Below are 55,801 nucleotides of genomic sequence, written 5' to 3' on the forward strand. Positions count from 1 at the left end.
AACAACAGACACACCCGGCACCACCCAAACCCTCGTTCAGGATCGCTCCGGAGCAACTTTTCAAACTTACCCGATCCCGCCCGGCTTTGCAAACCACGTTTCCGCGATCAAAAACCTCCAGGATCAGCCCCCACCCACCAACAGCACGCATAAAAGCGAACCATTTTCCAGGCCGTTCAAAAAGGGGGGGGGTTGGCCGCTATTTTTCCGCTTCAGCGGCGGCGACTCAGAAAACAATACCCGCACACAACCCCCACCGCAAATCGGGCGGAAGGAGGTGGAGAATCCTCGGAATTCCGCGGCAGGAGCGGCCTTCGGGGCACCCAAGCCGGCTTCCGGCGTCGCAATTCCGTCATGTGTGCTCCCGCACACCTCCCCACCCCGCCATGACCGTCGCTGTGCCGCCGGTACCCCACCAACGGAACGAGCCGTGGGCGCCTCCTGAGAATGGAGGCACCCACGGCTCGGACTGGTGACTACGGGCTACTTGGCAATACCGCCGTGTTTGCTGCAGGCGCCCTGCCTCGTCGTGGACGGCCACACGTAGCCGTCACTGCAGATGATCGCACCCCCGACATTGGGCACAGTGACGGCTGGAGCCTTTGCCGCTTGCTGCGCTGCCTTGGCGGCTGCGTCCCGGGCCGCCTGATCGGCTGCAGCTTCTGCAGCAGCAGCCTGGTCTGCAGCGGCCTTGTCAGCCGCGGCCTTTTCAGCAGCAGCCTTAGCGGCAGCAGCCTGTTCGGCTGCCACCTTCGCAGCCGCTGCCTTATCAGCAGCAGCCTTCTCCGCTGCCACATCGTCAAGGTTCTTGACGCCGAGGTGCACCGTGGAGCCCTTTGCTGCCTGTGCCCCGTTGGCAGGATCCTGGGAGATCACCTGCCAGTTGCTCTTGACGATGATCGACTTGCCCTTGGCACTATCCACTGCCTCAACCGTGAAGCCGAGCTTTTCCAACTGGTCTTTGGCCTTGTCCAAAGTCAGATTCACCACGGCCGGCACTACGACGGTCTCGGTTGTCTGCGAGACAGCCGTAGCGGTGGCTGTCCCGGTCGGCTGCGTCGCTGCCTGCTTGCCGCCGCACCCTGTCAGCATGAGGCCGGTCAGTAGAACCAAAGCAAGTGACGCCTTCATCCTGCCCATCGCTGGAACGGTTTTTTCTTTCATGCTTCCCCCTGGGAGTTCTTGTGATGGTGGTAGAAATCAGGGCCCGGAATGACCGGACGTGAACGTGCCTACTCGCAGGCGACACCGTCGGAGTCGCGGTCCAGCGCGGGACGATAGCCGGCCTGCCCCGCGTAAAGCGGCGCGGCGCCTGCAGCCCTCGCCGCCGCGCAGTTGGCGTAGTAGGCAGCAGCAGGTGCCGGCGCCGCAGGAGCCGGGGCCACCGGCGCTGGTGCAACAGGCGCAGGCGCCACGGCAGCAGGTGCGGGTGCCGGCGCGGGTGCTGCTGGAGCCGGCGCAGGCGCAACCGCAGCAGGTGCCGGGGCGGCCGCAACAGGAGCCGGAGCCTGCTGGTTTGTCGGCGCCAACTGCCCGGCGCAGTCGCCAAGGATCCGGGCAATCGCGTCGTGCTCCGCCTGGGTGACCCACAGCCCGTACGTCGCCTTCACCGAAACCTGCCGGGCAACGTACTCGCAGCGGAAGCCCTTGTTGGGCGGCAACCAGGTGGCCGCATCGCCGTCGCCCTTTTGCTGGTTCGTGGGCCCGTCCGTGGCCTGCAGGTTCAACGGATCGTTGGCAAATGCCGTCCGCTGCTCCGCGGTCAGCTGCTGCGCGCCCTTCTGCCAGGCGTCGCTCAAGGCCACCACGTGGTCGATCTGGACGGCACTGCTGGTGGCGGAACCCCGCACAAAGCTGATGGTCTTGCCCGTGTAAGGATCGGCCAGGGTTCCCGACTGCACCTTGCACGGCACACTGTTCGTGTACGAAATGCCGGTGAGGTCGCGTTTGAGGATGTCATTGCGGGTATCGCAGCCATTCCGGTCCACGTCCGCCCACGCCTGACCGAACTGCGCCCGGTCGTAGCCGGTCTTCGGCGCGCGGCCCTTGATGGGGAGGGTGGCCAGCAGGTCCAGGGCCTTCGTGGCGTAGGCAGGCTGCGCGTTGGGCGCGGTCGCGGTGACGCCGGCGGCAAGAACGTTTGGGTTCTCCGGATCCAGCGGTTCGCCCGTGGCGTCGGCAGTGGGACTTGGCGTGGACGACGGCGACGCCTTGGCTGTCGCCGTCGGGCTCGCCGTCGCTGGCGTCGCCTTGGCGGTGCGCTCCGAGGAGGCGGCCTGCAGGTCCGCGCTTGCAACGCGCGGCAGCGCGACAGCGCCACCGATGAACAGCGCCAAAGCCGCCGCGATCGCGACGGCGCCGGCCTTGCGTTTCGCGGGCAGCCACGCCCAGGAGCGCCGTCCAGTGAGCAGCACGTAGAGACCGGTAAGGGCTGTTGAGATGCCCAGGACAATCAGGGCTCCACCAATGCCGCCGCTCAGCGCTCCGAAAAGCATGAAGAGCCCGGTAATACCGGCAACAATGAAAGTGGAATAGCGCGGTTTCCGGGGCGGCCTCGGTGCCGGCGCGGAAGGAACAAACCCCAAAAGGGTGTCATAGTCGGACATTCATTTCCCCATTTACAGGGGGCCAGAGAATGATGCCCCCGCAATCCCAGGCCTGCTGCATAGCCCGAATAAACTCGTCACCGCCGAGCTTATGCACCCTACGGACCCGTCGGTGCAACCTTTAGTGATCCTCAGCCAACATTCGGGCACTCTTGAGGAAACCTTGAGGAAGAACAGTCGCAATTCGGCGCCTCTGCTTAACAATTTGCGGGTGGACAAATCCGTCCGCGGGATTTTCAACCGGCATTCCCTTGGGACAAGGCCAAAGATAGAGTGGCCTCCATGCAAATGCGCCTTGAGGTTGTGCAGGTCCCAGTTTCCGACGTCGACAGATCAAAAGCGTTTTACACCGACAAGCTGGGCTTCGTCCTGGACCACGATGTGGAACATATCCCGGGCATGCGGGTGGTGCAGCTGACTCCCCCGGGTTCTGGCACATCCGTGGTGATCGGCACCGGCATGACCACCATGGCGCCGGGCAGCCTGGAGGGCCTGCAGCTGGTTGTTCCCGACATCGCCGAAGTCCGCAGCGAGCTAGTCGGGCGGGGCGCGGACATCAGTGAGATTCAGGACCTAGGCGGCGTCCTGTTCGCCTACTTCAGCGATCCTGACGGCAACCGCTGGGTCATGCAGGGCCAAACCTCGCAGGATCTCCGGGACGAACACAGACCGTAGGAAGATCGGGCCGGACGTGAGCGGGCGTCCGCCCCAGAACCGAGAGACGTGAGCGGGCGTCCGGAGCGGCAGGACGTTACGACGACGGCGGCGCTGCCCCGCCGGGCTGGGGTTCCAGCACGTCCTGGACCACCTCGTTGTGGCGCAGGAACCAGGGTTTGAACGGCGGGTCGAAGCGGGCGAACCTTGTCGCGCTTACCGGAGTCAGGCCAGCCAGGGTGAGCGCCGACTGCAATCCGTTGTTGCGCCGCTCAAAAGCAGACGCCGAACCGCTCCCCGAAAAGCCCAGCACCGCGGCCAGAGAGCCGCGCACCGCCCGCACGCTGACCTTGGGGTCGTCGGGCACCGGAGCAGTCTCAGCAGTCACTCCGGCGGGCAGGACAAAGGCGACCGAGAATTCGGCTGGCTGTCCCGTCCCGGGCAGCGGGCCGCTTTGGAGCACCGGTGCAGTCATGGCGAGCTTTTGCGGTCCCGCCTCCTGGATCACCGGCGCGGTCATCGCCAGTTTCTGCCGGGCAGTGTTGCTGCCGCTGATGTAGTTGAAGAGGTACCGGAAGGCGGCGTTGCCCGCACGGTCAAAAGTCGCGTTCACGGTTACCTCGGCCACCACGTAATCCGGATACCGGCGCAGCTCGAAGTGCGGATAGCGCCGGACCAACTCATAGGGCTGCTGTTCAGTCATGGTGCGCACAGCCTACGCCCGTCAGGCTAGAGCGAACAGGCCAGGGACAGCCACGGACAGCCACAAGCCTGTTGCTACACCACCTGCTGCGTGCGGCGCCGCCGCAGCTTGGCCCGCAAAACAGCGCTGCCGATCAGGGCAAGCAACAGGAGACCCAGAATACCGAAAATGACCGTCAGCACCACGCCCACGCCACGGACCCATACGCCCTCGCTCTCATAGCCGGGCACAATGGCCCGCCCGGGATCATTTTCGGCATAGATGACGGTAACGCTGCTGCCCACCACGGGATGCTGGTCGTGGTCCACGGCGGCGAAGGTCCGGTGGACCACCCTGTCCGCGGCAGGGAATTCAACCTGCATCCTGCGCTCGGACGCCTTGGTGACATCGTTGAAGTGGACAATCGTTCCGGTCGCCTGGACACCCGAACGTGCAAGCTCCTCATCGGCATTGATCATGAAGCTGCCCACGCCGATCATGATGGGGCCCAGGCAGAGGACCAGGACAGTCACCGCCAGGTTCAGTTTCTTCTTCCACGACAGCCAGGGTTTACGGTTTCCGTCAATTCTGCGCCCAGTCACGGCCCCATTCTGCCGGACCTGTCACCAAAACCACATCCGCATCCATTGCCTCCGGCAACCAGCCGGAGCATAATAGTTAGCAGAACTAATTAGCATTGCTAATAAATGCCCGCAGGAGGCGCATCCATCTACATGTCCCCTACCCAAACAACGAACCAGGCAACCGCAGACCCCACCGCCCCGGACACGCTGGCCATCGACCTCCGCACCGCCGTGATGCGCACCTCGCGCCGGCTCCGCGTCGAGGCCACCGGCGAGATCATTACCCCCGGCCAGTACACCGTACTGGCCCTGCTTAGCGGCAGCGGCCCCAGCACCCTTCGGGCACTGGCCGAAAGTGAACACGTCCAGGCACCGTCCATGACCAGGATCGTCAACGCCCTCGCCGACCAGGGCTTCGTCACCCGGTCCGCCAATCCCGACGACGGCCGCCAGGTCCGCGTGGCCATCACCGAGGCCGGCAGGACAGTCTTGGCAGAGGCCCGGAGCCAGCGCACCGCCTGGCTGGCCCAGCGCGTTGCCGGGCTCAGCGAGGATGACCGGCTCACCCTCAGCCGCGCGGCCCGCATCATGCAGGAAATGAGCGGCAAATGAGCGCAATGTTCCGGGCCCTCGAAAACCCCAACTACCGCATCTGGGCCAGCGGCGCGATCGTCTCCAACATCGGCACCTGGATGCAGCGCGTGGCCCAGGACTGGCTGGTCCTGACCGTCCTCACCGACCACTCAGGTGCCGCCGTCGGCCTCACCACCGGCCTGCAGTTCCTGCCCATGCTGCTGTTCGGCCCCTACGGCGGGGTATTGGCCGACCGGTACCGCAAGCGCATCATCCTCATGTGGACCCAGCTGGCCATGGGTTTCACGGCCCTCGCCCTCGGCCTCCTGGTGGTCACCGGCACCGCCCAGTTGTGGCATGCCTACGTCGCCGCCTTTTGCCTGGGCGTGGCCAGCGCGGGGGATGCGCCGGCGCGGCAGGCCTTTGTTTCCGAGCTGGTGGGCCAGGACAACATCTCGAATGCGGTAGCGCTGAACTCCGCGTCCTTCAATACCGCCCGGCTCACCGGTCCTGCGATCGCCGGCGTACTCATCGCCTGGGTGGGGACCGGCCCGGTATTCCTCCTCAACGCCGCGAGCTTCATTGCCGTCCTGGTCTCGCTGTTCCGGATCCGCACCACGCAGCCTGCCCCCGTTACAAAGGGAGAGCGGAACAAGCACCAAGTGGCCGAGGGCATCCGTTATGTGCGGCGCCGGCCGGACCTGATGCTGATCATGGTCCTGGTAGGCATCCTGGGCGCGTTCGGCATGAACTTCCCGGTGATCAACTCGCTCATGGCCACCACCGAATTCAGCATGGGACCCAGCGAGTTCGGGCTCCTCGGCTCCATCATGGCGGTGGGCACGCTGGCCGGTGCCCTCCTGGCGGCGCGCCGCTCCGGCCCCCGGCTGCGGTTCCTGCTGGGCGGTGCTCTGGGGCTGGGGATCTCCACCATCCTGGGCAGCATCGCGCCGACATTCTGGGTGTACGCGGTCATCCTGATTCCTGTGGGCCTGGCGTCCATCACCTTCCTGAACAGCTGCAACACCAGCATCCAGCTCTCGGTGGAACCGCAGTTCCGGGGCCGCGTACTGGCCCTCTACCTGGCCATCCTCCAGGGCGGCACAGCCATAGGTTCCCCTCTGGTGGGGTGGATCGGAAGCGAGTTCGGCGCCCGCTGGTCCGTCGCGGCAGGTGGTATCGTGGTGCTGCTCGCAGGTATCGCCGCCGTTGTCGCGGTTACCAGGCGCAACCGGCTCACCCTGCGCGGCGTACTCAGGACGGTTCTCGGCCGGCGCGAGCCAGCTGTCTGAGTCGCTGGACAACAGGGGCGGCACGCCGCGCATTTATGGGGCTGGGTTGCTGACGATGTCCACCGAGATTTCGACAACCGGCACCGTTCCCTTGTTCTCAAGCCAGTGGGTGGTGTGGCGGTCCTCCTGCCAGCCCACCCCCGGCCCGTATTCGGTGACCAGGCCGTCCCGGTGCTCCGTGATGGTCCCCTGCAGGACGTAAACCGTCCCGGGCCGGCCCACGTGGTCATGGAGGGGCCCGAAAACTCCGCCAGGTTCGATGGTCACCATCCGCATGCGGAGTTGGCGCCCTTCCATGCCCTCAATCTCCCCGGCAAGATCCACCGTTGCCAGAAGCTCCATGGAGACGCCCTTCGTCTCCGGCACCGCATCTTCCGCACCCATTGCCATCCCTTCCTTCCGTACCGCTGACGACGGCGGCGCCGGCCTGCCGCTGCCACGCACCCGGGTGCGGGTGCTTTAGGCGGCAAGTGCCGGCGTCGTACTGTGAATGATGCTCCTTGAAGGTGCGGAGCGTGGCTGTCAGGCGGGCATTGAGGAGATATTGAGGATGTTGCCCTCGCTGTCGAGGAACCAGGCGCCCTGGCCCACGCCTTCCATCGTCGCGATGCCGTTCTCGGTCTTCAGGCCCGGCATGTCGTACTCTTCGAAAACGACGCCGCGGGCGCGGAGTTCGTCCACATCGCGCTGCACGTCATCGCTACCCCACCCTATCTGCGTGTTTTTGGCCGAACCCGCATTGTCCGTCTGGTAGATCATGAACGAGGTTCCCTTTCCGCAGCGGTAGACGACGCCGCCGTCGCCCATTGTTCGCTCCGGCTCCAGTCCCAGCTTGTCCCGATAAAACTCCTTGGCCCTGTCTATGTCCTTTGCCGGCAAAACAGCCATGACTTCCATATCTTTGAGCATGACGAATCTCCTTGTGTTTTGATGGCGATGCTCTCCCCCTGAAATGGTCCGGCCGTCCCCCGCCGGGCGTCGTGGCCGTCCTTCCCGCCGATTGCCGGGGCGGCCGCCTGGAACCCCTGGGTCCGCCGTGGCACCGAACAGCGGCGGGAGGTTCCCGAAGTCTACGAGGCCATTATGGGACCGAAAATCCCACTACGGAATAGGGGATTTAAACGCCCCTGAAGCGGCTTCTCCCTACTACTTGCGTGCCACCCAGATTGCTTTACGCAGGGCAGCGCCCGCTACGGATACGAGGGGAACAAGGCATACCAGCACGACGATGGTGTTGGGGCGGAAGGCCGGGCGGCCATTGACCGTCCGGTAGATGCCCAGTGGCACAACGAACCCGCCGCCGCCACCGCCGGAGGCCCCTTCCTCCGATTCGCTGCCGCCGCCGAAGCCGAAGGACACCAGCGCCACGGGCACGATCTCCTCCCCGCCCAGGTTCACGGGGGTGCCGTAGGCGCGGGTGACGCCCATGTTCTTAAAGGAGTCTGCAAGGGATTCAAGAGTGTCAGCCATGGCCTCACGTTAGGTGGCCAGGCGTGGCTGCAGGAAGGACCATAAGTCCTGAGGAGGGTCCCGGTCCGCCGGCAGGCGCCTGCCCTCCTGCTGTGGTGGCCGGCGTCGTCTGCTTCTTACTTCCGGATCTCCGCCATCCGCAGCCGCACAATGTCTTCCACCACGTCGTCGGGCACGGGGTGGTCCGCGGTGAAGCGGATGGTCCCCTTGGACAGCGAGTACCCTTCCAGCTGCCCGGCCACGGCTTCCACCACCGCGCTGGAAAAGGGAAAGATGGAAAGGTGCCTGGCTGCCGCGACGGCCGCCAACAGCGGTTTGCCCTCGAGTTTCAGGGCCGGCATGCCGTAGCTCATTCCCTCCGTGGCACCGGAAGCCAGAGAGCGTGCAATCTGCACCACATGCTGCAGGCAGCTTCGGTCCGGTTCATCCAGCGCGGCCAGCGCGTCCTCCACGGTGCCCAACGGGAACCTCAGCTCTTCCTGGCCGCAACGGTGGATGCGAGCGCCGCGAGCCCGCGCTTGTAGTCGGCGCCCACCATCTTGTCCATGTCCATGAACAGCGCGAACACCTTGCCCAGGCCCTTGTTCTCCCCGGTCATGGACCAGGTCACCTCGGTGCCGCCCGGCGCCGGGGTGAACGTGAATGACGTGGGGTTCAGGGCTTTGAAGGGCTTGGTGAACTGGAGCCGGATCCGGATGAGGCGTGACGGTACGGACTCCATGATTTCCATGCTGCCGCTGCCGGCCTTGCGGTTGCCGCTCCATTCGTATCCGGCACCGGCGCCGGATCCGCTGCCGAAGTAGCGGCGGCTCATGCCCGGGTCGATCGTCTCCCAGGGGGACCACCGGGTCCACTCATGGAAGTTGTTGACCAGCGGGAAGATCTCCTCTGCGGGAGCGGGAATGACGGCGCTGCGGCGGACTTCAAAAGTGGACATTGCCCCAGCATAGGGGCGGGGGCCGACGCGGTTAAGGGTTGAGGCTACGGGAGGACCACGTTCACCGGGTCCTTGCCCTCCAGCAGCAGCCCGATCTGCTTCCTGAGCAGCCGGACCATCCGGGGGAACATGGCCGAGCTGGCGCCGCCGACGTGCGGGGTGATGAGCACGCCCGGAGTGGTCCACAGCGGGTGGTCCGCCGGCAACGGTTCCGGGTCCGTCACGTCCAGGGCGGCACGGAGCCGGCCGCTTGAGGTTTCGGCGAGCAGGGCGTCAGTGTCCGCTACCGGCCCGCGTGCCACGTTGACCAGGAGGGCGCCGTCCGGCATGGCCGCGAGGAACTTGGCGTCCACCAGCTGCTGGGTCTGCTCACCCAGCGGAACACTGACCACTACGATCTCGTGCAGCGGCAGCTGCTCGTAGAGCGAGTCGATTCCGTAAACGGTTCCGTTTGCGTCCTCCCGCGCGCGGCTGGCCATCCGGGTGACCTCGGTTTCGAACGGCAGGAGCCGGGCCTCGATGGCCTTGCCCACTCCCCCGTAGCCCACCAGCAGCACCCGCCGGTCGGCCAGGCTGGGCCGCTGGCTGTTGTCCCACGTTCCGGTTTCCTGGTTCCGCACGAAATCCGGGATGCCGCGCTGGGAGGCCACCATCATGCCCACGGCGAGCTCCGCCGTCGACGTCTCATGGACTCCGGCCGCGTTCGCGAAGGTGACGCCCTCGGGCAGGACTGCGGCGACGCCGTCGTACCCGATGGACTGGCTCTGCACCAGGCCCACGTCAACGCCTTCCAATGCGGCGAGCGCTGACGGTTTGCCCATGTAGCCAGGCACCAGCAGGTCCAGCCGGCCCTCCGGCGCTGGTCCGGTCAGGTCCCACAGGACAAACTCGACGCCGTCAATGGGCGTGAGTGCGTCCAGCAGGTTGTGGGCGGGCAGGCAGACGCGGAGCGGGGCCGTCACGCGGCGACCATCAGCTTCACGTTGGCGGCGCTCAGGGCATGCTCGATTTCCCGAGGTGGCGGGACGTCCGTCACCAGCATGTCCACCGCATCCAAGGCCGCGAGCCGCGCCAGCGCGTACCGCAGCATCTTTTGGTGGGTTGCCACCACCACCACCTGTTCCGCTGAATTCATAAGGGCGATTTTAGTGGCGCGTTCCACATCGCGCTCAATATAGAAGGCCTCGTCGTGGATCCCGCTTACCCCGATGAAGGCTGTCTTGGCGCGCAGGCCTGCCGCCGCGCCGACCGTCATGGGGCCGTTGAAGGCCTGGCTGTCCAGCAGCAGCTCCCCGCCCAGGCAAATGGTCCGTGCCGCTGTCAGCTGGAGGCAGCGCTGAAGGGCGGGCACGGAGTGCGTGATGATGGTGCCGGTAAAGGACGTGGGAAGTTCCTGCGCGATCTGGTACGTGGTGGTGCCGGCGTCCAGGATGATGGCATCCCGCTCGCCGATCAGCGATACGCAGGCACGGGCCACCCGCAGCTTGGCATCCGCATCCTCCCGTACCCGTGCGGCGAAGTCTGCGTTCTGGCCATGCCCGTCCACTGCACTCACCCCGCCGTGCACCACCCGGGCCAGTCCACGCTTGGACAGGACCCGGGTGTCACGCCGCACGGTCATGTCAGAGACCGCGAACGTCTCCGCGAGGTCGTTCGTGGAAATGAAGCCCCTCCGGCCCAGCTCGTCCAGGATGGTGCGCTGGCGGGGCGTCAGCGGCGCCTCGTCACGTGCGGTGCTCATAGCTGCTCTTCCCTCCCCAATGTGCCGGCCAGGAGCCTGGCGGGATGTTGGACTTCCAACAAAAGTTCTTCTATGAACGTACCCCGGAAACGGCATTTGCAAGCTCCACGGGGCGTCCTTCCGTAATAGAACGTTCCGCTGCGAGGCCCATCCTGACCGACTGCAGGCCGTCGGCCACAGTCACTTCGACAGGGCCTTCGCCCAGGATGGCCTTCCGGTAGCCCAGGTGCTCGTAGTACGTGGAGCCGTGATGGGCACCGGCGGCCAGGACGGCCTCATCCACCGGGACCTCGTGCTTTTCCGGGCCCAGCGGGGAGCGCGGACTGAACTCCACGGTTGCTTCGGCTTCATCCCCGGGGATCCAGTGGTTGGCGGCCACCGGGATGAGGGTTTCAATCTTTGCGGCATCACCCACGATGGAGATTCGTTCCTGGAACTTGGATCCCTCGGCGAACATGGACAGTTCCAGCATGGCGCGGCGGCCGCCCTTGAAGTCGACAATCACGTAGGCGTTGTCCACCATGTCGGACACCCGGCCGTCATACACCTCGTCCATGTGGTTGACGTCGTGCCCGCCGCTGGCGTAGACGCGGACGGGCTCGTCCTGCAGGATCAGCCGCATCAGGTCAAAGAAGTGGCAGCACTTTTCCACCAGCGTGCCGCCGGTGCGCTTGGCGAAGCGGTTCCACGCGTCCACTTTGTGCAGGAACGGGAAGCGGTGCTCCACGATGGAGAGCATGTGGATGTTGCCCAGTTTGCCGCTGTGGGCCGCCTGGATGATTTCCTGCACGGGCGGCATGTAGCGGTATTCCATGGCCACCCACACCGGCGCGGGGTAGCTGGCGGCCAGGACTTCCAGTTCGTCCGCCTGCTCGGCGCTGGTGCAGACCGGCTTTTCCACGAGCACGGGAAGGCCGGTGCCGCTGGCGAAGATGTCCTTCAGGATGCCCAGGTGCGTGTCGTTGGGGCTGGCGATAACCAGCGCGTCCACCAGGCCCGCAGCCAGGAGCTCCTGGTGCGTGGCGAAGGTCTGCACCTCATGGCCGATTTCCGCGACCGTCTCTTGCAGGGACGAGGGAGTGGGGTCAGAGACTGCGGTGATGAGGCTGCCTGGAATCAGTGCAAGGTTCCGGACGTGTTCGCGGGCCATGTGGCCTGCTCCGATAAGGCCATACCTGATGGTCCGGGGTGATTCCGCAGAAGGCAATGACATGAGCTGCTCCGTTTCTCTACGTTGAGGGGGCCGGGACGGGGCGTTGCATCCCAAACACAACTATACAGAAAGTGTTGTTTTTCCAACATAGCGTGTGTATATTTCTTCAATACCAGCCGGAACTACAACGAGGTGGAACGTGCCCCAACCGTCAACTGGAACCCTGCTCTTCGTAGGCTGCGCCACCCTGGACTCCATCGCCCTGGTGCAGGATTACCCGGCAGCGGACAGCCGCACCGTGGCCACGGATTTTGCGACGGCGGGCGGCGGCCCCGCAGCCACAGCGGCTGTCGCAGCAGCCCGGGCAGGCGCAAACACTGCCTTTGCCGGGGTCCTGGGAACCGACGAAGAGGGAGACCGCATCATCAGCGGCCTCCAGGCGGAAGGCGTGGACACCTCCGCCGTCATCCGCGATCCGGGCGTCAAAACCGGCGCCAGTGTGATCGTGGTGAGCAAAGCCACCGAAAGCCGGGCCATCGTCACCCGCCCGGTCCCGCCCGTCAGCTTTCCCGCCGGCAGCCGCTTTGCCGGGCTTCTGCAGTCGGCGGCCTGGGTCCATGTGGACCACCTGGGCTGGAACGCCGTCGCCTCGGTGCCCGGCTTCAACCCCGGGAACCTGAACCTCAGCGTCGACGCCGGGAATCCCATCCCTGCCTTCAGCCCCCGCGGCGTCGCACTCTACGTGCCCACCATCGAAAGGCTCCAGGCGGAATACGGCGCCGGGCTCTCCCCCGAGGCCCTCCTGGGCAAGGCGCTCGACGACGGCGCCACCGCCGTCGTCGCCACCGCCGGCTCCCAAGGTGCCTGGGTTGTGGAACGCGGCGGCGAACCGGTCCACGTCCCGGCCACCCCCGCCACGATTGTCTCCACCCTCGGCGCCGGCGACGTGTACCACGGTGCCCTGCTCGCTGCCGTCGCCGCCGGCCTCCCGCTGGTGGATGCGGCGGTGTTCGCCGGCCGCACCGCCTCCGCCTCGTGCGGCGGACTGGACGGCCGCTCGGCCATTCCGCACCAGTCCATCACCCCTGTCCCCGTCTCCAACCTGACCAGCTGAAAGAAGCAGCCCATGAGCCACACCGACCTTTCCCCCCTGCAGCGCCCGTCCGGCGCCTTCGCGATGCTTGCCGTTGACCAGCGCGAAGCCATGCGCAACATGTTCGCCGAACACACCGACAAGCCCGTCACAGACGATGACCTCCGCGACTTCAAGCTCGAGGCTGCCCGCATCCTCACCCCCTACGCCTCCGGAATCCTCATCGACCGCCAGTTCGCGCTGGACCAGGCCATCGAAGCCGGTGTGGTGGACCCGGGTTGCGGGCTCATCGCCTCCGCGGACCACTTCGAATCCGCACACGGCGAACTGGTGGGCGAGGTGACCATCGACCGTCTGGTGGACCCGCACAAATACAAGGCCCTGGGTGTCAAGGCCCTCAAGCTGCTGGTGCTCTACCGCCCGGACGAGCCCGCAGAGGGCCGCGTGGCAATGGTCCGCGAATTCGTGGACAGCTGCAGGTCCGCCGGGTTGATCAGCATCATCGAACCCGTCTCCCGCAAACCCCTCGCCGGTGGTGACTTTGACTGGAACGCCGGCATCCTGGCCGCAGCCAAGGAACTGGGCAGCCTGGGCGCCGACCTTTACAAGGCCGAGGTCCCCTTCAAGGGCCAGGCATCCGAGGAAGAGGTCCGCGCCGCTTGCGCAGAGCTGACCAAAGCCATCGACGGCCCCTGGGTTGTCCTGTCCAGCGGCGTTCCCGAGGATGTCTTCCCCGACGCCGTCCGGTGGGCCTGCCTGGAAGGCGCCAGCGGCTTCCTCTCCGGACGCGCCGTCTGGGCCTCCTGCATCGGGGCCCCCGACGTCGTCGAATCCCTGTCCACCGACGCCGTCCGCCGGCTGCAGCGCCTCTGCGCAGTAGTTGACGACGTCGTCTCAACCCAAAGGGCCCACGCATAGGCGCAGATCGACCGCCGCAGCGTCCTCCCCGGGGCAACCCGTTTCCGCAGTAAGCAGCAAACAAGGCACAGCAACACTCAACGAGGAGATTATTGTGAGTCAGATTTCACGCAGGCAAGCTATGGCCATTCTCGGAGCCCTGGGCTTCGGCGCCACGGCGGCGGCGTGCGCAGGGCCCGGCGGCTCCACCTCGCCGGCCGGCGCCTCCGGACCGGCCGCACCGTCCACCGGCGCAGTGACCGGCAAGGTGTCGTTCGCCCACTGGCGCGGCGAGGACAAGGCGGTGTTCGACGAACTCATCAAGCGCTTCGCTGCAAAGCACGACGGCGTGGAGGTGGCCCAGGACATCTCCACCTCCAACGACTACAACGCCCAGGCCCTGCAGAAACTGCGCGGCGGCTCCATCGGGGACGCGTTTGCCACCTTCCGCGGCGCGCAGTTCAAGAACTTCACGGAAGCCGGGATCTACACCGAGCTCAAGGACAGCCAGGCGGTGAAGAACTACCAGAAGGGATTGCTGTCCGCCGGCCAGAACGGCGACAGCCAGCTGGGCCTTCCTTACCAGGTGGTGTTCCCCATGCCCATGGCCAACGTGGACCTCTTCGACAAGGCCGGCGCCGAGATCGCGCCCAAGAACTGGGATGCGTTCCTGGCCATGTGTGAAAAGCTCGCTTCCGCCGGGGTCATCCCCATCTCCTGGCCGGGCGGCGATGTGGGAAACGGCGGCCAGCTGTTCAACTGCATGATCGCCAACAACGCCCCGGTGGAGGACATGTGCGCCCAGATCGAACAGGGCAAGCTCAAGTGCACCGACGACTGGTTCATCAAGATGCTCAACCAGTACAAGGACCTGAAGCCCTTCGTGCAGCCGAACGCCACGGGCACCGCCGTGGAGCCGGCCCAGAACCTGTTCTCACAGGGCAAGGCCGCCATGCTGGCCACCGGTTCGTACCACATCGCCGCGGTCCGGGGCCTGGGCGCCAAGTTCCCCATCGACCTGGTGTTCCCCAACACCACCTCCGACGGCAAGGGCAAATATGAGGGTGCCTACAACGCCACCTTCATCCTGGGCGTCAACTCCGCCAGCAAGAACCAGGCCGCCGCGGCAGCCTGGATCGATTTCCTCTCCGAACCCGAGAACGCAGGCTACTACGCCAACCAGACGGCCCAGCATGTTTCCGTGGACAAGGTGGAATACACCAACCCGGACCTGAAGCGGCTGAGCCCCTGGCTGCAGAAGAAGACCGCGCTGGCCGCCCGCTTCCAGTTCAACAACCTTGACGTCCGCAACGCGGTGGAGGCCAGCGCCACGGCCGTCATCTCCGGCACCAGCCCGGAGCAGGCAGCCGCTGCCGCCCAGAAGATTGTTGACGAACGGCTATGAGCATCCATCCCGGAACCGCTGCCAAGCGCAAGGCGCCGGAGAACCAGGCCGCCAGCGCCGCCAAGGTGCGCCGCCGCTCCCCCACCCGGGTGAATCCGGCACTGTACCTCTTCCCGCTGCCCGCAGTCGCCGTCGTCGCCTTCTTCCTGGTGATGCCCACGCTGCAGGCGTTCCAGTACGCCATCACGGACTGGAACGGCTTCTCGGCGGCGTTCAACTACGTGGGCCTGGACAACTTCATCCGCGCGTTCACCAAGGACTCGCTGTTCACCAACGCGCTGACCAACAACCTGAAGTTCGTGCTGCTGGTGGTGATCGCGCAGACGATCTTCTCACTGGTACTGGCGCTGCTCCTCACCAAGAACTCCCGGGGAAGCATCCTGCTCCGTGCGCTGTTCTTCTTCCCCACCATCCTGTCCTCGGTGTCAGTGGCCTTCATCTGGAAGTTCATCTACGACCCCAACTTCGGCCTTGCCAACTCGGTCCTTCGAACTGTGGGGGTGGACGGCGGCGCCTACCTCGGTAACGACGCCCAGGCCCTGTACTGGGTGGCCGTCACCCAGGTGTGGTTCCACTCAGGCCAGATGATGGTGGTCTACATTGCCGGGCTGCAGGCCATCCCCCGGGAGCTCTACGAAGCGGCGGAGATGGACGGCGCCAACAAATGGCAGCAGTTCAAATCCATCACCTGGCCGTTCGTGGCCCCTGCCACGTCCATCGTGGTGGCCTACACCACCGTGCAGTCCTTCAAGGCCTTCGACCTGATCCTGGGCATCGCCGGGAACCCGCCCAAGAGCTCCCTGGACATCCTGTCCACCCGCATTTACAGCACCTTTGCCAACTCGGAGTTCGGCTACGCCGCCGCCCAGTCGATCATCTTCATGGCGATGATCGCCCTGGTCACCTGGCTGCAACGTCGCCTGCTCCGGCTGACCCCGAAGGGGGACTAGCAGCATGCTCGCCTCGCTAAGCCGCCGCGCCATCCTGGCCATCTATGCGGTCATCATCATCATTCCCCTGACAGTAGTGGCCTTCGGCAGTTTCAAGTCCACGCAGGAACTCTTCGCCGGGCCGTTCAGCCTCCCGCACTCCCTCTCCCCGGACAACTTCGCCGAGGTTGTGGGCGGCCAAAACCTGGGCTCGTCCTTTATCAACAGCGCGATCGTCACCGGCATCTCCGTGCCGCTCACCCTGTTCCTGGCCAGCCTGGCCGGTTACGCCGTCTCACGGCTGAAGGGCTTCATGTCCTGGGCCATCTTCGGCTTCCTGGTGCTGGGCATGGCCATTCCGGCGCAGGCCAACATGGTGCCGCTCTACGTTCTCTTTGGCAGGCTTGGCCTGCTGGACAGCCTGGCCGGCCTCATCCTGGCCAACGTGGTGTCCACGCTGCCCATCGCAGTGTTCATCCTGGGCGGTTTCATGCGGACCCTGCCCAAGGAACTCTACGAAGCCTCCTCCATCGACGGCAGCGGGCCCTGGAAGACATACTCCTCCATCGCCCTGCCGCTGTCAGCACCCTCCATCGCTGCAGCCGCCATCTTCCTGTTCGTCATCCACTGGAACGAACTCCTCTACCCGCTGCTGTTCATCCAGACCCCCGGGAACCGGACGCTGCCGCTGGCACTGCTCAGCTTCCAGGGCGAGTTCCAGACCAACTACCCCTTGCTGTTCGCCGGCGTCATCCTGGCGTCCCTGCCTGTGGTGGTGGCCTACGTCTTCCTGCAGCGCTACTTTGTTGCCGGCATCACGGCCGGCGCCAGCAAGGGATGAGTACGACGACGGCGGGCAGCACCTGCGGCGGCAGCCCCCTCCCAGCCAACGAAAGGCACCATTCATGAACCTCAAGTCAGCCCGGCACCTGATCAACGGCAGCTGGCACACTGCCGGAACCGCCAAGGACGTGACAGACCCCGGCAACGGCAGCACGGTAGGTGAGGTGGCCTGGGGCGGCACCCAGGAAGCCACGAAGGCCGGCGACGCCGCGGCGGAGGCTTTCAGTTCCTGGTCGCACACCACCGCACGCCACCGCGCCGACCTGCTGCGCAACGCCGCAGACCTGCTCGCAGAACGCCGCGACGAACTCGCGCACACCCTGGCGCTCGAAGCCGGCAAGCGGCTCCCCGAAGCGCAGGGGGAAGTGGACTTCTCCGTGGAGTACTTCCGCTGGTTTGCCGAGGAGGCACGCCGGGCCACCGGCACCGTCAGCCCGCCCGAGCTGCACGGCCGCCGCCACCTCAGCAACCGCAAACCCATCGGCGTGGCACTCAGCCTGACGCCCTGGAACTTCCCGGTCTCCATCCAGGCCCGGAAGCTTGCCGCGATGCTTGCCGCCGGCTGCACCGTGGTGGGCAGGGTGTCGGAGAAAGCCCCGCTGGCCGCCACCGGACTGTTCGAGGTCCTGCATGATGCAGGTTTCCCCGCCGGTGTGGTGAATCTGGTCCACGGGCCCTCCCGCGAAGTCACCGCCGCCCTGATGTCCCACCCGGCTGTCAGGGCCGTCAGCTTCACCGGCTCCACCGGGGTGGGCCGGCAGATCATGGCTTCGGCCTCCGAACGTGTGGTCCGGCCGCTGCTGGAACTCGGTGGCAACGCACCTTTCATCGTGTTCGAGGACGCCGACCTGGACGCCGCGGTCGAAGGTGCCGTGCTGGGCCGGCTCCGCAACACCGGCCAGTCCTGCGTGGCCGCCAACCGGTTCCTGGTCCAGGACAGCATCGCGGAGGAATTCGCACGGAAGCTGGGGGCCCGCTTTGATGCCATGAGCATAGGCCACGGAGTTCCCGACGACGGCGGCCCGGTCCCGGACCTCGGTCCCGTCATCGACGCCGAAAGGGTGTCCGCGGTGCAGGCACTGGTGGACGACGCTGTGAATCGCGGCGCCCGCCGAGTGACGCAACGGACTTCCGTCCCCGAGCAGGGGTCCTTCCTGGCACCCACGCTGCTCACGGACGTCCCCGACGACGCACTCCTGGTGACTGAGGAGGTCTTTGGCCCGGCGGCCGGCGTCGTCACCTTTTCCTCCGAGGAGGAGGCCATCCGGAAAGCCAACGCCACGGAGATGGGCCTGGCCGCGTATGTCTGGAGCGGCAGCCCCAGGCGCGGCTGGGACATTCCCGAGCGGCTCGAAGCCGGCATCGTGGGCGTCAACGACCCCCTGCCTTCCGTAGCCTTCGCCCCCATGGGCGGCGCCAAGCAGTCCGGCCTGGGCCGGGAAGGATCAAGCCTGGGCCTCGAAGAGTTCGAGGAGGTCCAGTACGTGGCCTGGAGGCCGTAAGTGCTGACCACCGGGCTGGTGCTGGGCGCCGTCGTCATGGGTGCAGGGATGCAGCGTGTCACCGGGATGGGCTTCGCGCTCGTGGCCGCTCCCTTCCTGGTCCTGCTCCTGGGGCCGGTGGAGGGAGTGGTGCTGGTGAACGTGTGCGGGGCCGTGACGGCGGGAGCCATCATCTTCCGGGTGGTCCGGGACATCGACTGGAAGCGGTACTTGCTGCTCGCGGTCTCGGCCCTGGCGGGCATCATCCCGGCCGCCATCCTTATCCGCCTCATCCCGCCGGCCGTCCTGGAGATCTCCATCGGTGTGCTCCTGGCCGTCGGCCTGACCGTCCTGCTGGTCCTGAAATCCGCCACGCTGCCGGAGCGCCGGCGCTACCTCTTCACCGCCGGTGGCCTCAGCGGCTTCATGAACACAGCCGCGGGCGTGGGCGGCCCGGCCGTCAGCATGTACTCCATCGCCACCCGGTGGCAGCACAAGTCCTTCGCTGCCACCATGCAGCCGTACTTCTTCACCATCGGCACCTTCTCGCTGATCTCAAAGGCGATCAGTGCCCCAGATTCGTTCCCAGTGCTGCCGTTGGCCATGTGGCTCGCCGTCGCCGTCGCCTGCCTGGCAGGGCTGGTGCTCGGCGACTTCGCCGCCAAACACGTCCCGGCCCGCGCGGCACAGATCCTCCTGATCATCCTGGCCTACCTGGGAGCGGCGGCCACCATCATCCGCGGCATCTCCGACGCCGTAGGCTGACCCGACATTTTCACTTGCACGCCTACCAGAAAGAGGACATGACATGACGTGGCTCGACAGCCCCGCCCACGCACGATGGCTCGAGGCGGAAACCGACCGGCTGATCCGTTTCGCCGAGGCTTCCAAGGTTCCCACGGGATTCGGCTGGTTGGACAACTACGGCAAGGTGTTCGCCGACAAGCCGACCCACCTCTGGATCACCGCACGGATGACCCACAGTTTCGCTGTTGCCGCGCTCATGGGGCGGCCGGGTGCTGCGACACTCGTGGACCATGGCATCGCGGCGCTCAACGGCGTCCTCCACGACGACGAGTTCGGCGGCTGGTATGCCGAGGTGGACCAGAACGGTCCGGTCAACGACACCAAGTCCGGCTATCAGCACTCCTTCGTGCTCCTGGCTGCTGCGAGCGCCGTTGCGGCGGGGCGCCCCGGAGCCCGGGAGCTCCTTGACGAGGCGTTGCGGGTCGCCGACACGAAGTTCTGGGACCATCAGGGCAACATGTGCTTCGACTCGTGGAACAGGGAATTCACCGAAACCGAGGCCTACCGCGGTGGAAACGCGAGCATGCACTCCGTGGAGGCCTACCTCATCGTGGCCGATGTCACCGGCGAGAACCGCTGGCTTGAACGGGCGCTGCACATAGCCGAGGTGCTGATTCACAAGTTTGCGCGGAACAACAACTACCGGGTGTTCGAGCACTTCGACCCGGAGTGGAACCCGATGCCGGAGTACAACACCGACGACCGTGCCAGCCAGTTCCGCGCCTACGGGGGAACGCCCGGCCACTGGGTGGAATGGGCGCGCCTGCTCCTCCACGTCCGCGCCGGGCTCGAGTCCCGCGGCCTGGACGTTCCGGACTGGCTCCTCGAAGACGCACGCGGCCTGTTCGACGCCGCTATCCGGGACGCGTGGGAACCGGACGGCCATGCTGGATTTGTGTACACCGTGGACTGGGAGGGCAAGCCGGTGGTCACCACCCGCATCCGCTGGGTGCCCGCTGAGGCAATCGGCGGCGCAGCGGCCCTGTACATCGCCACCGGCGAGACGAAGTACGCGGACTGGTATGAGCGGATCTGGGACCATGCCCGCGACTGGTTCATCGACTACGAACACGGATCCTGGAAGCAGGAGCTCGACGAAAACGGCAACGTCAGCTCCACCGTATGGTCCGGCAAGGCTGACATCTACCACCTATGGCACTGCCTGGTGGTCCCCCGCCTTCCCCTGGCACCCGGGCTGGCTCCGGCAGTGGCGGCAGGCCTGCTCGACGCCCGCATCAATGGAACCCTGGCTTAGGAAGATGACAACATTGCCCGCCGGCAGCGGAAGCCGGCGGGCAACCAAACTGGACGGGGCAGGACGGGAGCGGGGCGCCGTGTCACACGTATGACAGCCCGTTTGATCCTGTAAATTTAAGGGAGGAATTGCAGGCGCGCAGAGCCGCATTCCATCCCCCTTCCCTTGAATGGATCACTCCCCCATGTCTTCCGCGATCCCTGCGCCGGGACCTGCCCGCTTTCCCTACGCCGCGATGGTGGTCCTGGCCACCATCGCATTTACCGCCATTACCACAGAGCTGCTCCCGTCCGGGCTGCTGCCGCAGATCAGCACCGGCCTTGGAGTCTCCGAGCCGGTGGCCGGTTATCTTGCTGCCGCCTATGCCGCCGTCATAGTGGTCACGGTGGTCCCGGCCGCACGGCTGCTGGGGAAGATCCCGCGGCACGCCCTGCTGGTGGGGCTGGTGCTGACGTTCGCGCTCAGCAACGCACTGGTGGGACTGGCACCGGATTTCACGTCAGCGATGATCGCCCGGCTGGTGGGCGGGCTGGCACACGGATTGCTCTGGACCACCATGGCACCGTTCGTTTCCCGCGTGGTCCCTGCTGACAAAGTGGGCAAAGCCCTGGCGATCGTGTTCAGCGGCAACAGCCTGGGGCTGGCCATCGGTGCACCGGTGGGCACGGCGCTGGGCGGATTCCTGGGCTGGCGTGCCGCGTTCATGGTGCTCGCCGGGTTCGGCGTGGTCCTGACGGTCCTGGCGTTCTGGCTGCTCCCCCGCGTCCAGCGCATTTCCGACGCTGCCCGGCCGTCGCTCCGCAAGGCGATCGGCCAGCCGGGAGTGAAGTCCGTGGCCATCGCCTGGCCGCTGCTGGTCCTGGCGCACTTCGCCCTGTTCACCTACATTGCACCCTTCATCCGCGAGGCGAACCTTCCGGACTACGCCACCAGCCTTTCCCTCACGGTGCTCGGCGGGTCCGGCCTGCTGGGCATTTGGATTGCGGGACTCACCGTTGATTCGCGCCCCCGCCGTTCGCTGCTGATCACGACGGCGGCCATCGCCGCCTCCATGTTCCTCCTGCCTCTCGCAGTCGGAAACCTGCCCGTGGCCCTGGTGCTGATGACCATTTGGGGAGCGGGCCTGGGCGCCATCGGCATCTACAACCAGTCGGCCATCCTCCGTGCCGGCGGGGAGTACAGCGAGGCGGCGAACGGGCTCACTGTCCTGACCATCCAGCTGGGCATCACCATCGGTGCGCTTTACGGGTCCGCCGCTTTGGTGGTGGGCGGCCCGCTGCTGGTTCCGGCCGCGGCTGCGATCCCCGTGGTTGCCGCGTTCGTGATCACCCTCGCCGGCAAGAGGTACGCCTACCCGCCCGGTCCCCGGGAACGCATCTGGCTGGAACCCCGGCCGGTCACCGACAAGGTCAAGGACCCAGCCTGATCCTTGCATCGATTGCTCCGTAAGTGTCGTTTTGAGCCGTCAAAACGACCGGTACGGAGCAATCGATGCCACCGTACCGGCCGTTCAGTCGCGGTACTTGGCCACCGTGAAGAGGAACGTTGAGTCTTCCTCGGCATGAAGGCTGTGCAGGCCTGGCGGGACGATCAGCAGGTCGCCGGCCTTGCCCTGCCATGACTCGCCGCCGGCCTTGAGGCTGACGCAGCCCTGAATTACGAAGACTGTGGCGTCGCCCGGGTTCTGGTGCTCACTCAATTGGGTTCCGGCCTTCATGGCCATGACGGTCTGGCGGAGGATCTTCTCGTGGCCGCCGTACACCGTGTCCGCAGCCCGGCCATTGGTGGAGGTGACCGCCGCCTCGAGCTGCTGCCGGGCCAGCGCGTCGATCGATATCTTCTGCATGCGCCCAAGGCTACCCGCGTTCGCGTACAAGGGGTGCGGATTCTTTCCCAGGCTGCAGCCGGAGAATCCCCTGCCGAGGGGATGGAGCAACAGTCCGGCCGGGCCTATCTTCGCATCATGAACGCCATGTCCCAGATCTTCGCGGTCCTGGCCGCGGTCATTTATATCTTTGTTTTTCCCGTGGAGAGCTTCCTCCTCCGGCGTAGCAGGTGGGCGCAGAACTTCCTGAGTACGCCTCCGGAGAATGTCCCCGCGGTGATGATGTGGGCCATCCCCACCGGGTACAGGAACCTCGCGGTTGCGCTGGGGGTGGTGGCGGGCGTGGTCGCGGCCAACTCCGGCCAGCTGGTGGTGGGATACACGCTGGTGGTTTACTGCTGCGCCAACATGGTCCTCACGGCACCCACCATGCTGCTCGCAGACCTCCAGGGCCATTACCCCAGGAAATGGGACAGCGTGCCAGGAACCCTCGCGGCCACGGTCCCGGCCTTGGTGGCCCTGCTCCTGCTGCCTTTCGGGCCTTAGCTTTGCCGGAGCGGCCCCACAGTCCCAGCCAAACCGGACAGGCCACTGGGTACCGGATTTCGGCGTCCGGCAAAGGCTTGATAGAGGTTAATGAATGCTCGACGTCCTGAATCCCGCCCTGCCCTTCATCGCCATGGCCCTGGCGGTGGTAGCGGGACTTGCCCTGTCCTGGCTGCTCCGCAAGATCGTCCTGAAGCTCAACCGCAAGCGGCCCGAGCTGCAGGCCACCTCCAGGGTGGCCCGCCAGCCGCTGCGGCTGGCACTCTGCCTGGTGGGCGTCCGCGCCGCGCTGGGGCTGACGGCTGCGGGCGAAAGCTGGCACGCCGGCGTCGACCATCTCCTGCTGATCGCCATGATCGGGGCGTTCGCGTGGCTTGCCGTCGCGGTCCTGCTGATCGTGGAGGCCGTGGTGCTGACCCGGCACAGCGTGGACGTGGCGGACAACCGGAGGGCGCGGCGGCTGCGCACCCAGATGATCCTGGCCCGACGCATCGCCGTGGCACTGGTGGTGGTGCTCGCCGTCGGCACGGCAATGCTGACCTTTCCCGCGATCCAGGCCCTGGGGGCCGGACTGCTGGCGTCCGCGGGCGTGATTTCCATCGTGGCAGGCCTCGCCGCGCAGACCTCGCTGGTGAACGTCTTCGCCGGCATGCAGCTCGCATTCACCGACGCCATCCGCGTGGATGACGTGGTGGTGGTCCAGAAGGAGTGGGGCCGGATCGAGGAAATCACCCTCACCTACGTGGTGGTCCATCTCTGGGACGACCGCCGGCTGATCCTGCCCTCCACCTACTTCACCACCACACCGTTCGAGAACTGGACCCGCCGCCAGTCCGAGGTGATGGGCACCGTGGAGTTCGACCTGGACTGGCGCGCCCCCGTGGAGGACATGCGCACTGAACTGCGCCGGGTCCTGGCCGGCACAGAACTGTGGGATGAGCGCGTGGGCGTCCTGCAGATCACCGATGCCACCGGAGGCTTTGTCCGGGTCCGGATCCTGGTCAGCGCCGCGGATAGTGCCGCGCTCTTCGACCTGCGCTGCCTGGTCCGCGAAACCATGGTCACGTTCCTCCAGCAGGACCATCCCCAGGCGCTGCCGCACCAGCGCTGGGAGCAGGCAGCGGACGACGGCGGCACGGCCGCCAGGCGCAAGGGACCACTGCGCGGGCTGGGTGCGCCCGCTGCCGCCGGCTCGCATCCGCCGGCCGATCCGCACGAATCGCAGCTGTTCACCGGTTCCATCGAGGCGGTGGAGCGTTCGCGCGCCTTCACGGGGCCCGGCGACGAGGTGTTCGAGGAGCGCGACCGAAACTTGGCCTCCAGGAATTGATCCCGCGCCGGAAAACCCTTGATAGGTGACCATATGGTCACCTATCATTGAGGGATGGACGACGTGTTCAAAGCACTCTCCGACCCCACCCGCAGGGACCTGCTCGACGAGCTGTTCCGCGAGGACGGCCAGACCCTGGGAGCACTTGAGGCACGGTTCACCATGAGCCGGTTCGGAATCGCCAAGCACCTCCGCATCCTGGAGGACGCAGGCCTGGTGGTGACGCGGCGTCGCGGGCGGGAAAAGCTGCATTTCCTGAACCCTGTCCCCATCCGCCTGGTCCACGACCGCTGGGTCAGCAAATACGCAGAACCATGGGCCGCTGGCCTCAGCGACCTCAAATCCAGATTGGAAAGTCCCATGGAAAAAATCTTCGAAATCTACATCAAGACCACTCCCGAACGGCTCTGGGAAGCCATCACGGACAGCGACATCCGCAGCAAGTACCAGTTTGGCAACACCCTCGAATCCGACTGGACACCTGGCGGCCGTTTCGAGATGGGCAACCCGAAGGCCGGCCAGATCCTCGGCGAGGGCGAGAACCTTGAAGTGGATCCGCCGCGCCGCCTGGTCCAGACCATGCGGGCCCTCTGGGGTGAGGACGTCAAGGCCGAGGGCACATCCAAGGTCACCTGGGAGATCGAGCCCGTGGGCGATTCCTGCCACCTCACCGTCACGCACAGCGACCTGCGCGAGGGCGCCAACGAGCAGCTCTACGGCGGCTGGCCGATGATCCTGTCCGGCCTGAAGACGTGGCTTGAAACCGGCGAGAAGCTCACCACGCCGGGCTCCCTGATGTACACGTAGGGGACGCGCCAACCGGTCTGCGGATCGGTAAGGTCAAGTCATGGACAGCGGCGCCCTGGTCAATATCGCGTTGGTTCTCGGTTTCGTGCTGCTGGGCGGGGTGTTTGCGGCGGCGGAAATGGCCCTGGTGTCCCTGCGCGAGAGCCAGGTGCGCCGCATCGAGAAGTCCGGGAACACCGGCGCCCGGACAGCAGCGCTGGCGCGCAACCCCAACCGGTTCCTCTCCACCGTCCAGATCGGGGTGACCCTGTCTGGATTCTTCTCGGCAGCCTATGGCGCCTCGGCGATCGCGCCCGGCGTCGTCCCCCTCCTCGAAGCCCTGGGGCTGGGCGCGGCTGCCGGACCCGTGTCCTTCATTGGCATGACCCTGCTGGTGGCCTACCTGTCCCTGGTCCTGGGTGAGCTTGCCCCCAAGCGGCTGGCGCTGCAACGACCCGTCCCGTTCACGAAGCTGCTGGCACCCCCGTTGGTCACCCTCTCCCGGGTTATGCGGCCCGTCATCTGGCTCCTGTCCCTATCCACCGACGCTGTGGTCAAACTCCTTGGCGGCGACCCCTATGCCAAGCGGGAGGGCATCAGTTCCGAGGAGCTCTGGGACATGGTGGCGGAAAACGAACTGCTCGAAGAGAGCAGCCGGACCATCGTGGCCGATGTGTTCGGCGCCGGGGACCGGACGCTGCAGGAGGTGATGCGCCCCCGAACGGAGGTGACCTTCATCGACGGCGCCATGAGCGTCGCCGATGCCCGCAGGATGGTCAGGGACGGCCCCTACTCCCGCTTCCCGGTGATCGGGAGGAGCCCTGACCACGTCCTGGGCTTCGTGCACATCCGGGACCTGATGCCCCGCGACGAGGTGCAGGACCAGTCACCCGTGCGGAACCTTGCCCGCGAAATCCTTCCCCTGCCCGGGACCAACCGCGTACTGCCGTCGCTGTCCCGGATGCGCAAGACCAACCAGCACATCGCATTGGTGGTGGACGAGTACGGCGGCACGGACGGCGTGGTCACGCTCGAAGACCTGGTGGAGGAACTGGTGGGCGAGATCTACGACGAGTACGACACCGGGGCCGAGCACGAGGACCGGGTCAACGTGGCCAACGGGTTCATTGACGTAGACGGCGGCCTGATCCTGCAGGAGTTCAAGGCCGCCTCCGGAATCGCGCTCCCGGAAGGCCGCTACGAAACGGTGGCCGGGTTCATGATGGACCGCCTGGGGCGACTGCCCCGTGCAGGCGACCGGGTGCAGATCCCGGGATACGTGTTGACGGTCCTCAGCATGGACAGGCTCCGGATCGCCCGGATCCGGGTCACGCCGGTCAACGGCCGTTAGCTGCTGCCGCGTGCGGGGACCAATGGCCCTACGGGCGGGGACGGGCACGGGCCACAGTTAAGGCGCGGCTGGCTGACGACGCCAGAAGCGGCTGGAGCCCGCATCCGCTTCCTATCCACACGGGGCACAAGGGCACGGTGCTCCCAAACCCCGGCAGGCAGGACAGATCACGATGTTCACCAAACGCACCACCCTCATAGCCACCGCCCTGGCGTTTGCTGCTGCAGCCGTCGCGGCGCCCGCACAGGCTGCCAGCAGCGGCAGAGCGGTCGTCGACAGGACAAGCGGTTGCCAGGAGAATCAACAGGTGTGCCAAACGGTCCAGACTCCGAGCGGCATCCGTTCCAGCTCCACATTCAGCAATTGGGTCGATACAGATCCGAGCGACGGGACCACCACCCGGACGCGCATGAGCTCCCACAGCCTCGAGCGGGACGGTGTATCCATCGAAGTGGGCCTGCATTACGCGAAAACCACCGGCGGATGCACGGACCGGGAGGACAGCCAGCAGGTCAGGAACGGCCGAGGGTACAACCACGAGGTGTACCACTGCCCGTGACCGCCCGGTGGGAACCTACGCGCTGAGGCTCCGATCGAGGAACGCGAGCGTACGCTGCCATGAGTCTTCGGCGGCCTCGGCGTTGTAGGTGTCCCTGTTGGTGTCGTTGAAGAAGGCATGGCCGGCGCCCGGGTAGACGACGGCCTCGAAGTCCACGCCGGCTGCGCGCATCCGCGACTTCAGACCGGGAAGTTCCTCCATTAGGGCGCTGTCCTGGTCCCCGTAAAAGGCCAGGACGGAGCAGTTGATGGCGCGCAGTTCCGAGTCCTTGAACTCGGCGTGCCCGTAGAACGGCACGGCGGCCCGGAGCCGGGGCTCGGCAACGGCGAGGGAGAAGGTGTAGGTTCCGCCCAGGCAGAAGCCTGTCGCGGCCACCCGCCCGGCCAGTCCAGGCACGCCTTCCAGGTGGTCAAAGCACACGCGGAGGGCGGTGACTGCGTGTTTGGCATACTCCGGGGAGCGGATCGGCGCCATGTGCTTGCGCAACCGGGGCTGGGCTTTGCTGCGCTGTTCGGGGTCGAACGCCGCCTCCTGCAGCTCTCCTGACACGTCGGCCGTTCCTCCGGCTCCCGACAGCAGGTCCGGCGCCACCGCAAGGTAGCCTTCCGCGGCAAAGCGGTCTGCCACGTCCTTGGTATGGCCCACCAGCCCCCAGACTTCGTGGACCACCACCAGCCCGCCTTTGGGGATTCCGGCCGGTTCACTGATGTACGCCTGAACTGAGGTTTGGGCGTTGCCCAGAGTCATCACGTTTCCCATGGGGCCAGCATGGCACGCTCCCCCGGCCCCTTCCAGAGGTGGGACTACGCCTTTTGCGGCCGCCAAAACACTGAAATCCCGAACGTGACAACACAGAGCACCAGCATGGCAAGGACCATGCGCATCCAGCTGTCCTGGTGCACCCCGCCGGCTGCGAAAACCCCGATCATCACGGTGGCGGTGATCGCGCCGACGTAGCGGCAGGTCTGGTAGATCCCGGCAGCGACGCCGCGGTCCTGTGGGCGGGTGGACACGAACATGCCCTGGTTGGAGGCGATGCTGACAGTCCCGTACGGGATGCCCATAAGGGCCGTAAGGACCACTACGAAGGGGATGGCCAGCGTGCCGGTCAACAACCACATGAGCGCCGCCACCACCGTCAAAAGGACGACGCCGGCAAGCAGCACCCGCCGGACCCCGAACCTTCCCATCGCGGAGACTGCCCACGGGGTGGCTACCACGGACATGCCGGCCAGCGGCAGCATCAGCAGCCCCACCACGCCGGGATCGTAGCCGCCGGTTTCCTGCAGCAGCTGGGGAAGGCCGAAAAAGACGAAGTAGTAGACGCTGCTGAAAACGGCGAAGCCCAGGTACACCAGCATGAGCGGCCTGTTCCGGCCCAGCAGCCGCAGGTCCAGGAACGGCTTGGCGAAGCGCAGCTCGCGCCAGGCGAACAGCGCTGCGATCAGGGTTCCACCGGCCAGCATCAGCCAGCGGTAGTCCGGGGCTACGTTCAGCGCGGCCATCATGACCAGCAGCAGCGCGCCGATGAATCCCGCTATGCCCGGCAGATCCGAGTCCCGCACCAGCTCTGCCACGCTGCCGTGCTCCCGGACTTTGTCCGGCGGGGCGGCCTTGCGCACGATCAGCAGCGCCGCCAGGGCCAGCGGCACGTTGATCAGGAACAGTGACTCCCAGCCCACGAAGCCCACCAGCAGACCGCCGACGACGGGACCCACCGCGGCTGCGGAGGTGTTGGCCATTTGCAGCCTGCCCAGTGGACGCGCCGTATCAACCTTGGCCTCATGTGCCAGCGCTCCCACCATCACCACCGCGCTGGGATACGCGGTCGCTGTGCCGAGTGCCATGACCGCCCGCGCTACGCAGAGCAGCGCGAAGTTTGGGGCTAGTGGAGCCAGGGCGCAGGTGATGGCCACCAGCCCCATGCCCAGCAGGAACATGCGCCGCGGCCCGAACCTGTCGGCCAGCCTTCCCATGACGGGCTGGCCGGCAGCGGAGGCCAGGTAGAAGGAGGTGACCACCCAGGTGACGGCGGCGACGTCGAGCCCGAAGTCGGCGCGCAGCACCACCAGGGCCACGGCAATCATGGAGGAGTTCAGCGGGTTCAGTGCCGTGCCCAGGCTGAGGCCGGCGACGGCCAGGGCAGTCCGGGGGTTGTTGCTCACGGTAACAGTCTGGCCCACGGCAGCCGCCGGGGACGACTTGGCGGACCCCTGGCGCAGTGTGGCGTCCGCTACTTGACGGCCAGCACCACCGGGAACAGTGCGTCCTCGACTGCCCGGGTGAGGTCCCGGATCACCTCGGCCTGCCCGTCATCGGGAACGCCCTCCGGGTTCTCGGTGTAGATCACCAGCGCAAACGTCGACCCGCGGTAGCTCAGGAGCGCCGCGTCATGCAGCTCGCCGGACACTTCACCGTACTTGTGGTGCACGTCCACGCCGGTCCGCGATCCCGCTGGAATGAGCTCCTCGTTGTTGGTGTGCTGCATGTAGCCCAGCAGCTGCTCCGTGTTGTCCTCGTCCAGGAGCTCCCCGGCGTAGAGCTTCTTCAGGATCAGGGCCATGTCCGCAGCGGTCAGCAGGTTCTGTTCGGGGTCGTAGGTGACACCGATGGAGTCGGCGTAGGCAATCAGCTGCGGGTAGCCCACCGCGTCCATCAGCAGCAGCCAGGAATCGTTGTTGCTGTCGTTGACCATGGCCTTGAGCTGGAAAGCCGCGTCGTAGTCGCCAATGGGGTCGTCCAAGGCCGCCTGCCCGTTCTCCACCAGGTGGTAGTAGGCGGCGGCGGTCAGGATCTTCGCCGTACTGGCTGCCGTGAAGGTGCTTTCATCGCCGAAGGTCCGCTCGGCGCCTCCGGACACGTCGGCGAGCGCCAGCCCGATGCGGTATTCGTCCGCCTCACTGAGGATTTTGTCCACGCTGTCCTGCAACGACGGCGGGGCTGCCGCCACCGGTGCCGCCGGCACGGCCGGCTGGGTGGTGACCACTGCGCCCGACGGCGGTTCGGACCGGACCACGGCCAGGGTGATGGTGCCGACGATGACCAGCACCACGGCAAGGGCCAGGATCAGCAGCCTTCTGTTGCCCCGCTGCCTGCCGGAGGACGGCTTGCCCGGAGCCGGCGGCGGAGCGTCGCGGCCCGGTTTGGGCACCACGGGGTGCATGGACATACAAGGGGCTCCTGTCCGGCCTCGGCAATCACAAACAACGTCAGCGCGGCCTTGAGCCGCGCTGACAGATGCTGATTAAATCACCGGAGTTTGGGAGCTTCCTGAAGGCTTGCCGATGTTCCGCCGGGCCGTCCCGCCGACGCGGAAATTTCGAGTACCCGGTACTCGTGCGCTTCAATCCGGCGTGACGTGTACTGGTACCTGCACCAGGGCGGTGCCCGCATTCCGCTGGAGAACCCAAGTGGATGGGGAACCGAATGTGAAGCAGCAGGACAGCTTAGGAGAACGGCCCTCATGACCCAGCGTGAAGCACAATCCCCCCGCTCCCGCGCCGGGCGCGAGGTCCACGAGCCGGCAAAGTACGAAGCTACAGGGCGGCTGAGGCCGCGCCCATGGCCTGTTGGACCGCTTGAGAGCTACGGAAAAGTGGACTTTGACGACGGCGACGGCGACGGCGACGGAAAGACTGTCCTCACCCTCTTCATTCAGCGCGGCTCCGAAGAAGGCTACGTCCTTCATGTGGAGCATCTTGCCGCACCGCTGCGGGTTGACGGTACGCTCCTTCGCCTGAGCCCGACGCCTCAGATTGATAGCGGCGCCGCAGGCTTCCGCCGGATCAGCGCTGCCCGAACGGTTGCCGAGAAGGCGGAGGCCGAGTTGGACGCCGCCGTCCGGGCCGCCCGGGCGAACGGAGACTCCTGGGAAGTTATCGGTGCCGCCCTCGGCACATCTGCCTGAACCGCCCGGGAGCGGTTCAGGCACTAAGGCTGCCAGCGCGGCGTGGACTGTCCGCGGGGCGGCCAGGCGCCCAGGCAAGCCTGGGCCCGTCGAGTCAGCCCCGGGTGCGGGCCGCGATCGCGGTTTCCAGGAACTCCAGGTGCGCCGGCGCAACGGCCACCACGCTGCCCAGGTATTCGGGGTGCTTGGCCAGGAACTTCTTGATGAACGGGCACACCGGGACAATGCCGATGCCGTCCTCCACCGTGCTGTCCAGGGCAGCCGTGGCCACGCGGCCGGCCAGGCCCTGCCCGCCGTATTCCTCGTTGATCACGGTGTGGTAGAAAATCCGCTGCGGCGGCTCCCCGCCGTCGTACTCCTTGTACGCCGCCTTGCCGATCACGTTGCCGGCATCAAGAATCTCGAAACGTTCTCGCCCAGGGTTGTGGCGGACGGTGATGTCGCTCAAGGGGACTCCTTCAGTTGCGGGTTGTGCTGACCGTGCAAAGCCTAACCCGGCCCGGGCAACACTTATTTCCGCAAGTAGGGGGTCCTTGGCGGCATCCCCGCCCGCCGCCGCGTCAGCTCAAGTAGCCGTTCGGATTGAGGACGTACTTGGTGGCTGCGCCGGCGTCGAACTCCGCGTAACCCTTCGGTGCCTCCTCCAGCGGAATCGCCTTGGCGTTGACGTTCTTGGCGATGTTGACCTTGTCATTCAGGATGGCCATCATCAACTGGCGGTTGTACTTCATCACGGGGCACTGGCCGGTGGTGAAGCTCAACGACTTTGCCCAGCCGGTACCAAGGCTCAGGCTCAGGGAACCCTTCTTAGCTGCTTCGTCAATGCCGCCCGGGTCACCGGTGACATACAGGCCGGGGATACCCAGCGCGCCGCCGGCCGCGGTGATGTCCATCAAGGTGTTCAACACGGTTGCGGGTGCTTCCTGCGCTCCCTTGCCGTGGCCGCGGGCTTCGAAGCCGACAGCGTCAACGGCGCAGTCAACCTCCGGAACGCCAAGGATCTGCTCGATCTGGTCCTTCGGCTCACCCTGGGTCAGGTTCACCGTTTCACAGCCGAAGCTGCGCGCCCGCTCCAGCCGGTCTTCGTTCATGTCGCCAACAATGACGACGGCGGCACCCAGCAGGTGTGCGCTGGTGGCCGCTGCCAGGCCCACCGGACCAGCCCCTGCAATGTACACGGTGGAGCCGACGCCGACGCCGGCTGTCGTGGCACCATGGAACCCGGTGGGGAAGATGTCCGAGAGCATTGCCAGGTCCATGATCTTCTCCATGGCCCGGTCCTTGTCCGGGAACTTCAGCAGGTTCCAGTCGGCGTAGGGCACCAGGACATAGTTGGCCTGGCCGCCCACCCAGCCCCCCATATCCACGTAACCGTAGGCAGCGCCTGGCCGGGCGGGATTGACGTTGAGGCAGATACCGGTCTTGCGCTCCTTGCAGTTCCGGCAGCGGCCGCAGGCAATGTTGAACGGCACCGAACAGAGGTCGCCCACCTTAATGAACTCGACGTCACGGCCCACTTCCACCACTTCGCCGGTGATTTCGTGGCCCAGCACCAGGTTGGGCGGAGCCGTGGTGCGGCCGCGGACCATGTGCTGGTCGGATCCACAAATGTTGGTGGCCACCGTCTTCAGGATGACCCCGTGGTTGACCGGGCGCCCTACGTTGGCCGGGTTGACCCCTGGCCCGTCCTTGAGCTCGAACGTTGGGTAATCAATGTCAATTACTTCGACCTTGCCGGCTTCTTTGTAGGCAACGGCTTTGTTCCCTGTCATCTATCGCTCCTATTAGTCAGGCGTCCGGTGGGACGGCCGTGATCTGGGTAGGTGAGACATCCCGCGTGGGAATGGCCTGGCCCATCGGTGCTTCCTGATGTTTGGCATGGTCAGGTACTGGTTCCCGGGTGGGGATTCGCCCAGTCTAGGCACGCCCCCCAGAGCGGTCTAGGGGTAAGAGGCCCTTGTTTACCGGAGGCTGGCCGCGGGCAAGTGCCAACGGCGGCGTACGCTGTACCAACCGGCTCCACGCACGCGGGCTGGCCGGTTCCCAGGCAGGTTTCACCGTTGAGGAGAACGGCATGAAAACGCGCACTATTGGACAACTGACAGTCTCCGCCCTCGGCCTTGGCTGCATGGGCATGAGCGAGTTCTACGGCGACGGCGACGAGCAGGAGTCCGTTGCAACCATCCAGGAATTCCTGGATGCCGGCGGGTCGCTGCTGGATACGGCAGACATGTACGGCCCCTTCACCAACGAAAAGCTTGTGGGCAGGGCCATTGCCGGCCGCCGCGGCGACGTTGTGCTCGCCACCAAGTTCGGCAACGAACGCCGCGGGGACGGTTCCTGGGTGGGCATCAACGGCCGTCCCGAATACGTCCGGTCCGCCTGCGACGCCAGCCTCCAGCGGCTTGGGGTGGACCACATCGACCTCTACTACCAGCACCGGGTGGACAAGACCGTGCCCATCGAGGACACCGTAGGTGCGATGGCCGAACTGGTCCAGGCGGGGAAGGTCCGGCACCTGGGGCTGTCCGAAGCGTCGGCGGAGACCATCCGCCGGGCCCACGCCGTGCACCCCATTACCGCACTGCAGACCGAGTATTCACTGTGGGAGCGGGAACCCGAGAGCAAGGTGTTTCCCGTGCTCGCGGAACTGGGCATCGGGTTTGTCCCCTACAGCCCGCTGGGCCGTGGCTTCCTGACCGGGCAGATCCGCTCTGTGGACGACTTCGCCGAGGACGATTTCCGCCGGCACTCCCCGCGCTTCCAGGGGGAGAACTTCACCCGGAACCTGGAACTTGTGGACCGGGTCAAGGAGCTGGCAGACCGGAAACGGTGCACTCCCGCCCAGCTGGCCCTCGCGTGGCTTCTGGCGCAGGGTGAGCATATTGTCCCGATCCCGGGCACCAAGAAGCGCGAGCGGCTGCGGGAGAACCTGGGCGCTGTGGATGTCGAGCTGACCCAGGACGAGCTTCAGCTGCTGGACCAGCTGGCCCCGGCGGGGTCCGCTGCGGGTGCCCGCTACCCCAACATGTCCACCATCGACGAATAACGCAGCACCCGTCCAGGCAGGAGCGCCGGCGTCCGGCACGGCGCTCCTGCCCGCACTTCTCCACATACGGCCGCGACTTTACGACGGCGGGACCGGGCTGGCGTAGGGTGGGTCCTACGGCTGAAGCAAGCGGCTGCTGTTTTCTTCTGTGCGGAGCCCCGTTCCATGTCCGACGAACCTGCCCTTCGGGCCCTTGCTGCTTCCTCCTTCAACCTGCCGGACCTTCGGGACGGGCAACTGGCCGGCATGGCCGCCCTCGCGGACGGCCGCGACGTCCTTGCCGTCATGCCCACCGGCTATGGCAAGTCAGCTATCTACCAGGTCGCGGCCCTGCACCTGCACAAGGCAACGGGACGTCCCGCCGTCGTGGTTTCTCCGCTGATTGCCCTGCAGGAAGACCAGTTGGAGGGCCTTTCCCAGGCCCTCGGGCCGGACGCCGCAGTGGCTATCAACTCCTCCCACAGTGACACCGACGTGGAGGCCTCATGGCGGGCCGCCGAGGGCGGTACGGCCGTGTTCGTGTTCCTCGCCCCGGAACAGCTGGCCAAGCAGTCCACCGTGGACCGGATCAAGGCCCTGGACATCTCGCTGTTCGTGGTGGACGAGGCACACTGCGTCTCCTCCTGGGGGCACGACTTCCGCCCGGACTACCTCGCGCTGGGAAATGTCCGCGAGCAGCTGGGCAACCCGCCCGTGGCCGCCCTGACCGCTACGGCCTCTCCGCCCGTCCGGGACGAAATCGTGGAACGGCTTTGCATGAAGAAGCCCCTGGTGTTGGTGCATGGTTTCGACCGGCCCAACATCAGCCTCGACGTGGTCCGGCACCACGAAGACAAGGGCAAGCGCAAGGCTGTTCTTGAACAGGTCGCGGACTTGGCCGGCAAGGGGCAGGGACTCCTCTACGCAGCCACCCGCAAGGACACGGAGAAGTACGCGGCCAAGCTTGCCAAGGAAGGTCTCCGCGCGGAGGCCTACCACGCCGGCCGTTCGGCCGGGGACCGGGAGCACATCCACCAACTGTTCCTGGACGACAAGCTGGACGTGGTGGTGGCCACCACGGCGTTCGGGATGGGCATCGACAAGCCCAACGTCCGTTTTGTGGTCCACGCCGACATTCCCGAGTCGCTGGACTCCTACTACCAGGAGATCGGGCGCGCAGGCCGGGACGGCGAACCCGCCTCCGCCGTGCTGCACTACCGCTCGGAGGACCTTGGCCTGCGGAAATTCTTCGGCACCCACTCCCCCGACCCCGATTCACTCCTCGCGGTGTTGAAGGCGCTCAAGGCTGCCCATGCGGCCACGCCGAAGTCCTCCCTTGCAGAGTTAACAGGTTTTAAGGCCCGGCGCATTACCGGCCTGGTGAACCAACTGGAGGAGATTGGCGCCGTGGCTGTCGGCAAGCGCGGCGTCCGGCTGACATCCAAAGCGAAGCTGCCCACCCTGGTGAGTGACGCCGTCGAACTCGCCGAAGCACGGCAGCGGGTGGACCAGTCCCGCCTCACCATGATGCGCGCCTACGCCGAGACGGACGGCTGCCGCCGGCAGTTCCTGCTGGGCTACTTTGGTGAAGACATGCCGGAGCCCTGCGGAAACTGCGACGGGTGCGCGGCGGCTGCCGGCGCTCAGGTGGACGGCGCGGAGGTCGACGGCGCGCGGCAAGGCAAAGTGAAATCTGGGAAAGAACAGTCGGGCAAGAAGCACAGAGGGAAGAAGGCGTCCGACGGCGGGGCGGCGGCTCCCGCGGCCGACGAACCGTTCCCGCTGCAGTCCACGGTGGTCCACAAGGAGTGGGGCCCCGGCCTGGTGATGCGGCACGAGGACGATGTCATCACGGTGCTTTTTGAGCAGGAGGGGTACAAGACGCTCTCACGGACGGCCGTCGTGGAGCATCAACTCCTGAAGCCCGCTTAGGTAGGCTGGGAGGACCTCCAACGAAAGGCCCCCGCGTGGAAGTACCTGCGTATGTATGGACCCTGACCATTGCGGGAATCATCGGGCTGCTGGCCTTCGATTTCTTCTTCCACGTCCGCAAACCCCACACCCCGTCCCTCAAGGAATCGGCCGCCTGGTCCGCCATCTACGTGACCATTGCGGTGGTATTTGGACTGGTTGTCCTGCTGTTCGGTGGCCCCGAGATGGGCACCGAATACTTCGCGGGCTACGTCACCGAAAAGGCCTTGTCGGTGGACAACCTCTTCGTCTTCCTCATCATCATGGCCAGCTTCAGGGTGCCCCGCGCTGACCAGCAGAAGGTGCTGCTGTTCGGCATCGTGTTCTCCCTGATCGCGCGCACAGCGTTCATCTTCCTGGGCGCGGCACTGATCAACAGTTTTGCCTGGGTGTTCTACGTCTTCGGGCTCATCCTGCTGGTGACGGCCGGAAACCTGCTCAAGCCGGACAACCATGACGACGACTCCGACGGCCTGGTGGTCAGGCTTGCCAAGAAACTGCTGCCGGCCTCCGAACACTACGACGGAGACAAGCTCTTCACCGTTGAGAACGGCAAGCGGGTCCTGACGCCGATGCTGCTGGTCATGGTGGCCATTGGCGGCACGGACATCCTGTTTGCCCTGGACTCGATCCCGGCGATCTTCGGCTTGACCCAGAACGTCTTCGTTGTCTTCACTGCCACCGCGTTCTCGCTGATGGGCCTGAGGCAGCTGTTCTTCCTGATCGACGGCCTGCTGGACCGGCTGATTTTCCTCTCCTATGGCCTGGCTGTCATCCTGGGCTTCATCGGCGTGAAGCTCATCCTGCATGCCCTGCACGAGAACACCTTGCCGTTCATCAACGACGGCGGGCACGTCAACGTGGTGGAGGTCAGCACCGGCCTGTCACTCAGCGTGATCCTCGGCGTGCTGGTGGTGACCATCCTGGCGTCCGTCTTCAGTCCCAAGGGCAAGGCCAAGAACGCCGTGTCGGGGGCCAGGCGGCATGCCACCGAGTACGTGGACCTCAACTACGAGACGGACATGGCCGAACGCGACAAGATCTTTGCCAAGATGTGCCGCGAGGAGGACCAGATCCGCAAGCTTCCCGAGAAATACAAGCGGCTGATCCGCAACGAAACCGAGTTCGTGGACCTGGTCCGGAAGGCCCATGACGAGCACGACAAGGCCCAGGTGCGGGCTGCCGCCTCGGAGGGCTGAGGCCGGCGGCTCCTTTTGGTTTACCTGGCGAGGGCTGCAGCACCGCCGGCGAGGGCGGTGACGCGGTCCCAGTCCTTGGCGGCGACGGCGTCTGCCGGGGTCAGCCAGCTGCCGCCAACGCAGGCCACGTTCGGCAGTTCCAGGTAGTCCGGCGCGCTGGCCAGGCTGATGCCGCCCGTCGGGCAGAACTGCACGTGCGGGACGGGCGCGCCAATGGCGGCCAGGTACTTCGGTCCGCCGGCGGGTCCGGCCGGGAAGAACTTCATGCAGTCCAGGCCCTGTTCGAGCACCGCCAGGACCTCCCCCACCGTGGCAACACCCGGGAGCACCGGGACGTCCAGTGACAGCATGGCCGTGAGCAGCGCGGGGGTGACCCCAGGGCTGACCAGGAACTTAGCACCCGCCTGCACGGCGGCGTCGGCCTGGGCGGGAGTGAGGATGGTGCCCGCGCCCACCAGGATGTCCGGCACTTCCTCCGCGATGAGCTTCAGGGAGGTCAGCGCGGAGTCGGTCCGGAGGGTGAGCTCGATGATCTCCACGCCGCCGGCCACCAGCGCGCGGGCCAGCGGCACAGCGTCCTGGGGGTCGTCGATGGTGACCACCGGGATGACCGGTGAAACGCGGAGGACGCCCGATGCGTCAGCCATGGTTGATCTCTCTTCCCAGGCCAGCCAGCCTGTCTTCAATAGTCCCGTTGTTGTCGATGATGCGGTACCAGTGCAGGAGCAGGTTACGGAACCCTTCGTGCCCGGCCAGGTAAGGGTCGACGACGGCCCGGAACCCGAGCAGGGCGCTCACCACGGTGTCCGCCGTGCGGGGTTCGGGAAGGGCAGCCTGCAGCTCCTTCGCCAGGGGATCGTTCAGGTCCGGTTCCGCGGTGGTGGCCACATGGTGCATCCACGCGGCAACGGCGAGCGCAGCCCACTGTGGTTCGCGGCCGGCGTCGAGCGTTCCCCGCACGGTGGTCAGTAGCCGGAGTCCTACTTTCTGCGATCCGTCGCTGCCCACCTTTGCGGTGGTGTGGCCCAGGGCGGGGTTCGCGAACCTGCGAAGCACCTCCTCGCAGTACCCCTCCCCGTCCAGTTCGGCCGGCAGGGTGATGCTGGGCAGTGCTTCCTCCAGCATCATGCGGCGGCAGGCCGTGCGGAAGGCGTCCACCCCTACGGCGTCGCTGATGGTTTCCTTGCCGGCAGCGAGGCCCAGGTAGGCCAGCATGGAGTGGCTGGCGTTGAGCAGCCGCAGCTTGGCGGACTCCCAAGCGGCGACGTCTGTGCTGAAGAGGGCGCCGGCATCCTCCCAGCGCGGCCTGCCGGCGGCGAAATTGTCCTCGATGACCCACTGTTTGAAGGGTTCAGCCACCACTGCGGCTTCGTCGCGCAGCCCCAGTTCACGTTCGACGGCGGCCAGGTCGGCTTCGGTCGTTGCCGGCACCATCCGGTCCACCATGGTGGACGGGAAGCTGGCGTTGCTGTCGATCCAGGCCAGCAGGTCCTCTTGTTCCCCGGCGGGGAGGGCTTCCGCGAAGTTCCTCACCAGGGTGCTGGTCAGTTCGCCATTGCCGGGCAGGTTGTCGCAGGACACCACCGTGATGGCGCCCGCGCCTGTCCGGGCGCGCTGCTGCAGGCCACGGACGATCTGCCCGACGGCGGTGCGCGGCGCCCTGCCGGCGATGTCCGCCTGGATCTCGGGGTCGCCCAGGTCCAGGGTGCGGGTTTGCGGGTCGAACCGGTACCCCTTCTCGGTGATGGTGAGGGTGAGAACCTTCGTTGCCCCTGCCCCGATCCGTTCGACCACCAGTTCCGGGTTGTCCCGCCCGGAGATGGCTTCGACGATGCTGGCGACGACACGTGCCGGAGCTGCGCCTTCGCCCCGTTCAGCCACCGTGAAGAGTCCGTCCTGCGGGGCGAGCTGCCGGGCTACGGTGTCCGAGCGCTGGGTGACTCCGACGATTCCCCACCGCAGGTCATCCGTGGCGAGCATGGCCTCCTCGGTAAACATGGCGGTATGGGCGCGGGCGAAGGCGCCCAGGCCCAGGTGGACGATCCCAGGCTCAAGCTGGTCCCTGTCCAGGGCCGGTTTCGTGCCACTGGCCGCAAGGGACGAATTGCTCAGGCGTTCGATGGCACTGTTCCTTCCGCGAAGCTGCCGGCGGCGTGGGCACGGGTCTGCTCGAATGTGGGAATCAAGCCGGTTCCGCCCTTGCCGCCCACCACCAGGGAGGACGCGGCTGCCCCGTACCGGGCCGCCGTCGGGAAGTCGTCGCCCAACACCAGACGGGCGGTCAGGGTGCCAACGAACGCATCGCCGGCGCCGGTCTGGTCCACGACGGACGGCGCCGGAACGGCGGGGACCCAGGCTGAAAATCCGTCCGCTTCGAGCTGGATGCCCTTGGCGCCGCAGGTGACGGCGACGTTCTGCGTGCCCAGCGCGCGCAGCTTGGCAGCCGCTTCCTCAGCGGTGGCGGCGCCCAGCAGCACGCCCGTTTCGCCGGGGAACGAGGGGGTGATGAGGAATGCCTGCGGGGCGAGTTCGGTGAGGGCCGCCGTCGCGTCTTCCACTGTGGTGAGGCGCGGACGGTAGTTCGGGTCGAACACGAAGCGCCCGGCCAGCGACGCGGCTTTGACGACGGCGGCGCGTGCCGTCGTCGAAATGGCGCAGGCAATGCCGCCCGCCACCACCGCGCCGGCCGAGGCGAAAACGTCCGGGTCGACGTCGTCCGGGCCCAGCGTGGACCCGACGCTGCCGGTGCGGGCGTAGGAGAATTCGCGTTCCCCGTCGGGGTCGCTGTGCACCAGGTAGACGCCCTGCTGGCCGCGGCGGAACTTCAAGAGCGACGTGGAGATGCCGAGTTCGGCAATGCGGGCGGCGATGGCGGAGCCCAGGTCATCGTCGGTCAGCACGGACAGCAGACCCACCTTGGCTCCCGCCGCTGCTGCAGCCGCGGCCACGTTAAGGGCGTCGCCGGAGATGCCAAGCTGCGCGGGAACGCCGTGGGCGAAGGGCTGGTCGGTGGCGACCTCGACGAGGATCTCCCCCATCACCACCACGTCGAAGGGCTGTTGCATAACGTTCACCAGTCGTGCACCGATCCATCCAGGCGCCGGTTGACCGGCAGGTACTTGGCATCAAAGGGAAAGCGTGCCGCGGCTTCCTCGTCGAACTCTACGCCCAGGCCGGGTGCGTCGCCGGGGTGCATGTAGCCGTCGGCGAAGGTGTACGACGTCTTGAACACCTCACCGGCCGGGTCGCGGTGGCCCATGTACTCCTGGATACCGAAGTTTGGAATGGACATGTCCACGTGCAGCGCCGCGGCGAAGGACACCGGGGACAGGTCGCCGGCGCCGTGCGAGCCGGAGCGGACGCCGTAAAGGTCAGCCAGCGAGAAGATCCGGCGCAGGTGGGTGATGCCGCCGGCGTGCGAGACGGAGGTGCGGATGTAGTCGATCAGGCGTTCGGTGATCAGCTGCTGGCAGTCCCAGATGGAGTTGAACACCTCCCCCACCGCGACGGGCGTGGTGGTGTGCTGGCGGATCAGCCGGAATGCGGACTGGTCCTCGGCCGGCGTCGGGTCTTCGATCCAGAACGGCCGGTACTGCTCCAGCGAGGCGCCAAGCCGTCCTGCCTCGATGGGGGTCAGGCGGTGGTGGACGTCGTGCAGGACGTGCACGCCGTAGCCGAACTGTTCCCGGACGTGGGCCAGCATCTTCGGTGCGAAGTCCAGGTACGCGGTGGTCTCCCACGTGTCTTCCTGCGGCACGTTGCTGCTGGCGGGCTCGTAGAGCTTTCCGTCTACGGGGGCGATGCCGTACGTCTTGTCCAGTCCGGGCACCGCTGCCTGTGCCCGGATGGCCTTGTACCCGAGGTCCAGGTGGTGCTGGAAGTCCTTGCTGAGGTCCTCCAACGTGCTGCCGCTGGCGTGGCCGTACACCATCACGCCTTCGCGCGCCGCGCCGCCCAGGAGCTCGTAGACGGGCATGCCGGCGGCCTTGCCCTTGATGTCCCAGAGCGCGACGTCGATCGCGGCGATGGCAGTCATGGTCACCGGGCCGCGGCGCCAGTACGCACCCTTGTAGAAGTACTGCCAGGCGTCCTCGATGCGGCGGGCGTCCCGGCCGATCAGCAGCGGGCAGAGGTGTTCGGAAAGGTAGGACGCCACGGCCAGCTCGCGACCGTTCAGGGTGGCGTCGCCGATGCCGGTGATGCCGTCCTCGGTTTCAATTACGAGCGTGACGTAGTTCCGTCCTGGCGACGAAACCACAACCCGTGCGTCGGTGATCTTCACTGGGAGTCCTTTTACTTCTGATGTGCTGTGGTGTTGGCAAGTAGGTCGCAGTAGATGTCGTTTTGAGCGCTCAGAACGACATCTACTGCCAGTCAGTTGGGTCAGTCCGCGCTGAGGCGGAGCATGACCTTGCTGCTGTTGGCGTGGGGATCCACGGCGGTCCGCATCGCTTCCTCGGCATCATCAATCCCGAACTTGTGGGTGATGACGGGCGTTACCTCCAGGCCGTTGGCCATTGCGCGGAGCGCGTCGGTGATCTCGTCGACGAACCGGTAGGACCCGATCCAGGTGATCTCGCGGGTGACCAGGTCCCCCAGGGCCGAGGCGGCCGGCGCCCCCGGCAGGTTGCCTACCTGGACGATGGTGCCGCCGCGGGCCGTGGCCCGCAGGACGCCGCCAAGCACCGCGGGGATGCCGGTGGCCTCAAAAACCAGTTCGACGTCCGTCGGAAGCGGGTTGTTGGAAACGTTGAGCACCTCGTCGGCGCCCATCGCCCGGGCGATCTCCAGGGACGCGTCACTGATGTCCGTGGCGATCACGGTCCGGGCACCGGCGTACTTGGCGGCGGCGGTGACCAGCGACCCGATGGGGCCGGCACCGTTGACCAGCACATCGCGGCCTTCAAGGCTTCCTGCGCGGCCGACCGCATGCATGGCGACGGCGAGCGGTTCAGCCAGTGCTCCCCGGAGGGTGTCCACGCCGTCAGGAAGGGGACGGACCTGGAATGCCTTGGCGAGCTTCCGTTCGCTGAAGCCGCCGTCCGTGTGCGGGTCGAACGCGGCCGAGCCGAAGTAACGGATCTGCGGGTAGAGGTTGGTCCGGCCCTGCAGGCGCTCCGGCATGGTGCCGTCCCCCACGAGTTCGGCGGGGTGCACCGTGACGGGCTGACCTACTTCGAGGTGTTCGACGCCGGCACCGAGCTTGGCGATGCGGCCCGCCACCTCGTGCCCCAGGACGAGCGGTGACTTCAGCGCCGCCGTTCCCGAGGCTCCGTGGCGCCAGTACGAAAGGTCACTTCCGCAGATGCCGCCCCACTCGACGTCGAGCACTACTTCTCCTGGCCCGGCAACGGGTTCCGGCCGCTGGTCAATGCGGAGGTCGTTGGCGCCATGGACCACAACGGCTTTCATACGGCGTCCTCGAGGCGGACCAGGTCGCGGCCGCGGACCTCGGGGCCGACGGCGGCGGAGACCAGGGTGATCAGCGAGTAGCCAATGAGCATGGCGGCCAGCGGCCACCAGTGTCCGGTGACAGCGGTGAGGGTGGCTGCGAGCAGGGGCCCGATCGCCGTGGCAAGAATGCCGCCGATTTCCTTGGCGAGGGCCAGTTGGGTGAAGCGGGTGCGGGCTCCGAAGAACTCAGCCATGGTGACGCTTTCCATGGCGAACAGGCTCAGGACGCCGAGGTTCAGGCCGATGACCATGGCGATGGTGATGATCGCTGTGTTGCCGCTGGTGATCATCAGCATCATGGGGATGGCGAACACGGCAGTCAGGGCGCTGAGGGCCAGGTAGAGGGGGCGGCGGCCAAAGCGGTCTCCGAGGAGGCCGATCACGGGGATGGTGACGAAGCCCAGCAGGGAGCCGTACATGATGGCGTTGGTTCCCACCGTTTTGTCCGCGAGCAGGACGGTGGCCAGGTAGCCCACCAGGAAGGTCTGGACGAGCCCGGAGTTGCCGGCCTGCCCGAAGCGCAGGCCCAGGGCAATCAGGAACGACTTGCCCTTCTTCTGGTGCAGCGCGGCCTCGATGGTGCTGGTTCCGGCGAGTTCCGGTGCCTTTGCGGCGGTCTTGATCTTGTCCTTGGTGAGGGCCACGCCGTCGACAACGTCGGCGCGCTGTTCGAAGACGGGGCTTTCCTTGATGGAGCGCCGGATCCAGACGGCGAACAGCATAATCACGAAGCTGGCCAGGAAGGGAATGCGCCAGCCCCAGCTCAGCAGATCCTCCTGCGAGAGCGAGGCCACCAGGATGGCCCACAATGCCGAGGCGCCCAGGGTTCCGGAGTTGGTACCCAGGCATACCAGGGACGAGATGATGCCCCGACGGCGGGCAGAGGCGAATTCCGCGAGCATCACGGTGGCACCGGCGATTTCCGCGCCGGCGCCGAAGCCCTGGATGAGCCGCAGGGCCACCAGCAGGATCGGTGCCCAGATTCCCACCATGGCGTACGTGGGAAGCACGCCGATCAAGGTGGTGGAGGCGCCCATCAGGGCGATGGTGATGTAGAGGACCTTCTTGCGGCCGATCCGGTCACCCATGCGGCCGAAGTAGACGGCGCCGAACAGGCGGGCAACGTAGCCCACGCCGTACGTAGCCATTGCGGCGATCAGGCCGATGACGGGGCTGACGTCCGGGAAGAAGATCTTGTTGAAGACGATGGCCGCGGCCAGGGAGTACAGCTGGAAGTCCATGAATTCCATGGCGGTGCCAAGCCAGCCGGAGATGGCGACCTTGGCGAGGTCCCGGGTGCTTCGGGCTTCGGCCTGTCCGGTGGTGGGCGGCGCAATGCTTTCGGTCATCAGTTGCTCCTTTGCAGGTGATGCGTGTCGAAGGGGATAAGAGCGTTGGAGGGGAATGTTTTACAGCTGCTGGCTGTCGGAACGGAGCCAAGTGGTGGGCCGCAGTGACCGGCAGCACGTCGTTTCTACTACCATACAAGCACTACCATTCTAGTGTGTCAACACGTTAGAATGAGGCCATGCCAACGGACAAAAGAGGGGCTGCCCCCCGGCTCTCGGTGCGGGACCAAACCCTTGAAACGCTTCGCCGCCGGATCATCTCGCTGCAGCTGCCACCGGGTGAGCCACTGTCCGAAAATGAACTGGCCCAGGAACTCGGCGTCAGCCGCACGCCGGTGCGCGAAAGCCTGATCCTGCTCCGCGAGGAGGGCCTGGTCCAGGTTTTCCCCCAGATCGGGTCGTTCGTCTCGCTCGTCGACCTGGGACGCGTGTCCGAAGCCCAGTTTGTCCGTGAGGCCATCGAATGCGCCTCGCTCCGGGACCTGGCGGTGGACAGCGCGGGCATTGCCGGGCTGCGGGAGATCCTGGAGGCACAGTCGGACGCAGATGGACGCGGTGACGTGGAGGAATTCTTCCGACTGGATGAGGACTTCCACCGGGAGCTGCTGCGGCTGGCAGGCCATGAATCCGCCTGGACCGCTGTCAACTCCGCAAAGGCCCACCTTGACCGGGCCCGCCGCATGAGCCTGCTGGACACCCGGCCGGTGTCCACCCTCATCGAGCAGCACACCGCCGTGGTGGACGCGCTCGAAGCCAACAACCTGTCCGATGCAGACAACAGCCTGCGCCTGCATCTGCGGGCTGTCTTCGAGGACGTCCAGCGGATCCAGGAGGCAACGCCCGAGCTGTTCTCCGACGGCTCCGCCCGGCGTCCCACCCGGCGGAGCGTTGCCCGCCTTACCTAGCAAGACTTGGCGAGTGCGGTGGGCAGCGTCGCGGCCGCCGGGGTCGGGACGCTGCCGGCGGGGACACGTTTTGTCAGCCCCTCTTGCTACGTTTGATTCCAGGCCAGGGGAACCCTCCTCCGGCCCGCGAACAGTTGGGGAGGCCCCGTGTTTCTGCTCGACGCCGCCGGTGCTGATGCCGGACCAGGCGCGCCGCCGGACCTGGTCTTTTCGGCCAGCGACCTGGTGGCAGCCAGCGAGTGTGAATACCGCACGCTCCGCATCCTGGACGAAAAGCTGGGCCGCACCGCCAAGGCAGAGTTTCCCGCTGACGAGATGCAAAAGCGCGCCGGTGAACTGGGCGACCGGCATGAGCAGACCGTCCTTGCCAGCCTGGTGGCCAAGTACGGCGAATGGGATGCCAGCCGCGGCACCGGCGTGTATTCCCTGGACCGCGGCCAGAACCTGCGCGGTGATCTGCAGGCCAAGCACGCTGAAACAGAACTCGCCCTCCGTTCCGGGGCAGATGTGGTTTTCCAGGCCACGTTTTTCGACGGCGGATTCCTGGGCTACGCGGACTTCCTGGTCAACGAGGCTGCCGGGACCGGCAACCCCGGCCGCTACGAGGTGTGGGACACCAAACTTGCCCGCCATGCCAAAGTCGGGGCGCTGCTGCAGCTTGCCGCCTACGGTGACCAGCTCCTGGGGATGGGGCTGGAGCCCTCCCCGGTCGTCACACTGGTCCTGGGAACGCGGGTGGGTGACGACTGGCTGAGGAGCAGCCACTCCCTGCCGGACCTGCTGCCCGTCTTCAGGGAACGACGCCGGCGCTTTCGCCAGCTCACAGCCAGCCACCGGGCCGGCGACGGCCCGGTGCAGTGGCAACAGCCAGGCATCGTTCATTGCGGCCGCTGCGATTACTGCGCCGAGCAGGTGAAGGCGCACCGTGACCTGTTGATGGTGGCGGGCATGTCCGTGGTCCAGCGGCGGAAACTTCATGAATCCGGCATCACCACCATCGATGAACTGGCGGCCATGCCCGCCGCCGACGCAAGGAATTCCCTGGTCCGGCTCCGGGCCCAGGCCAGGATGCAGCTGGGCCTGGACCGCCCATCAGGTTCCCGCACCTTCATCAAGGACGGTGAACCGCGCACGGTCTCTTACACCGTCCTTCCGGAGAACTCGATCGGCTCGCTTCCCGCCCCCAGCCCCGGGGACATCTTCTTCGACTTTGAGGGCGATCCACTGTGGCAGGATCCTGCCACCGGCGCCTGGGGCATCGAGTACCTCTTTGGCGTCATTGAGGCCCCGGTGCCAGGTGCCGCAGGTGATCCGGTGTTCCGGCCGTTCTGGGCGCATTCCCGCTCCGGCGAGCGGCGCGCCTTCCTCGATTTCCTGGACTACGTGGAGCAACGCCGCGCCGCCTACCCGGACATGCACGTCTACCACTACGCACCGTACGAAAAGACTGCGCTGAGGAACCTCTCCCTCGCGCACCAGGCCGGCGAGGACACAGTGGATGCCTGGCTGAGGCAGGGGCTGCTGGTGGACCTGTACGCCACTGTCCGGCACTCCCTCCGCATCTCGGAAGCGTCTTATTCCATCAAGAAGCTGGAACCGCTCTACATGGGGGACAACCTCCGGTCCGGGGAGGTCAAGGACGCCGGCGCCTCCGTGGTTGCCTACGCCGCCTACTGCGCCGCCCGTGATGAGGGGCGGCAAGAGGATGCCCATGCCATCCTGGCTTCAATCTCGAACTACAACCAGTACGACTGCCTCTCCACCCTCCGGCTCCGGGACTGGTTGCTTCAGCTGGGGCAGGACGCCGGGGTCCCCGGAGAGCGTGGCCTTGGCGCAGCCGAGGCGCTTGATGCGGCAGGCGGCGGACGGCACGCTGCGCCCGGCCGGGTCCAGGTTCCGGACGCAGGAACTGCCAATGATGAGGCATCCAAGGCACCTGCGTCGCCTGAGGAAGCCAGGCTGCGGGCGTATCTTGCAGCCCTGCCGGACCACCGCCCCTGGACCGATGACGAGCGGGCCATCGCCATGGTGGCCGCCGCCACCGGATACCACCGCCGCGAGCGCAAGCAGTTTTGGTGGCAGCACTTCGACCGGGTTGAGGCACTGTTGGATAACTGGTCCGAGCAACGGAACGTGTTCGTCGTGTCCTCGGCGGAAGTCGTGTCGGACTGGGCCCTGGCCAAGCCAAGGGAACGGATGCGCACGCGCGTCCTGAAGCTCCGCGGCACCATGACGGAGGGCTCGGACTTCCGCCCCGACTCCAACTGGTGCCGCCTGTATGACGCACCTGGACCTGATGGAATGACCGATCCCCAGGCCGCATCCGGGGCCAGGGCTTTCACGTTCGGGACCCGGATCAGTGAGCTGGAAGCGGCGACGGACAGCCCGGAACACCTGATCACCATTGCGGAGCGGGAGACCGGAAAGGTTCGGGCCTACCCGCACCTGCCGGTGGCCCTGACCGAGGACCAGCCCCTGGCCACGGCAAGTATTGAGGCGGCCATCGCGGCGATAGCCCAGGCCGTCGGCTCCTCCGTGCCGTCCCTCCCCGCACAACCGGGCCTGGACATCCTGCGTAAGCTGCCGCCGCGATTCCGTTCCGGGCAAGGACCAGCTGAAGTGCTGCAGGGTGAAGACGGCACCGCTGACTATGCAGGGGCGATTACCGGATCGCTGCGGGACCTGGACCACTCCTATCTGGCCGTCCAGGGGCCGCCAGGCACGGGCAAGACCTTCGTTGGTGCCCACGTGATCGGCAGGCTGGTGGCTGAGGGGTGGAAGATCGGAGTTGTGGCCCAGTCGCACAATGTGGTGGAGAACCTGCTGTGCCGGGCCATCGACGTCGGCCGGGTGGACCCCCAGGTGGTTGGCAAGAAACTGGCCGCTCCACACCAGGTTCCCTGGAGCCGTACGTCGGAAGGGGACGTAGCCAGCCTGCTGGCATCGCCTGGCGGATGCCTGGTTGGCGGCACCGCATGGACCATCACCGGCAAGGAAGTCCCGGCAGGGTCGCTGGATCTCCTGGTCATTGACGAGGCCGGCCAGTTCTCGCTGGCCAACACCTTGGCGGTGTCGGTGGCAGCCAAGCGGCTGCTCCTGCTGGGCGACCCGCAGCAGCTCCCGCAGGTTACGCAGGGCACGCACCCCGAGCCCGTCGATGAGTCTGCGCTCGGCTGGCTTGCTGCCGGCCACGCTACCCTGCCCGCCAGCCTGGGGTACTTCCTGGCCGACACGTGGCGGATGCATCCGGAGCTGTGCCGGGCGGTATCCAACCTCAGCTATGAAGGAAAGCTGCACTCCGCTCCTGCCGCTTCCCTCCGCGAACTGGAGCAACTTGCCCCGGGCGTGGAGACCGTGCTGGTCAAGCACGCGGGCAACACCACAGCATCCAAGGAAGAGGCAGCGGAAGTGGTTCGACAGGCCCGCCGGCATCTTGGCCTGAAGTGGACCTGCGGCCCGGAGAAGGTGTCGCGTCCCCTGGAACAGCAGGACCTGCTGGTGGTGGCTGCCTACAACGCCCAGGTCCATCTGATCCGTAAGCACTTCGCAGAGGCCGGGCTGCCGGACGTGCGGGTGGGTACCGTAGACAAGTTCCAAGGCCAGGAAGCACCCGTGGTGCTGGTCTCCATGGCGTGTTCGGCGGTGGCCGAGGCCCCGCGCGGCGCGGAGTTCCTGCTGAACCGGAACCGCATCAACGTGGCCGTGTCCCGCGGACAATGGCGCGCCGTGATCATCCGCTCCCCCGAGCTCACCAGCTACATGCCGCACAAGCCCGCGGCGCTGGAGGAACTCGGCGCCTTCATCGGCCTAAGCCCCCGGGAGTAACCCCACAGCATGAGGCGCCGTCAGCGCGCCCGGAATCCGCCGAACGTCCCCTGGGCAGCTGAAAAGTCGGACTCAACCCGCTCCACCCGGCCAGGAGTCCGGTCCGACCTGAGCCAGTCCAGGAGCTTCCGGACCTGGGGTTCAGCGCCTTCGGCAACCACGGAGACCGAACCGTCGTCGAGGTTGCTCACCTCGCCGGATAATCCCAGCTCCTCCGCTGTGCCCATGGTCCAGTAGCGAAAGCCCACCCCCTGGACCATTCCAAACACCCGGGCATCAAGCCGGACATTATCCTGGGCCGAACCGCCGCGCGCTGAATCTCCGTCCGCTGAATCTCCGTGCGCTGAGCCTGCGTGCCTGCCCATGGTGCTCCTCCCCCGGACCTTGCCACCTCCCCGGCCAGGTCGCAGTAACCGTCGCTACAAAGCCCGAGAGACAGATACTGCGACCCGACGTGAGGAGGTGCAGCGGTTAGTTGATGGTGATATCGCGGGTGGCGTGGTTGTAACGGATGGTCACCGTGCCACCGGCGTGGTGCAGCTCATGGTTCGGGCCGTCGAACGTGCCGTAAGCACCGTAGTTCTCAGTCCAGGAACGGTTCAGGGCGATCTTGAACGTGTAGAAGCCCGCGGGAAGCTCGGCGCTCTTCTTCCACAGCTGGTCCAGGAAGTCGAATTCCATCTGCGCTTCGTCATACTGCGGCGCCCAGTTCTCCGGTGCACCCAGGATGGTGTTGAAGTCACCGGCCACGGCCACGGCCTCGGGCTGCGGCAGGGTTTCCACGTCCGGGCCCTCCAACGGTTCGGCAGCAGCATCAGCGGGAGTCGACGCAGCTGCGGCCTTCTCCTTGGCTGGAGCCTTGCCCTTGCGGACGGCGGCCACCACAGGCTCGACGGCATCTTCGATCGCCTTGGCTGCCTTGCCCACAACAGAGGCCGCCTTCTTGGCCGGGGCCTTCCTGGCGGTCTTCTTGGGAGCTTCTTCCGTCTTGGCGGGAACCTCAAGCGTGGCCGCAGCGGCGGAGACGGGGCGGACAAAGCCTGCGGGAGCCGTGGGAACCGGGGTGTCGGCAGGGACGGGAGTACCGGCGTCGAGCGCGGCTGCGAAGGAGTCCGCGTCGGGGAAGGCAACAGTGGCGCGCATGCCGTCCTCGGTGATGGTCCAGCCCGAGCGGCCCTTGACCAGCCAGCCGGCCTTGACCAGCTTGGCAGTGGCCGAGGTGAGGGTCTTGTGCCCACGCGGGATGCCGCCGCTGAGGAGTTCGGACTCATGCTCGTTGAACGGCACCCGGGCGGTTGCCTCCGCCAGGACCTGGCCCGCATTCAGTGCATCGCCGGACCACACGCCTTCGGTCAGGACATCCAGGACGGTCTTGAGTCGAAGGTAAGTGTTTTCTGCGGTGGACTTGGCCATGTTTCCCCTTATATAAAAGCGATCGGTCTTAGGCATCTTGCCAACTGCCTATTAAATCGCGCGACTTTAATTGGTTAACTCTGCGTGTCGTGACCGACTGTGAAGCGGATGGTGCCGCAAGTGAGGCGGAGGTCTCGGGTAAGGGCTGTCTGCATAACCCTCAAGCGCCGACATGGGTGCTGCCTTGCACTCCCCAGACACGCCTGCGGCAATAGTTTACCGGGCAAAAAGCCGTGCTGTTGCGCCCGACACAGCGGTGGTCAGTCGGACACTTCCCGCCCGTTCAACTCCGCCAGCAGTTCCGCCTTACGCTCCTCCGAGGCGAAGGAGGAGTGGACGGAGTTCGCGGCCAGTCGCGCCTTGTCGAAATCGGAGAGGTCAAACACCGAGGTGAGCTGCGCAAAGTTGTCATCCACGTAGCCGCCAAAGTACGCAGGATCGTCTGAGTTGACCGAGACGTTCAGTCCGGCTGCCAGCATGGCGGGCAGTGGATGGTCGGCGAGGGTGTCAACGGCACGGAGCCTGACGTTGGACAGCGGGCAGACTGTCAGGGGAATGCGGGCGTCCACGAGGCGCTCCACCAGGTCGGGGTCGTCCATGCAGCGGATGCCATGGTCGATCCGCTCCACGCCCAGGATGTCCAGGGCTTCGATGATGTACGACGCCGGGCCCTCCTCCCCCGCATGCGCAGTCAGCCGCAGGCCTGCTTCACGCGCCTTCGCATACAGCCGCTCGAACTTGGAAGGCGGGTTTCCCACCTCGGCTGAGTCCAGCCCGATGGCCCCGATGGGTGCATCCATCGCCAGCAGCCGGCCCAGGACTTCCAGTGCTGATTCCTCCGGCAGGTCACGCAGGAATGCCGCGATCAGAATGGTGGAGATGCCAAATTCCTCCTCAGAGGTTGCCAGCACGGAGGCCACGCCCTTGACGCACGCCTCCAGGGGAATGCCTCGGGCGAGGTGCGCCTGCGGGTCCATCATGATCTCCGCGTGCCGGACCCCGGCGGCAGCAGCCCGCTCCAGGTACGCCCGGGTCATGTCCGCGAAGTCCTGCTCAGTGCGCAGCACCGCCATGTTGGCGTAGTAGAGGTCCAGGAAGGACTGCAGGTCGGTGAACTCGTACTTTTCCCGGAGCTCGTCCAGTCCGGAGTACGGGAGCACGATGCCGTTGCGTTCGGCCAAGGCAAAGATGAGCTCAGGCTGCAGCGTGCCCTCGATGTGCAGGTGCAGTTCAGCCACCGGGAGGGGCTTGGCAGGGACCGCAGGTTCCGCGAGGTCCACTTCGGTTTCGGGCATGATGCTGCCGCCGGGAGAGTTGTCCATCCGGTCAGGATAATGCCCCACCCGGTTTCGCGCCTGCCCGCACTCCTGGAGGGGACCTCTGCTCAGACGCCGTTCGCGCCAAGGCGCACACTCAACACGCCAGCTGGAATCTCGATTTGATAACGCCCGAACGATGTCTTAGCGTGAAATGCATGCCCGTTCGGCGGGCTTTTTGATTGCCCGGTGCTGCCTCCACCAGAACTGCCCAGCGGCAGCCACCGACAGTGACCTCTATTCGTCAGGGGCGGGCAGTGGCGCGACGATCTCCGGGGACGGAACCAGCGCTGGTGGCCTTCAGGAGCATCACCACCATGAAAAACACCAAATTCCGTACTGCCGCACGCCGCGGAGTTACCCTGGCCGCCGTCTCCGCGGCAGGTTTGGCCCTTTCAGCCACGGCGGCCAACGCAGCGACCCCCACCTCCACCTGGGATGCCCTCGCGCAGTGCGAAAGCGGCGGGAACTGGTCCACCAACACGGGCAACGGCTTCTCCGGCGGCCTGCAGTTCACCTCCAGCACCTGGTCCGCCTACGGCGGAACCGGCTCCCCCGCGGACGCCAGCCGTGAACAGCAGATCGCGGTAGCCGAGCGCGTCCAGGCCTCGCAGGGTTGGGGCGCCTGGCCGTCCTGCTCGTCCCAGCTCGGATTGAGTGGCGGCGGCGGAGCACCGGTGCAGAGTGCCCCCGTGCAGAGCGCACCCGTCCAGAGTGCCCCCGTGCAGAGCGCACCCGTCCAGAGCGCACCGGTCCAAAGCATTCAGGTCCAGAGCGCTCCTGTCACGCAGGCACCCGCGCCGCGGCACGTAACCTCAGTTCCGCTGAGCGGCGAGACCTACACGCTGCAGGCCGGGGACACCTTGAGCATCGTTGCCCAGAAGCTTGGCATCCAGGGCGGCTGGCAGCACCTTGCCGACGCGAACCTGGACACCATTTCGGATCCGAACCTCGTGTTCGAGGGACAGGTCATCCAGCTCCCCGCGTAAGACCCGCGGACGTTGCACCCGCGGCGATGGCCGCGGCGCCTTTCCAAGGCGACACAAGCAGGTCGGCGATAGACAAATTCCGTTGACCAAAGAACGACGCCGGCACACCCCCACAAGGGATGTGTCGGCGTCGTACTTTAATCAGTGCGTCCCTGCCGCAGTGGGCGGCAGGCCCGGGCTGGTCAGCTGGCGGGGAGCTCGCGGACGATCCGCACCTTCCAGGCGGACTCGTCGCTGGTGTCCAGCAAGGCGACGGTGCCATGCGCAAGATTCAGGGCAACCCGCTTGACGGCCAGCAGCTCCAGGTAAAGGTGCTCGTTCATCCGGCTGGGGGTGTCGATCATGTACTTGACGGCATCGCGCAACTGACGGTAGTTGGCGCTGCGTTCGCGGTGCATGTGCAGTTCCAGCGCGGACTGTTGCTTGAGCCGCGGCTCGTGCCGGTTGAGCAGGGTCACGGCGGCGTGTACTGCAACTACGAGGGTCAGCGAGACGCCGTAGATCCACCAGCCGCTGGAGAGCAGGAACAGGGGCAGGTTTCCGATGGCCACGAGCGCGATGACCACCCTGAGGGCAGCGATACGGCGGACCGTGCGGGCAACGGCAGCCATGCCATCGCGGAACCGGTGCTGATCCTTGCGGGCGGCGGCGGGATCGATAATGAACTCATCGAGAACCAGGATTCCCTGGGCTTCCGGGCCCAGCATCTGTCCGTAGCGAGGCAGCGCGGTGCGGGCGTGGTCGACGGCTTTGTCAGTTGTAAATGTCATGAGTGAGCTTCCAAAACGCGGGGGTGGTTGCGGTGATCTTAGTGGTTTAAGCTGGGAGCCGTATGCAGGTGTCCATTATTTGGACATGAGGGGCCAGTACGTGTGGCTGCGGGCACAGCAATTGGCACTTCCGCCGGGGACCGTCAGACTGAATGGATGCAAACCTTCCTCCCGTACCCTGACTTCCGCCAAAGCGCCAAAGCCCTGGACACCGCGCGGCTGGGCAAACAGCGGGTTGAAGCGCTGCAGACCCTCCGCGCCTTGGTGATTCCGGGCTACGGCTGGCAGACCCACCCGGCAATCCGGATGTGGATGGGCCATGTGCCCGCCCTCACCATGTATGGACTGGCCATGGTGGACGAATGGATGGAGCGCGGCCACCCGGACAACACCCGCGCGAACATTGCAGAGTTCGCGCCGCAGGCACCACATCCTGACTACGCCGCCAAGATTGTGATGCCGCCGTGGCTCGGGGACCCAGACTTTCACCTGAGCCACCGTTCCAAGCTGGTGCACAAGGAACCGAAGTTCTACACCCGCGTTTTCCCGGACGCGATTCCAGACATGGACTACGTCTGGCCTGAGCCGCGCCACGAGTTCCTGCCGCAGGAGCCGGAGGGGGACATCCTTTGGATCCTGCGGGGGCCGCATGACGATGTCGACCCCCAGTCCCTTACCACCGTGGCACTTCCGGCAGTGAACCGGAGCGCTGCTGCCGCCACGTCCGCCGGGGAGGACGGCTACTCCCCCGTCTACGTTGACGATGGCTCCCGCCGGCCGTCCCGGGCTCCCAAGAAGGCGCCGCCCAGGCCGCAGGCGAAGAAGCCCACCCGCAAGCGGTTGGCGCAGGAGGAGGCCTTCCGGACCCTTCCGGGAAAGACGCCGGTGGCTGTTCCCTTCGAGAATGGGGCCAGGTTCGCCGTCGGACAGGTTGTGGGGCGTCCCCTTACCCTCGATGACGGCCGGTTCGGCAGGAATTTCGAAGTCATTGAGATCATTGACCGCTCGGCATTCGCTTACCCTGCCCTACTGCAGGACCCTCGCGTGTTCTTCCCGGTTGAGGCACCGTAGGCCATGACGGTTCTATTGGCGGGGTGCGGGGATCTGGGTACGGAGGCGGGGCTTCGGTTTGCTGCCCTGGGCCACCGGGTCGTGGGGTGGCGGCGTTCCCCCGCGAAACTGCCGGCCGTCATCGAAGGTGCCGCAGCTGACCTAACGTCCGGTGACCTGCCGCCGGTCCCCGCGGACACCACCGCCGTCGTCGTCGCTGTTGCTGCTGACTCCCCTGCCGAGGACGCATACCGCGCTGCGTATGTACGCGGCGTGGAAAACGTCCTCGATGCCCTGGAACGGGACCAGGTGACGCCGGAGCGGCTCATCTTTGTATCCTCCACTTTGTATCCTCCACCGCCGTTTACGGGGACGCGGGTGGCGGCTGGGTGGACGAAGCCACCGCCCCCGATCCGGTCGGATTTTCCGGGCGGGTGTTGGTGGAAGCCGAGGAACTCCTGCAGGCGAGGCTGGCGGGAACCGGCACTGCCCGCGTCTCGCTCAGGCTGGGCGGCATCTACGGGCCGGGCCGGACTCGCCTGATTGACCAGATTAAGACGGGCTCTGCCGTGATCCCGGAGGACGTGCGCTACACCAACCGGATCCACCGCGACGATGCCGCAGCCGCCATCGTGCATCTGGCCACGATGGAACCCGTGCCCGGGCCCGCATATATCGGAGTGGACAACGAGCCAGCCGATTTGGGTTCCGTGTTGCGCTTCCTGGCGGCAGAACTGGGGCAGCCCTCACCGCCTGTTGGCGATGCCGGTCCCGCCCGCGGGGGCAACAAGCGCTGCCACAACGACTTGCTCCGCAGCACAGGGTTTACCTTCACGTTTCCGACGTTCCGGGAAGGGTACAGGGACGTTATAGCAGGGAACGGCGTCCGCCACCCCTGACCGGGGCTGTCGTCCCGTAGTGACTGCCAGGGTGGGCCGCGGAGTGGAATTTCGCGGGGACGCCTGGCCCGATATAAGGCAGGGCATGGAATTCCGGCAGATCATTGAGACGGTTGGGCAACTGGTCGACTTCGCAGGAGTCGCGGTGATGGTGATCGGTGCGGTGGTGTCCCTTCCGATGGCACTCCGGGGCCATCAGCCGCGGCAGCTACCACCGGGCGCGGAAAAATTGAGCTTCTACCGCTCGTACCGGCAGCTGCTGGGCAGATCCATCCTGTTAGGCCTCGAACTGCTCGTGGCCGCCGACATCATCCGCACCGTCGCCGTGACACCCACGTTCGTCAGCGTCGGGGTGCTGGCCGTCATCGTGCTGATCCGGACCTTCCTCAGCTTCTCCCTGGAGCTGGAGATCACCGGGCGCTGGCCGTGGCAAAAGGAACCGTCAGCGGCCCGTGCTGGTTCCACCGCCGCGGCTGGCTGAGGTCCGCTGCCCGGGTTTTCCACATAGGGGTTTTGGGTGGTCTTCATTGTCAGTGGTGGCTGGCAGAGTGGGATTATGGAGGCCATTGGGGAGCAGTTTGGTGAGGCGTACGGCGGGAAAGCGTACGACGCCGGGAGCCGGCTGCCGCGCCCGGCCCACCTTCTCGCGGTCCCCGACGCGCAGCCCCCAGAGGGCGGCCAGCCTTCACATAGTGAACAGCCCTTTGGGGGCGGCCAGCCTTCACGCAGTGGACAGCCCTTTCAGAGTGGACAGCCTTCACGCAGTGAAGACCCTTCAGGGCAAGCCCAGGGCCTTCAGCTTTCGGTAGCTGCCGCCACGCCGGACGGGCTCAGTCAGCTCGGCGGGCAACTTGCGGCCCTTGCCCTGGCCGCCCCGGACGTGCTGGCGTCCGCCTCCTATGTCGAAGCCGCCGAATTCGCCGCCCG

55 protein-coding genes and 1 pseudogene are annotated in these 55,801 nt (G+C 66.1%); 28 read left to right on the forward strand and 28 right to left on the reverse strand.

The features are described from left to right. Window positions 1-483: 483 nt before the first annotated feature. On the reverse strand, window positions 484-1,164 hold the full coding sequence (locus tag ACR65J_RS19890; protein ID WP_440172324.1) for a PASTA domain-containing protein: 681 nt from the start codon (window positions 1,162-1,164) through the stop codon (window positions 484-486). Window positions 1,165-1,232: 68 nt separating this feature from the next. Continuing rightward, window positions 1,233-2,495: a GmrSD restriction endonuclease domain-containing protein gene (locus ACR65J_RS19895; RefSeq protein WP_440172327.1), complete on the reverse strand. Its 1,263-nt coding sequence runs from the start codon at window positions 2,493-2,495 to the stop codon at window positions 1,233-1,235. Between the two features lie 393 nt (window positions 2,496-2,888). On the opposite strand from ACR65J_RS19895, the gene ACR65J_RS19900 reads away from it, so the two are divergent. Next, window positions 2,889-3,281, forward strand: coding sequence for a VOC family protein (locus tag ACR65J_RS19900; protein ID WP_440172329.1), 393 nt, complete (start codon window positions 2,889-2,891; stop codon window positions 3,279-3,281). A gap of 76 nt (window positions 3,282-3,357) precedes the next feature. On the opposite strand, the gene ACR65J_RS19905 is transcribed toward ACR65J_RS19900, so the two are convergent. Then, window positions 3,358-3,963, reverse strand: a complete 606-nt coding sequence (locus ACR65J_RS19905; RefSeq protein WP_440172332.1) for an SOUL family heme-binding protein — start codon at window positions 3,961-3,963, stop codon at window positions 3,358-3,360. A 74-nt stretch (window positions 3,964-4,037) separates the two neighbouring features. After that, window positions 4,038-4,544 (reverse strand): DUF3592 domain-containing protein, encoded by a 507-nt coding sequence (locus tag ACR65J_RS19910; protein ID WP_440172334.1) that lies wholly within the window; start codon window positions 4,542-4,544, stop codon window positions 4,038-4,040. 132 nt (window positions 4,545-4,676) lie between these two features. Between ACR65J_RS19910 and ACR65J_RS19915 the strand changes: the two genes are divergently transcribed. Together ACR65J_RS19915 and ACR65J_RS19920 are read left to right on the forward strand one after the other, a co-directional pair. Further along, complete coding sequence (locus ACR65J_RS19915; protein ID WP_440172444.1) at window positions 4,677-5,138, forward strand: MarR family winged helix-turn-helix transcriptional regulator; 462 nt, start codon at window positions 4,677-4,679, stop codon at window positions 5,136-5,138. Next, on the forward strand, window positions 5,135-6,391 hold the full coding sequence (locus ACR65J_RS19920) for an MFS transporter (protein ID WP_440172336.1): 1,257 nt from the start codon (window positions 5,135-5,137) through the stop codon (window positions 6,389-6,391). Before ACR65J_RS19915 ends, ACR65J_RS19920 begins: the two co-directional genes overlap by 4 nt. A 33-nt stretch (window positions 6,392-6,424) precedes the next feature. On the opposite strand, the gene ACR65J_RS19925 is transcribed toward ACR65J_RS19920, so the two are convergent. Next, on the reverse strand, window positions 6,425-6,733 hold the full coding sequence (locus ACR65J_RS19925) for a cupin domain-containing protein (RefSeq protein ID WP_440172338.1): 309 nt from the start codon (window positions 6,731-6,733) through the stop codon (window positions 6,425-6,427). Here ACR65J_RS19925 and ACR65J_RS19930 point away from each other — a divergent pair. Next, the gene (locus ACR65J_RS19930) at window positions 6,732-6,854 is read left to right on the forward strand and encodes a hypothetical protein (RefSeq protein ID WP_440172340.1); all 123 of its coding nucleotides are present in this window, start codon (window positions 6,732-6,734) and stop codon (window positions 6,852-6,854) included. The two genes, ACR65J_RS19925 and ACR65J_RS19930, sit on opposite strands and share 2 nt — an antisense overlap. 59 nt (window positions 6,855-6,913) lie before the next feature. On the opposite strand, the gene ACR65J_RS19935 is transcribed toward ACR65J_RS19930, so the two are convergent. The 7 genes from ACR65J_RS19935 to ACR65J_RS19965 form a co-directional block, all read right to left on the reverse strand. Beyond that, complete coding sequence (locus tag ACR65J_RS19935; RefSeq protein ID WP_440172342.1) at window positions 6,914-7,300, reverse strand: VOC family protein; 387 nt, start codon at window positions 7,298-7,300, stop codon at window positions 6,914-6,916. A 237-nt stretch (window positions 7,301-7,537) separates the two neighbouring features. Next, window positions 7,538-7,861, reverse strand: coding sequence for a hypothetical protein (locus ACR65J_RS19940; RefSeq protein WP_440172344.1), 324 nt, complete (start codon window positions 7,859-7,861; stop codon window positions 7,538-7,540). 116 nt (window positions 7,862-7,977) lie between these two features. After that, window positions 7,978-8,322 (reverse strand): iron chaperone, encoded by a 345-nt coding sequence (locus tag ACR65J_RS19945; RefSeq protein WP_440172346.1) that lies wholly within the window; start codon window positions 8,320-8,322, stop codon window positions 7,978-7,980. Window positions 8,323-8,330: 8 nt separating this feature from the next. Beyond that, window positions 8,331-8,798 carry an SRPBCC family protein gene (locus tag ACR65J_RS19950; RefSeq protein ID WP_440172348.1) on the reverse strand — a complete coding sequence of 156 codons (468 nt, stop codon included), beginning with the start codon at window positions 8,796-8,798 and terminating at the stop codon, window positions 8,331-8,333. A gap of 44 nt (window positions 8,799-8,842) precedes the next feature. After that, on the reverse strand, window positions 8,843-9,760 hold the full coding sequence (locus ACR65J_RS19955; RefSeq protein WP_440172350.1) for a 2-hydroxyacid dehydrogenase: 918 nt from the start codon (window positions 9,758-9,760) through the stop codon (window positions 8,843-8,845). Further along, window positions 9,757-10,539: a DeoR/GlpR family DNA-binding transcription regulator gene (locus tag ACR65J_RS19960; RefSeq protein ID WP_440172352.1), complete on the reverse strand. Its 783-nt coding sequence runs from the start codon at window positions 10,537-10,539 to the stop codon at window positions 9,757-9,759. The genes ACR65J_RS19955 and ACR65J_RS19960 overlap by 4 nt, the downstream gene beginning before the upstream one ends. A 70-nt stretch (window positions 10,540-10,609) precedes the next feature. Then, window positions 10,610-11,752 (reverse strand): Gfo/Idh/MocA family protein, encoded by a 1,143-nt coding sequence (locus ACR65J_RS19965; protein WP_440172354.1) that lies wholly within the window; start codon window positions 11,750-11,752, stop codon window positions 10,610-10,612. A 139-nt stretch (window positions 11,753-11,891) separates the two neighbouring features. Here ACR65J_RS19965 and ACR65J_RS19970 point away from each other — a divergent pair, with 139 nt between their 5' ends. The 9 genes from ACR65J_RS19970 (at window position 11,892) to ACR65J_RS20010 (ending at window position 21,828) form a co-directional block, all read left to right on the forward strand. Then, a complete protein-coding gene (locus ACR65J_RS19970; protein WP_440172356.1) occupies window positions 11,892-12,806 on the forward strand; it encodes a PfkB family carbohydrate kinase in 915 nt (304 codons plus the stop codon). Window positions 12,807-12,818: 12 nt separating this feature from the next. Further along, window positions 12,819-13,703 (forward strand): aldolase, encoded by an 885-nt coding sequence (locus tag ACR65J_RS19975; protein ID WP_440172359.1) that lies wholly within the window; start codon window positions 12,819-12,821, stop codon window positions 13,701-13,703. A gap of 121 nt (window positions 13,704-13,824) precedes the next feature. After that, window positions 13,825-15,087 (forward strand): ABC transporter substrate-binding protein, encoded by a 1,263-nt coding sequence (locus ACR65J_RS19980; RefSeq protein ID WP_440172362.1) that lies wholly within the window; start codon window positions 13,825-13,827, stop codon window positions 15,085-15,087. After that, window positions 15,084-16,037, forward strand: a complete 954-nt coding sequence (locus tag ACR65J_RS19985) for a carbohydrate ABC transporter permease (RefSeq protein WP_440172364.1) — start codon at window positions 15,084-15,086, stop codon at window positions 16,035-16,037. The genes ACR65J_RS19980 and ACR65J_RS19985 overlap by 4 nt, the downstream gene beginning before the upstream one ends. A gap of 4 nt (window positions 16,038-16,041) precedes the next feature. Continuing rightward, window positions 16,042-16,857 (forward strand): carbohydrate ABC transporter permease, encoded by an 816-nt coding sequence (locus tag ACR65J_RS19990; protein WP_440172366.1) that lies wholly within the window; start codon window positions 16,042-16,044, stop codon window positions 16,855-16,857. Between the two features lie 64 nt (window positions 16,858-16,921). Further along, window positions 16,922-18,361, forward strand: coding sequence for an NAD-dependent succinate-semialdehyde dehydrogenase (locus tag ACR65J_RS19995; protein WP_440172368.1), 1,440 nt, complete (start codon window positions 16,922-16,924; stop codon window positions 18,359-18,361). Beyond that, on the forward strand, window positions 18,362-19,105 hold the full coding sequence (locus tag ACR65J_RS20000; protein WP_440172370.1) for a sulfite exporter TauE/SafE family protein: 744 nt from the start codon (window positions 18,362-18,364) through the stop codon (window positions 19,103-19,105). Window positions 19,106-19,148: 43 nt separating this feature from the next. Further along, window positions 19,149-20,402 carry an AGE family epimerase/isomerase gene (locus ACR65J_RS20005; RefSeq protein ID WP_440172372.1) on the forward strand — a complete coding sequence of 418 codons (1,254 nt, stop codon included), beginning with the start codon at window positions 19,149-19,151 and terminating at the stop codon, window positions 20,400-20,402. Window positions 20,403-20,586: 184 nt separating this feature from the next. Continuing rightward, window positions 20,587-21,828, forward strand: a complete 1,242-nt coding sequence (locus tag ACR65J_RS20010; protein WP_440172374.1) for an MFS transporter — start codon at window positions 20,587-20,589, stop codon at window positions 21,826-21,828. Window positions 21,829-21,912: 84 nt separating this feature from the next. Here the strand turns inward: ACR65J_RS20010 and ACR65J_RS20015 are convergent, their stop codons facing one another. Beyond that, entirely contained in the window at window positions 21,913-22,248 is a 336-nt protein-coding gene (locus ACR65J_RS20015) for a cupin domain-containing protein (RefSeq protein WP_440172376.1), read from the reverse strand. A gap of 117 nt (window positions 22,249-22,365) precedes the next feature. On the opposite strand from ACR65J_RS20015, the gene ACR65J_RS20020 reads away from it, so the two are divergent. From ACR65J_RS20020 to ACR65J_RS20040, 5 genes are all read left to right on the forward strand, one after another. Beyond that, the gene (locus tag ACR65J_RS20020) at window positions 22,366-22,773 is read left to right on the forward strand and encodes a DUF1304 family protein (RefSeq protein WP_440172378.1); all 408 of its coding nucleotides are present in this window, start codon (window positions 22,366-22,368) and stop codon (window positions 22,771-22,773) included. Window positions 22,774-22,867: 94 nt separating this feature from the next. After that, window positions 22,868-24,103, forward strand: a complete 1,236-nt coding sequence (locus ACR65J_RS20025) for a mechanosensitive ion channel family protein (RefSeq protein WP_440172381.1) — start codon at window positions 22,868-22,870, stop codon at window positions 24,101-24,103. A 54-nt stretch (window positions 24,104-24,157) separates the two neighbouring features. Beyond that, on the forward strand, window positions 24,158-24,910 hold the full coding sequence (locus ACR65J_RS20030) for an ArsR/SmtB family transcription factor (protein WP_440172383.1): 753 nt from the start codon (window positions 24,158-24,160) through the stop codon (window positions 24,908-24,910). 40 nt (window positions 24,911-24,950) lie between these two features. Beyond that, entirely contained in the window at window positions 24,951-26,240 is a 1,290-nt protein-coding gene (locus tag ACR65J_RS20035) for a hemolysin family protein (RefSeq protein ID WP_440172385.1), read from the forward strand. Window positions 26,241-26,649: 409 nt separating this feature from the next. Then, window positions 26,650-26,799: a hypothetical protein gene (locus tag ACR65J_RS20040; protein ID WP_440172387.1), complete on the forward strand. Its 150-nt coding sequence runs from the start codon at window positions 26,650-26,652 to the stop codon at window positions 26,797-26,799. 15 nt (window positions 26,800-26,814) lie between these two features. On the opposite strand, the gene ACR65J_RS20045 is transcribed toward ACR65J_RS20040, so the two are convergent. The 3 genes from ACR65J_RS20045 to ACR65J_RS20055 form a co-directional block, all read right to left on the reverse strand. Continuing rightward, window positions 26,815-27,558 carry a dienelactone hydrolase family protein gene (locus ACR65J_RS20045; RefSeq protein WP_440172390.1) on the reverse strand — a complete coding sequence of 248 codons (744 nt, stop codon included), beginning with the start codon at window positions 27,556-27,558 and terminating at the stop codon, window positions 26,815-26,817. 44 nt (window positions 27,559-27,602) lie between these two features. Then, on the reverse strand, window positions 27,603-28,964 hold the full coding sequence (locus ACR65J_RS20050; protein ID WP_440172393.1) for an MFS transporter: 1,362 nt from the start codon (window positions 28,962-28,964) through the stop codon (window positions 27,603-27,605). 68 nt (window positions 28,965-29,032) lie between these two features. After that, window positions 29,033-29,968 (reverse strand): serine hydrolase, encoded by a 936-nt coding sequence (locus ACR65J_RS20055; RefSeq protein ID WP_440172396.1) that lies wholly within the window; start codon window positions 29,966-29,968, stop codon window positions 29,033-29,035. A gap of 294 nt (window positions 29,969-30,262) precedes the next feature. On the opposite strand from ACR65J_RS20055, the gene ACR65J_RS20060 reads away from it, so the two are divergent. Then, window positions 30,263-30,706 (forward strand): hypothetical protein, encoded by a 444-nt coding sequence (locus tag ACR65J_RS20060; protein WP_440172398.1) that lies wholly within the window; start codon window positions 30,263-30,265, stop codon window positions 30,704-30,706. Window positions 30,707-30,800: 94 nt separating this feature from the next. Here ACR65J_RS20060 and ACR65J_RS20065 read toward each other — a convergent pair whose 3' ends face one another. Then, a complete protein-coding gene (locus tag ACR65J_RS20065; protein WP_440172401.1) occupies window positions 30,801-31,154 on the reverse strand; it encodes a GNAT family N-acetyltransferase in 354 nt (117 codons plus the stop codon). A 112-nt stretch (window positions 31,155-31,266) separates the two neighbouring features. After that, a complete protein-coding gene (fdhA, locus tag ACR65J_RS20070; protein ID WP_324644318.1) occupies window positions 31,267-32,478 on the reverse strand; it encodes a formaldehyde dehydrogenase, glutathione-independent in 1,212 nt (403 codons plus the stop codon). A gap of 302 nt (window positions 32,479-32,780) precedes the next feature. Between fdhA and ACR65J_RS20075 the strand changes: the two genes are divergently transcribed. The 3 genes from ACR65J_RS20075 (at window position 32,781) to ACR65J_RS20085 (ending at window position 36,904) form a co-directional block, all read left to right on the forward strand. Continuing rightward, window positions 32,781-33,755, forward strand: a complete 975-nt coding sequence (locus ACR65J_RS20075) for an aldo/keto reductase (protein WP_440172404.1) — start codon at window positions 32,781-32,783, stop codon at window positions 33,753-33,755. A 165-nt stretch (window positions 33,756-33,920) separates the two neighbouring features. Beyond that, the gene (locus ACR65J_RS20080) at window positions 33,921-35,666 is read left to right on the forward strand and encodes a RecQ family ATP-dependent DNA helicase (RefSeq protein WP_440172407.1); all 1,746 of its coding nucleotides are present in this window, start codon (window positions 33,921-33,923) and stop codon (window positions 35,664-35,666) included. A gap of 35 nt (window positions 35,667-35,701) precedes the next feature. Continuing rightward, on the forward strand, window positions 35,702-36,904 hold the full coding sequence (locus tag ACR65J_RS20085; protein ID WP_440172410.1) for a TerC family protein: 1,203 nt from the start codon (window positions 35,702-35,704) through the stop codon (window positions 36,902-36,904). Between the two features lie 20 nt (window positions 36,905-36,924). Here the strand turns inward: ACR65J_RS20085 and eda are convergent, their stop codons facing one another. The 6 genes from eda to ACR65J_RS20115 form a co-directional block, all read right to left on the reverse strand. Next, window positions 36,925-37,551: a bifunctional 4-hydroxy-2-oxoglutarate aldolase/2-dehydro-3-deoxy-phosphogluconate aldolase gene (gene eda / locus ACR65J_RS20090; protein ID WP_440172413.1), complete on the reverse strand. Its 627-nt coding sequence runs from the start codon at window positions 37,549-37,551 to the stop codon at window positions 36,925-36,927. Further along, complete coding sequence (locus ACR65J_RS20095; protein ID WP_440172446.1) at window positions 37,544-39,079, reverse strand: mannitol dehydrogenase family protein; 1,536 nt, start codon at window positions 39,077-39,079, stop codon at window positions 37,544-37,546. The genes eda and ACR65J_RS20095 overlap by 8 nt, the downstream gene beginning before the upstream one ends. Then, window positions 39,013-39,969 (reverse strand): sugar kinase, encoded by a 957-nt coding sequence (locus ACR65J_RS20100; RefSeq protein WP_440172448.1) that lies wholly within the window; start codon window positions 39,967-39,969, stop codon window positions 39,013-39,015. The genes ACR65J_RS20095 and ACR65J_RS20100 overlap by 67 nt, the downstream gene beginning before the upstream one ends. Before the next feature lie 5 nt (window positions 39,970-39,974). Continuing rightward, complete coding sequence (gene manD / locus ACR65J_RS20105) at window positions 39,975-41,186, reverse strand: D-mannonate dehydratase ManD (protein WP_440172415.1); 1,212 nt, start codon at window positions 41,184-41,186, stop codon at window positions 39,975-39,977. A 101-nt stretch (window positions 41,187-41,287) separates the two neighbouring features. Further along, complete coding sequence (locus ACR65J_RS20110) at window positions 41,288-42,316, reverse strand: L-idonate 5-dehydrogenase (RefSeq protein ID WP_440172417.1); 1,029 nt, start codon at window positions 42,314-42,316, stop codon at window positions 41,288-41,290. After that, window positions 42,313-43,707, reverse strand: a complete 1,395-nt coding sequence (locus ACR65J_RS20115) for an MFS transporter (RefSeq protein ID WP_440172419.1) — start codon at window positions 43,705-43,707, stop codon at window positions 42,313-42,315. Before ACR65J_RS20115 ends, ACR65J_RS20110 begins: the two co-directional genes overlap by 4 nt. A gap of 179 nt (window positions 43,708-43,886) precedes the next feature. On the opposite strand from ACR65J_RS20115, the gene ACR65J_RS20120 reads away from it, so the two are divergent. Together ACR65J_RS20120 and ACR65J_RS20125 are read left to right on the forward strand one after the other, a co-directional pair. Continuing rightward, a complete protein-coding gene (locus ACR65J_RS20120) occupies window positions 43,887-44,612 on the forward strand; it encodes a GntR family transcriptional regulator (protein ID WP_440172421.1) in 726 nt (241 codons plus the stop codon). 147 nt (window positions 44,613-44,759) lie between these two features. Next, window positions 44,760-48,437 (forward strand): TM0106 family RecB-like putative nuclease, encoded by a 3,678-nt coding sequence (locus tag ACR65J_RS20125; RefSeq protein WP_440172424.1) that lies wholly within the window; start codon window positions 44,760-44,762, stop codon window positions 48,435-48,437. Between the two features lie 20 nt (window positions 48,438-48,457). Here the strand turns inward: ACR65J_RS20125 and ACR65J_RS20130 are convergent, their stop codons facing one another. The 3 genes from ACR65J_RS20130 to ACR65J_RS20140 form a co-directional block, all read right to left on the reverse strand. Then, on the reverse strand, window positions 48,458-48,802 hold the full coding sequence (locus ACR65J_RS20130; protein WP_440172426.1) for an acylphosphatase: 345 nt from the start codon (window positions 48,800-48,802) through the stop codon (window positions 48,458-48,460). A gap of 106 nt (window positions 48,803-48,908) precedes the next feature. Continuing rightward, window positions 48,909-49,850 (reverse strand): pullulanase X25 domain-containing protein, encoded by a 942-nt coding sequence (locus tag ACR65J_RS20135; RefSeq protein WP_440172429.1) that lies wholly within the window; start codon window positions 49,848-49,850, stop codon window positions 48,909-48,911. A 260-nt stretch (window positions 49,851-50,110) separates the two neighbouring features. Next, window positions 50,111-51,172 carry an adenosine deaminase gene (locus ACR65J_RS20140; protein ID WP_440172432.1) on the reverse strand — a complete coding sequence of 354 codons (1,062 nt, stop codon included), beginning with the start codon at window positions 51,170-51,172 and terminating at the stop codon, window positions 50,111-50,113. 311 nt (window positions 51,173-51,483) lie between these two features. Here ACR65J_RS20140 and ACR65J_RS20145 point away from each other — a divergent pair, with 311 nt between their 5' ends. Further along, window positions 51,484-52,155 (forward strand): transglycosylase family protein, encoded by a 672-nt coding sequence (locus ACR65J_RS20145; protein WP_440172434.1) that lies wholly within the window; start codon window positions 51,484-51,486, stop codon window positions 52,153-52,155. Window positions 52,156-52,337: 182 nt separating this feature from the next. Here ACR65J_RS20145 and ACR65J_RS20150 read toward each other — a convergent pair whose 3' ends face one another. After that, window positions 52,338-52,925 carry a hypothetical protein gene (locus ACR65J_RS20150; protein ID WP_440172436.1) on the reverse strand — a complete coding sequence of 196 codons (588 nt, stop codon included), beginning with the start codon at window positions 52,923-52,925 and terminating at the stop codon, window positions 52,338-52,340. A gap of 156 nt (window positions 52,926-53,081) precedes the next feature. Here ACR65J_RS20150 and ACR65J_RS20155 point away from each other — a divergent pair, with 156 nt between their 5' ends. The 3 genes and pseudogenes from ACR65J_RS20155 to ACR65J_RS20165 all read left to right on the forward strand — a co-directional run bounded on the left by ACR65J_RS20155 (window position 53,082) and on the right by ACR65J_RS20165 (window position 55,355). Further along, a complete protein-coding gene (locus tag ACR65J_RS20155; RefSeq protein ID WP_440172438.1) occupies window positions 53,082-53,996 on the forward strand; it encodes an MSMEG_6728 family protein in 915 nt (304 codons plus the stop codon). A 3-nt stretch (window positions 53,997-53,999) separates the two neighbouring features. Beyond that, a pseudogene (locus ACR65J_RS20160) lies at window positions 54,000-54,874 on the forward strand (NAD-dependent epimerase/dehydratase family protein). A gap of 85 nt (window positions 54,875-54,959) precedes the next feature. Then, entirely contained in the window at window positions 54,960-55,355 is a 396-nt protein-coding gene (locus ACR65J_RS20165) for a DUF1622 domain-containing protein (RefSeq protein WP_440172441.1), read from the forward strand. Window positions 55,356-55,801 lie beyond the last annotated feature (446 nt).

It is taken from the genome of Arthrobacter sp. SAFR-044 (genome assembly GCF_059414985.1).

Bases quoted from the DNA above. Each gene is read 5' to 3' on its own strand.
- ACR65J_RS19890 (WP_440172324.1), bottom strand. From the start codon at position 1,164: ATGAAAGAAAAAACCGTTCCAGCGATGGGCAGGATGAAGGCGTCACTT.
- ACR65J_RS19895 (WP_440172327.1), bottom strand. From the start codon at position 2,495: ATGCTTTTCGGAGCGCTGAGCGGCGGCATTGGTGGAGCCCTGATTGTC.
- ACR65J_RS19900 (WP_440172329.1), top strand. From the start codon at position 2,889: ATGCAAATGCGCCTTGAGGTTGTGCAGGTCCCAGTTTCCGACGTCGAC.
- ACR65J_RS19905 (WP_440172332.1), bottom strand. From the start codon at position 3,963: ATGACTGAACAGCAGCCCTATGAGTTGGTCCGGCGCTATCCGCACTTC.
- ACR65J_RS19915 (WP_440172444.1), top strand. From the start codon at position 4,677: ATGTCCCCTACCCAAACAACGAACCAGGCAACCGCAGACCCCACCGCC.
- ACR65J_RS19920 (WP_440172336.1), top strand. From the start codon at position 5,135: ATGAGCGCAATGTTCCGGGCCCTCGAAAACCCCAACTACCGCATCTGG.
- ACR65J_RS19930 (WP_440172340.1), top strand. From the start codon at position 6,732: ATGGAGACGCCCTTCGTCTCCGGCACCGCATCTTCCGCACCCATTGCC.
- ACR65J_RS19925 (WP_440172338.1), bottom strand. From the start codon at position 6,733: ATGGAGCTTCTGGCAACGGTGGATCTTGCCGGGGAGATTGAGGGCATG.
- ACR65J_RS19935 (WP_440172342.1), bottom strand. From the start codon at position 7,300: ATGCTCAAAGATATGGAAGTCATGGCTGTTTTGCCGGCAAAGGACATA.
- ACR65J_RS19940 (WP_440172344.1), bottom strand. From the start codon at position 7,861: ATGGCTGACACTCTTGAATCCCTTGCAGACTCCTTTAAGAACATGGGC.
- ACR65J_RS19950 (WP_440172348.1), bottom strand. From the start codon at position 8,798: ATGTCCACTTTTGAAGTCCGCCGCAGCGCCGTCATTCCCGCTCCCGCA.
- ACR65J_RS19960 (WP_440172352.1), bottom strand. From the start codon at position 10,539: ATGAGCACCGCACGTGACGAGGCGCCGCTGACGCCCCGCCAGCGCACC.
- ACR65J_RS19965 (WP_440172354.1), bottom strand. From the start codon at position 11,752: ATGTCATTGCCTTCTGCGGAATCACCCCGGACCATCAGGTATGGCCTT.
- ACR65J_RS19975 (WP_440172359.1), top strand. From the start codon at position 12,819: ATGAGCCACACCGACCTTTCCCCCCTGCAGCGCCCGTCCGGCGCCTTC.
- ACR65J_RS19980 (WP_440172362.1), top strand. From the start codon at position 13,825: ATGGCCATTCTCGGAGCCCTGGGCTTCGGCGCCACGGCGGCGGCGTGC.
- ACR65J_RS19985 (WP_440172364.1), top strand. From the start codon at position 15,084: ATGAGCATCCATCCCGGAACCGCTGCCAAGCGCAAGGCGCCGGAGAAC.
- ACR65J_RS19990 (WP_440172366.1), top strand. From the start codon at position 16,042: ATGCTCGCCTCGCTAAGCCGCCGCGCCATCCTGGCCATCTATGCGGTC.
- ACR65J_RS19995 (WP_440172368.1), top strand. From the start codon at position 16,922: ATGAACCTCAAGTCAGCCCGGCACCTGATCAACGGCAGCTGGCACACT.
- ACR65J_RS20005 (WP_440172372.1), top strand. From the start codon at position 19,149: ATGACGTGGCTCGACAGCCCCGCCCACGCACGATGGCTCGAGGCGGAA.
- ACR65J_RS20010 (WP_440172374.1), top strand. From the start codon at position 20,587: ATGTCTTCCGCGATCCCTGCGCCGGGACCTGCCCGCTTTCCCTACGCC.
- ACR65J_RS20015 (WP_440172376.1), bottom strand. From the start codon at position 22,248: ATGCAGAAGATATCGATCGACGCGCTGGCCCGGCAGCAGCTCGAGGCG.
- ACR65J_RS20020 (WP_440172378.1), top strand. From the start codon at position 22,366: ATGAACGCCATGTCCCAGATCTTCGCGGTCCTGGCCGCGGTCATTTAT.
- ACR65J_RS20025 (WP_440172381.1), top strand. From the start codon at position 22,868: ATGCTCGACGTCCTGAATCCCGCCCTGCCCTTCATCGCCATGGCCCTG.
- ACR65J_RS20030 (WP_440172383.1), top strand. From the start codon at position 24,158: ATGGACGACGTGTTCAAAGCACTCTCCGACCCCACCCGCAGGGACCTG.
- ACR65J_RS20035 (WP_440172385.1), top strand. From the start codon at position 24,951: ATGGACAGCGGCGCCCTGGTCAATATCGCGTTGGTTCTCGGTTTCGTG.
- ACR65J_RS20040 (WP_440172387.1), top strand. From the start codon at position 26,650: ATGAGCTCCCACAGCCTCGAGCGGGACGGTGTATCCATCGAAGTGGGC.
- ACR65J_RS20045 (WP_440172390.1), bottom strand. From the start codon at position 27,558: ATGGGAAACGTGATGACTCTGGGCAACGCCCAAACCTCAGTTCAGGCG.
- ACR65J_RS20055 (WP_440172396.1), bottom strand. From the start codon at position 29,968: ATGTCCATGCACCCCGTGGTGCCCAAACCGGGCCGCGACGCTCCGCCG.
- ACR65J_RS20060 (WP_440172398.1), top strand. From the start codon at position 30,263: ATGACCCAGCGTGAAGCACAATCCCCCCGCTCCCGCGCCGGGCGCGAG.
- fdhA (WP_324644318.1), bottom strand. From the start codon at position 32,478: ATGACAGGGAACAAAGCCGTTGCCTACAAAGAAGCCGGCAAGGTCGAA.
- ACR65J_RS20075 (WP_440172404.1), top strand. From the start codon at position 32,781: ATGAAAACGCGCACTATTGGACAACTGACAGTCTCCGCCCTCGGCCTT.
- ACR65J_RS20080 (WP_440172407.1), top strand. From the start codon at position 33,921: ATGTCCGACGAACCTGCCCTTCGGGCCCTTGCTGCTTCCTCCTTCAAC.
- eda (WP_440172413.1), bottom strand. From the start codon at position 37,551: ATGGCTGACGCATCGGGCGTCCTCCGCGTTTCACCGGTCATCCCGGTG.
- ACR65J_RS20100 (WP_440172448.1), bottom strand. From the start codon at position 39,969: ATGCAACAGCCCTTCGACGTGGTGGTGATGGGGGAGATCCTCGTCGAG.
- ACR65J_RS20110 (WP_440172417.1), bottom strand. From the start codon at position 42,316: ATGAAAGCCGTTGTGGTCCATGGCGCCAACGACCTCCGCATTGACCAG.
- ACR65J_RS20115 (WP_440172419.1), bottom strand. From the start codon at position 43,707: ATGACCGAAAGCATTGCGCCGCCCACCACCGGACAGGCCGAAGCCCGA.
- ACR65J_RS20120 (WP_440172421.1), top strand. From the start codon at position 43,887: ATGCCAACGGACAAAAGAGGGGCTGCCCCCCGGCTCTCGGTGCGGGAC.
- ACR65J_RS20130 (WP_440172426.1), bottom strand. From the start codon at position 48,802: ATGGGCAGGCACGCAGGCTCAGCGCACGGAGATTCAGCGGACGGAGAT.
- ACR65J_RS20135 (WP_440172429.1), bottom strand. From the start codon at position 49,850: ATGGCCAAGTCCACCGCAGAAAACACTTACCTTCGACTCAAGACCGTC.
- ACR65J_RS20140 (WP_440172432.1), bottom strand. From the start codon at position 51,172: ATGGACAACTCTCCCGGCGGCAGCATCATGCCCGAAACCGAAGTGGAC.
- ACR65J_RS20145 (WP_440172434.1), top strand. From the start codon at position 51,484: ATGAAAAACACCAAATTCCGTACTGCCGCACGCCGCGGAGTTACCCTG.
- ACR65J_RS20150 (WP_440172436.1), bottom strand. From the start codon at position 52,925: ATGACATTTACAACTGACAAAGCCGTCGACCACGCCCGCACCGCGCTG.
- ACR65J_RS20155 (WP_440172438.1), top strand. From the start codon at position 53,082: ATGCAAACCTTCCTCCCGTACCCTGACTTCCGCCAAAGCGCCAAAGCC.
- ACR65J_RS20165 (WP_440172441.1), top strand. From the start codon at position 54,960: ATGGAATTCCGGCAGATCATTGAGACGGTTGGGCAACTGGTCGACTTC.